The sequence below is a fragment of the Pectobacterium hainanensis genome (assembly GCF_046237015.1).
Taxonomy (GTDB): Bacteria; Pseudomonadota; Gammaproteobacteria; order Enterobacterales; family Enterobacteriaceae; genus JBJYIN01.
The window spans coordinates 57,672-115,342 of record NZ_JBJYIN010000005.1 but is presented as its reverse complement, the minus strand read 5'-3'; the positions used below and the strand labels follow the sequence as shown (position 1 = coordinate 115,342).

At 49.5% G+C, this 57,671-nt stretch carries 53 protein-coding genes (2 of these 53 cut by a window edge); 26 read left to right on the top strand and 27 right to left on the bottom strand.

Annotated features, from left to right (window positions below):
• Nucleotides 1-1,197, top strand: the 3' portion of a protein-coding gene (lplT, locus tag ACKPVM_RS06775; RefSeq protein WP_409308016.1) for a lysophospholipid transporter LplT. Its footprint begins 15 nt before the window's first position; only the last 1,197 of its 1,212 coding nucleotides appear in the window; its start codon lies off the left edge, out of view; it ends in the stop codon at nucleotides 1,195-1,197.
• 28 nt (nucleotides 1,198-1,225) lie between these two features.
• Nucleotides 1,226-1,687, top strand: coding sequence for a GNAT family N-acetyltransferase (locus ACKPVM_RS06770; RefSeq protein ID WP_409308014.1), 462 nt, complete (start codon nucleotides 1,226-1,228; stop codon nucleotides 1,685-1,687).
• Nucleotides 1,688-1,789: 102 nt separating this feature from the next.
• On the opposite strand, the gene hemW is transcribed toward ACKPVM_RS06770, so the two are convergent.
• The 6 genes from hemW to ACKPVM_RS06740 form a co-directional block, all read right to left on the bottom strand.
• A complete protein-coding gene (gene hemW, locus ACKPVM_RS06765; protein ID WP_409308012.1) occupies nucleotides 1,790-2,929 on the bottom strand; it encodes a radical SAM family heme chaperone HemW in 1,140 nt (379 codons plus the stop codon).
• Nucleotides 2,922-3,515, bottom strand: a complete 594-nt coding sequence (rdgB, locus tag ACKPVM_RS06760) for an RdgB/HAM1 family non-canonical purine NTP pyrophosphatase (RefSeq protein ID WP_409308011.1) — start codon at nucleotides 3,513-3,515, stop codon at nucleotides 2,922-2,924. Before rdgB ends, hemW begins: the two co-directional genes overlap by 8 nt.
• A gap of 34 nt (nucleotides 3,516-3,549) precedes the next feature.
• Nucleotides 3,550-3,840, bottom strand: a complete 291-nt coding sequence (gene yggU, locus ACKPVM_RS06755) for a DUF167 family protein YggU (RefSeq protein ID WP_409308009.1) — start codon at nucleotides 3,838-3,840, stop codon at nucleotides 3,550-3,552.
• A complete protein-coding gene (locus ACKPVM_RS06750; protein ID WP_409308007.1) occupies nucleotides 3,837-4,391 on the bottom strand; it encodes a YggT family protein in 555 nt (184 codons plus the stop codon). The genes yggU and ACKPVM_RS06750 overlap by 4 nt, the downstream gene beginning before the upstream one ends.
• A gap of 51 nt (nucleotides 4,392-4,442) precedes the next feature.
• Complete coding sequence (gene proC, locus ACKPVM_RS06745; protein ID WP_409308006.1) at nucleotides 4,443-5,264, bottom strand: pyrroline-5-carboxylate reductase; 822 nt, start codon at nucleotides 5,262-5,264, stop codon at nucleotides 4,443-4,445.
• Nucleotides 5,265-5,345: 81 nt separating this feature from the next.
• Nucleotides 5,346-6,053 (bottom strand): YggS family pyridoxal phosphate-dependent enzyme, encoded by a 708-nt coding sequence (locus tag ACKPVM_RS06740; RefSeq protein ID WP_409308004.1) that lies wholly within the window; start codon nucleotides 6,051-6,053, stop codon nucleotides 5,346-5,348.
• Nucleotides 6,054-6,074: 21 nt separating this feature from the next.
• Here ACKPVM_RS06740 and ACKPVM_RS06735 point away from each other — a divergent pair, with 21 nt between their 5' ends.
• On the top strand, nucleotides 6,075-7,070 hold the full coding sequence (locus ACKPVM_RS06735; protein ID WP_409308002.1) for a type IV pilus twitching motility protein PilT: 996 nt from the start codon (nucleotides 6,075-6,077) through the stop codon (nucleotides 7,068-7,070).
• Nucleotides 7,071-7,106: 36 nt separating this feature from the next.
• On the opposite strand, the gene ACKPVM_RS06730 is transcribed toward ACKPVM_RS06735, so the two are convergent.
• From ACKPVM_RS06730 to codB, 3 genes are all read right to left on the bottom strand, one after another.
• Nucleotides 7,107-8,939 (bottom strand): sensor domain-containing diguanylate cyclase, encoded by a 1,833-nt coding sequence (locus ACKPVM_RS06730; RefSeq protein WP_409308000.1) that lies wholly within the window; start codon nucleotides 8,937-8,939, stop codon nucleotides 7,107-7,109.
• 701 nt (nucleotides 8,940-9,640) lie between these two features.
• Complete coding sequence (codA, locus tag ACKPVM_RS06725; RefSeq protein WP_409307998.1) at nucleotides 9,641-10,885, bottom strand: cytosine deaminase; 1,245 nt, start codon at nucleotides 10,883-10,885, stop codon at nucleotides 9,641-9,643.
• A 27-nt stretch (nucleotides 10,886-10,912) separates the two neighbouring features.
• On the bottom strand, nucleotides 10,913-12,175 hold the full coding sequence (codB, locus tag ACKPVM_RS06720; protein WP_409307996.1) for a cytosine permease: 1,263 nt from the start codon (nucleotides 12,173-12,175) through the stop codon (nucleotides 10,913-10,915).
• A gap of 505 nt (nucleotides 12,176-12,680) precedes the next feature.
• On the opposite strand from codB, the gene nsrR reads away from it, so the two are divergent.
• From nsrR to ACKPVM_RS06700, 4 genes are all read left to right on the top strand, one after another.
• Nucleotides 12,681-13,106, top strand: a complete 426-nt coding sequence (gene nsrR / locus ACKPVM_RS06715; RefSeq protein WP_409307994.1) for a nitric oxide-sensing transcriptional repressor NsrR — start codon at nucleotides 12,681-12,683, stop codon at nucleotides 13,104-13,106.
• Nucleotides 13,107-13,147: 41 nt separating this feature from the next.
• The gene (gene rnr, locus ACKPVM_RS06710; RefSeq protein ID WP_409307993.1) at nucleotides 13,148-15,601 is read left to right on the top strand and encodes a ribonuclease R; all 2,454 of its coding nucleotides are present in this window, start codon (nucleotides 13,148-13,150) and stop codon (nucleotides 15,599-15,601) included.
• Between the two features lie 75 nt (nucleotides 15,602-15,676).
• Nucleotides 15,677-16,408 carry a 23S rRNA (guanosine(2251)-2'-O)-methyltransferase RlmB gene (gene rlmB / locus ACKPVM_RS06705; RefSeq protein ID WP_409307991.1) on the top strand — a complete coding sequence of 244 codons (732 nt, stop codon included), beginning with the start codon at nucleotides 15,677-15,679 and terminating at the stop codon, nucleotides 16,406-16,408.
• Between the two features lie 366 nt (nucleotides 16,409-16,774).
• Entirely contained in the window at nucleotides 16,775-17,173 is a 399-nt protein-coding gene (locus tag ACKPVM_RS06700; protein ID WP_409307989.1) for a DUF350 domain-containing protein, read from the top strand.
• Nucleotides 17,174-17,192: 19 nt separating this feature from the next.
• Here the strand turns inward: ACKPVM_RS06700 and bsmA are convergent, their stop codons facing one another.
• The 4 genes from bsmA to ACKPVM_RS06680 all read right to left on the bottom strand — a co-directional run bounded on the left by bsmA (nucleotide 17,193) and on the right by ACKPVM_RS06680 (nucleotide 21,617).
• Entirely contained in the window at nucleotides 17,193-17,501 is a 309-nt protein-coding gene (bsmA, locus tag ACKPVM_RS06695; protein WP_409307988.1) for a biofilm peroxide resistance protein BsmA, read from the bottom strand.
• A gap of 195 nt (nucleotides 17,502-17,696) precedes the next feature.
• A complete protein-coding gene (prfH, locus tag ACKPVM_RS06690; RefSeq protein ID WP_409307986.1) occupies nucleotides 17,697-18,320 on the bottom strand; it encodes a peptide chain release factor H in 624 nt (207 codons plus the stop codon).
• Entirely contained in the window at nucleotides 18,317-19,438 is a 1,122-nt protein-coding gene (locus ACKPVM_RS06685; RefSeq protein ID WP_409307984.1) for an RNA ligase RtcB family protein, read from the bottom strand. The genes prfH and ACKPVM_RS06685 overlap by 4 nt, the downstream gene beginning before the upstream one ends.
• Before the next feature lie 232 nt (nucleotides 19,439-19,670).
• On the bottom strand, nucleotides 19,671-21,617 hold the full coding sequence (locus ACKPVM_RS06680; protein WP_409307982.1) for a methyl-accepting chemotaxis protein: 1,947 nt from the start codon (nucleotides 21,615-21,617) through the stop codon (nucleotides 19,671-19,673).
• Nucleotides 21,618-21,875: 258 nt separating this feature from the next.
• Here ACKPVM_RS06680 and yjfP point away from each other — a divergent pair, with 258 nt between their 5' ends.
• From yjfP to ACKPVM_RS06650, 6 genes are all read left to right on the top strand, one after another.
• Nucleotides 21,876-22,631, top strand: a complete 756-nt coding sequence (gene yjfP / locus ACKPVM_RS06675) for an esterase (protein WP_409307981.1) — start codon at nucleotides 21,876-21,878, stop codon at nucleotides 22,629-22,631.
• A gap of 208 nt (nucleotides 22,632-22,839) precedes the next feature.
• On the top strand, nucleotides 22,840-23,232 hold the full coding sequence (gene rpsF / locus ACKPVM_RS06670) for a 30S ribosomal protein S6 (protein ID WP_137714491.1): 393 nt from the start codon (nucleotides 22,840-22,842) through the stop codon (nucleotides 23,230-23,232).
• 5 nt (nucleotides 23,233-23,237) lie between these two features.
• Nucleotides 23,238-23,558 (top strand): primosomal replication protein N, encoded by a 321-nt coding sequence (gene priB, locus ACKPVM_RS06665; RefSeq protein ID WP_409307979.1) that lies wholly within the window; start codon nucleotides 23,238-23,240, stop codon nucleotides 23,556-23,558.
• 4 nt (nucleotides 23,559-23,562) lie between these two features.
• Nucleotides 23,563-23,790 (top strand): 30S ribosomal protein S18, encoded by a 228-nt coding sequence (gene rpsR / locus ACKPVM_RS06660; protein ID WP_005974788.1) that lies wholly within the window; start codon nucleotides 23,563-23,565, stop codon nucleotides 23,788-23,790.
• Between the two features lie 41 nt (nucleotides 23,791-23,831).
• Nucleotides 23,832-24,284 (top strand): 50S ribosomal protein L9, encoded by a 453-nt coding sequence (rplI, locus tag ACKPVM_RS06655; protein WP_409307975.1) that lies wholly within the window; start codon nucleotides 23,832-23,834, stop codon nucleotides 24,282-24,284.
• A 127-nt stretch (nucleotides 24,285-24,411) separates the two neighbouring features.
• On the top strand, nucleotides 24,412-24,768 hold the full coding sequence (locus ACKPVM_RS06650; RefSeq protein ID WP_409307973.1) for a DUF488 domain-containing protein: 357 nt from the start codon (nucleotides 24,412-24,414) through the stop codon (nucleotides 24,766-24,768).
• A gap of 2 nt (nucleotides 24,769-24,770) precedes the next feature.
• On the opposite strand, the gene ACKPVM_RS06645 is transcribed toward ACKPVM_RS06650, so the two are convergent.
• Nucleotides 24,771-25,466, bottom strand: a complete 696-nt coding sequence (locus ACKPVM_RS06645) for an OapA family protein (protein WP_409307971.1) — start codon at nucleotides 25,464-25,466, stop codon at nucleotides 24,771-24,773.
• 255 nt (nucleotides 25,467-25,721) lie between these two features.
• On the opposite strand from ACKPVM_RS06645, the gene bamJ reads away from it, so the two are divergent.
• Complete coding sequence (bamJ, locus tag ACKPVM_RS06640) at nucleotides 25,722-26,342, top strand: BamJ family beta-barrel-assembly machinery protein (protein WP_409307969.1); 621 nt, start codon at nucleotides 25,722-25,724, stop codon at nucleotides 26,340-26,342.
• 88 nt (nucleotides 26,343-26,430) lie between these two features.
• Here bamJ and ytfE read toward each other — a convergent pair whose 3' ends face one another.
• The gene (gene ytfE / locus ACKPVM_RS06635) at nucleotides 26,431-27,096 is read right to left on the bottom strand and encodes an iron-sulfur cluster repair protein YtfE (RefSeq protein ID WP_409307967.1); all 666 of its coding nucleotides are present in this window, start codon (nucleotides 27,094-27,096) and stop codon (nucleotides 26,431-26,433) included.
• Between the two features lie 279 nt (nucleotides 27,097-27,375).
• Nucleotides 27,376-27,930, bottom strand: coding sequence for a flavodoxin family protein (locus ACKPVM_RS06630; RefSeq protein ID WP_409307965.1), 555 nt, complete (start codon nucleotides 27,928-27,930; stop codon nucleotides 27,376-27,378).
• A 268-nt stretch (nucleotides 27,931-28,198) separates the two neighbouring features.
• On the opposite strand from ACKPVM_RS06630, the gene cysQ reads away from it, so the two are divergent.
• Entirely contained in the window at nucleotides 28,199-28,939 is a 741-nt protein-coding gene (cysQ, locus tag ACKPVM_RS06625) for a 3'(2'),5'-bisphosphate nucleotidase CysQ (RefSeq protein WP_409307963.1), read from the top strand.
• A 9-nt stretch (nucleotides 28,940-28,948) separates the two neighbouring features.
• Here the strand turns inward: cysQ and ACKPVM_RS06620 are convergent, their stop codons facing one another.
• Nucleotides 28,949-29,506, bottom strand: coding sequence for a YtfJ family protein (locus ACKPVM_RS06620; protein ID WP_409307961.1), 558 nt, complete (start codon nucleotides 29,504-29,506; stop codon nucleotides 28,949-28,951).
• A 323-nt stretch (nucleotides 29,507-29,829) separates the two neighbouring features.
• Between ACKPVM_RS06620 and ACKPVM_RS06615 the strand changes: the two genes are divergently transcribed.
• Entirely contained in the window at nucleotides 29,830-30,036 is a 207-nt protein-coding gene (locus ACKPVM_RS06615) for a DUF1107 domain-containing protein (protein WP_132457588.1), read from the top strand.
• A 74-nt stretch (nucleotides 30,037-30,110) separates the two neighbouring features.
• Here the strand turns inward: ACKPVM_RS06615 and paeA are convergent, their stop codons facing one another.
• Both paeA and msrA read right to left on the bottom strand, forming a co-directional pair.
• Complete coding sequence (gene paeA / locus ACKPVM_RS06610; RefSeq protein WP_409307959.1) at nucleotides 30,111-31,439, bottom strand: polyamine export protein PaeA; 1,329 nt, start codon at nucleotides 31,437-31,439, stop codon at nucleotides 30,111-30,113.
• Nucleotides 31,440-31,665: 226 nt separating this feature from the next.
• Nucleotides 31,666-32,304 carry a peptide-methionine (S)-S-oxide reductase MsrA gene (gene msrA / locus ACKPVM_RS06605; RefSeq protein WP_409308241.1) on the bottom strand — a complete coding sequence of 213 codons (639 nt, stop codon included), beginning with the start codon at nucleotides 32,302-32,304 and terminating at the stop codon, nucleotides 31,666-31,668.
• Between the two features lie 407 nt (nucleotides 32,305-32,711).
• Here msrA and tamA point away from each other — a divergent pair, with 407 nt between their 5' ends.
• From tamA to ACKPVM_RS06590, 3 genes are read left to right on the top strand one after another with little or no spacing between them, the layout of a single operon-like run.
• Nucleotides 32,712-34,442: an autotransporter assembly complex protein TamA gene (tamA, locus tag ACKPVM_RS06600; RefSeq protein ID WP_409308239.1), complete on the top strand. Its 1,731-nt coding sequence runs from the start codon at nucleotides 32,712-32,714 to the stop codon at nucleotides 34,440-34,442.
• Complete coding sequence (tamB, locus tag ACKPVM_RS06595; protein WP_498044271.1) at nucleotides 34,439-38,443, top strand: autotransporter assembly complex protein TamB; 4,005 nt, start codon at nucleotides 34,439-34,441, stop codon at nucleotides 38,441-38,443. The genes tamA and tamB overlap by 4 nt, the downstream gene beginning before the upstream one ends.
• Nucleotides 38,444-38,445: 2 nt before the next feature.
• Complete coding sequence (locus tag ACKPVM_RS06590) at nucleotides 38,446-38,793, top strand: gamma-glutamylcyclotransferase family protein (RefSeq protein ID WP_409307957.1); 348 nt, start codon at nucleotides 38,446-38,448, stop codon at nucleotides 38,791-38,793.
• Between the two features lie 138 nt (nucleotides 38,794-38,931).
• Here ACKPVM_RS06590 and ppa read toward each other — a convergent pair whose 3' ends face one another.
• Entirely contained in the window at nucleotides 38,932-39,462 is a 531-nt protein-coding gene (gene ppa, locus ACKPVM_RS06585; RefSeq protein ID WP_409307955.1) for an inorganic diphosphatase, read from the bottom strand.
• Between the two features lie 227 nt (nucleotides 39,463-39,689).
• The gene (gene plsY, locus ACKPVM_RS06580; protein WP_409307954.1) at nucleotides 39,690-40,319 is read right to left on the bottom strand and encodes a glycerol-3-phosphate 1-O-acyltransferase PlsY; all 630 of its coding nucleotides are present in this window, start codon (nucleotides 40,317-40,319) and stop codon (nucleotides 39,690-39,692) included.
• Nucleotides 40,320-40,456: 137 nt separating this feature from the next.
• Here plsY and folB point away from each other — a divergent pair, with 137 nt between their 5' ends.
• Both folB and bacA read left to right on the top strand, forming a co-directional pair.
• A complete protein-coding gene (folB, locus tag ACKPVM_RS06575; RefSeq protein WP_409307952.1) occupies nucleotides 40,457-40,810 on the top strand; it encodes a bifunctional dihydroneopterin aldolase/7,8-dihydroneopterin epimerase in 354 nt (117 codons plus the stop codon).
• 226 nt (nucleotides 40,811-41,036) lie between these two features.
• Complete coding sequence (gene bacA, locus ACKPVM_RS06570) at nucleotides 41,037-41,855, top strand: undecaprenyl-diphosphate phosphatase (protein ID WP_409307950.1); 819 nt, start codon at nucleotides 41,037-41,039, stop codon at nucleotides 41,853-41,855.
• Between the two features lie 50 nt (nucleotides 41,856-41,905).
• Here bacA and ACKPVM_RS06565 read toward each other — a convergent pair whose 3' ends face one another.
• Together ACKPVM_RS06565 and ACKPVM_RS06560 are read right to left on the bottom strand one after the other, a co-directional pair.
• The gene (locus ACKPVM_RS06565; RefSeq protein ID WP_409307948.1) at nucleotides 41,906-43,153 is read right to left on the bottom strand and encodes a multifunctional CCA addition/repair protein; all 1,248 of its coding nucleotides are present in this window, start codon (nucleotides 43,151-43,153) and stop codon (nucleotides 41,906-41,908) included.
• Between the two features lie 56 nt (nucleotides 43,154-43,209).
• Complete coding sequence (locus tag ACKPVM_RS06560) at nucleotides 43,210-43,830, bottom strand: TIGR04211 family SH3 domain-containing protein (RefSeq protein WP_409307946.1); 621 nt, start codon at nucleotides 43,828-43,830, stop codon at nucleotides 43,210-43,212.
• A 271-nt stretch (nucleotides 43,831-44,101) separates the two neighbouring features.
• Here ACKPVM_RS06560 and ACKPVM_RS06555 point away from each other — a divergent pair, with 271 nt between their 5' ends.
• From ACKPVM_RS06555 to ACKPVM_RS06535, 5 genes are all read left to right on the top strand, one after another.
• Nucleotides 44,102-45,436 carry a CYTH domain-containing protein gene (locus ACKPVM_RS06555; protein ID WP_409307945.1) on the top strand — a complete coding sequence of 445 codons (1,335 nt, stop codon included), beginning with the start codon at nucleotides 44,102-44,104 and terminating at the stop codon, nucleotides 45,434-45,436.
• A 61-nt stretch (nucleotides 45,437-45,497) separates the two neighbouring features.
• Nucleotides 45,498-48,344, top strand: a complete 2,847-nt coding sequence (gene glnE / locus ACKPVM_RS06550) for a bifunctional [glutamate--ammonia ligase]-adenylyl-L-tyrosine phosphorylase/[glutamate--ammonia-ligase] adenylyltransferase (protein ID WP_409308236.1) — start codon at nucleotides 45,498-45,500, stop codon at nucleotides 48,342-48,344.
• A gap of 49 nt (nucleotides 48,345-48,393) precedes the next feature.
• Nucleotides 48,394-49,827 carry a bifunctional D-glycero-beta-D-manno-heptose-7-phosphate kinase/D-glycero-beta-D-manno-heptose 1-phosphate adenylyltransferase HldE gene (hldE, locus tag ACKPVM_RS06545; protein WP_409307943.1) on the top strand — a complete coding sequence of 478 codons (1,434 nt, stop codon included), beginning with the start codon at nucleotides 48,394-48,396 and terminating at the stop codon, nucleotides 49,825-49,827.
• 161 nt (nucleotides 49,828-49,988) lie between these two features.
• The gene (gene ligA, locus ACKPVM_RS06540) at nucleotides 49,989-52,043 is read left to right on the top strand and encodes an NAD-dependent DNA ligase LigA (RefSeq protein ID WP_409307941.1); all 2,055 of its coding nucleotides are present in this window, start codon (nucleotides 49,989-49,991) and stop codon (nucleotides 52,041-52,043) included.
• A 4-nt stretch (nucleotides 52,044-52,047) separates the two neighbouring features.
• Nucleotides 52,048-52,278, top strand: coding sequence for a DUF3820 family protein (locus ACKPVM_RS06535; RefSeq protein WP_409307939.1), 231 nt, complete (start codon nucleotides 52,048-52,050; stop codon nucleotides 52,276-52,278).
• Nucleotides 52,279-52,459: 181 nt separating this feature from the next.
• On the opposite strand, the gene ACKPVM_RS06530 is transcribed toward ACKPVM_RS06535, so the two are convergent.
• The 4 genes from ACKPVM_RS06530 to garD form a co-directional block, all read right to left on the bottom strand.
• A complete protein-coding gene (locus ACKPVM_RS06530; protein WP_409307938.1) occupies nucleotides 52,460-52,813 on the bottom strand; it encodes a FlxA-like family protein in 354 nt (117 codons plus the stop codon).
• Nucleotides 52,814-52,944: 131 nt separating this feature from the next.
• Nucleotides 52,945-54,480: a methyl-accepting chemotaxis protein gene (locus ACKPVM_RS06525; protein WP_409307937.1), complete on the bottom strand. Its 1,536-nt coding sequence runs from the start codon at nucleotides 54,478-54,480 to the stop codon at nucleotides 52,945-52,947.
• A 682-nt stretch (nucleotides 54,481-55,162) separates the two neighbouring features.
• Nucleotides 55,163-56,274 (bottom strand): IS3 family transposase gene (locus ACKPVM_RS06520; protein WP_409307936.1). Its coding sequence is split into 2 segments (ribosomal slippage): nucleotides 55,163-56,013 and nucleotides 56,013-56,274, totalling 1,113 coding nucleotides; the frame shifts between segments, so codons are not numbered across the junction.
• Nucleotides 56,275-56,629: 355 nt separating this feature from the next.
• Nucleotides 56,630-57,671 carry the 3' portion of a galactarate dehydratase gene (gene garD / locus ACKPVM_RS06515; protein WP_409307934.1) on the bottom strand. 524 nt of this gene lie beyond the right edge of the window, so only the last 1,042 of its 1,566 coding nucleotides appear in the window; its start codon lies beyond the right edge, outside the window; its stop codon occupies nucleotides 56,630-56,632.

Sequence of the window (57,671 nt, the reverse complement as noted above, 5' to 3'; positions counted from 1 at the left end):
GGGGCGACGCCGCCGTTATTGTCGCGCAGTATGAGTGCGGTCATTATTGCGCAGTTCTTTTCCGCTTTCGGTGACAATGCGTTGTTGTTTGCCACGCTGGCGTTGATCAAACAGCTTGTATATCCAGACTGGAGCCAGCCGTTTTTGCAGATGGGGTTCGTCGCGGCCTATATCATTCTGGCACCGTTCGTGGGGCAAGTGGCAGATAGCTTTGCGAAAGGGCGGGTGATGATGTTCGCCAATGGCTTGAAGCTGTCGGGCGCGCTGCTGATTTTTGTTGGCGGCAATCCGTTCCTGGGCTACACGCTGGTTGGCGTGGGAGCCGCCGCCTATTCTCCAGCCAAGTATGGCATTTTAGGGGAAATTACCCGTGGCGATCAGTTGGTGAAGGCGAATGGCTTGATGGAAGCGTCCACAATCGCGGCGATCCTGACTGGGTCGGTTGCCGGCGGAGTCTTAGCGGATTGGAACGTGAACGCTGCGCTGGCGATTTGTGCGGTTGCTTATGGGATCGCACTAGGGGCCAACCTGTTGATCCCGCATCTCAAGGCCGCTCGTCCGGGACAACCTTGGCATCCGGCGCGGATGACGACCAGCTTCTTCTCTGCCTGTCGGGTACTGTGGCAGGACGGCGAAACGCGTTTCTCGCTGCTTGGTACGAGCTTGTTCTGGGGGGCGGGCGTCACGCTACGTTTTCTGTTGGTGCTGTGGGTGCCGCTGGCGCTGGGTATTACCGATAACGCAACGCCAACCCTGTTAAACGCAATGGTTGCTGTGGGGATCGTGGTAGGCGCAGGGGTAGCGGCCAAGATAATTACGTTGAAAACCGTGCAGCGTTGTCTGCCTGCCGGCGTACTGATTGGCGTGGTCGTCGTGATTTTCACCCTTCAGACTAACCTGATTAGCGCCTATGGTTTACTCATGTTGCTCGGGGCGTTAGGGGGATTCTTTATTGTGCCGCTGAACGCGCTGTTGCAGGAACGGGGCAAAGTGAGCGTCGGGGCCGGTAATGCCATAGCGGTACAGAATTTGGGCGAAAATACGGCAATGCTGGTGATGCTGGGTCTCTACTCTCTGGTCGTAAAATTAGGGGTATCAGTGATGACCATTGGCATTGGCTTCGGCGTATTATTTGCGCTGGCGATTGCAATGTTGTGGACGTGGTTGATTTTGGCAAAGCGGCGTAAAAGCGTGTGAGGATAGGATGTTGAGTGAAAGGATGGGTATGAATCTGATATGGCATGACTGGAGTGTCGAGGATCTGAATGTCTATTCATTACATGACATTCTGGCATTGCGTAATCAGGTGTTTGTTGTTGAACAAACCTGCCTGTACCTGGATACAGACGGCCGTGATTTAGCGGCCGGAAACCGACATATCGCTGCGTATGATAACGGAAAGCTGGCTGCCTATGCCCGTCTACTGGCCCCGAATTCGGGTAATCAGGCGGTGACGATTGGGCGCGTTATTGTCGCGCCCCATGCCAGAGGGCAACGTCTTGGCCATCAATTGATGGAGCATGCATTGTTTGCCTGTGCCCGCCATTGGCCGCAAAAACCGCTTTTTCTTGCTGCTCAGGCTCACCTGCAAGCGTTTTATGCCGGCTTTGGGTTTATGCCCGTGAGTGATGTTTATGATGAGGATGGCATTCCGCATATTAATATGTTGTCCAACGCTTCATCATAGGCTGTCGCCTTTTTTGATGTTAACAACGGATTGAGTCAGTTGCTGGAAGGTGCCGGGCGCGCGGACGCCCGGTTCTATAGGGTGCGTTGACGCGCATTACCCTTATTCTTCCGGTAAAAATAGTTCCAGCAGCGAATTCAGGAATAGCTTTCCCTGTTCGGTAATTTGCCAGTCAGTGTCGGTTTCAATCAGGTAATTTTTCTCCAGCGCCTGATCGAGTTGGGCGCGGATAAGATGTTCGTCCAGACCCGTATAAGCAGTGAAATCTGCGCGTGGCGCGGCTTCTAGCAGACGGAAGCGGTTCATGAAAAATTCAAAAGGACGCTCTTCATCGGCCACGTTGTATTGTTTATCCCGGTAGGTGCCTTGCATATAGCCACGTGGATGACGAACTTTCACCGTGCGCAGAATGCGTCCGTCGTTGAAGGTGAGTTTGCCATGCGCACCGCAACCGATCCCCAGATAGTCTCCAAATCGCCAGTAGTTGAGATTATGCTGACATTGATAACCCGGTTTGGCATAAGCGGAGGTTTCATATTGCTGGTAGCCTGCGGCGCTCAGCAATTGATGACCCCGCTCATAGATGTCCCACAGCGCATCATCGTCTGGTAGCGTGGGGGGACGTGAACTGAACAATGTGTTGGGTTCAATTGTTAACTGATACCAGGATAAGTGTGGGGGATTGAGCGCAATGGCCTGACGTAGATCGTTCAACGCATCGTCTAGCAATTGGTCAGGCAGACCATGCATCAAATCAAGGTTAAAACTGCGTAATCCTAGTCCGGCAGCCAGATTTGCCGCACGTTTTGCTTCTTCAGGGCCATGAATCCGGCCTAAACGGCTCAGCTTTTGGGCGTCGAAACTTTGTACGCCAATAGAAATCCGGTTGATGCCAGCACGCTGATAGCCGCTGAAACGATCGGCTTCTACCGTCCCCGGATTCGCTTCCATGGTAATCTCGGCATTTGGCATCAGCGACAGGCGCTCACGCACACCGTCTAACAAAAATTGCATAGCCTCTGCGCTTAGCAGGCTTGGCGTACCGCCACCGATAAAGATGGAATGTAGCGGTCGGTTACTCGTCAGTGGCAGATCGGCATCAAGGTCGGCCAACAGATGCTCAACGTACTCCTGGTGTGGTACATCGCCTTTCAATGCGTGTGAATTGAAATCGCAATAGGGGCACTTCTGTACACACCAGGGAATATGAATATACAGGCTGAGCGGTGGTAGCTTAAGCATTACGCAAGGCATCCAGTAGCAAACGCATTGCCTGACCTCGATGGGATTGTGCGTTTTTTTCTTCACGGGTGAGTTCGGCGGCCGTTTTACCCAGTGCCGGTACAAAGAAGATCGGATCGTAGCCAAAACCGCCTGAGCCAGTCGGTGCATGTTTCAATACGCCTTTCCAACTACCGTGGCATACCAGTGGGGTCGGGTCGTTGGCATGACGCAAATAAACCAGCACACAATGGAAACTGGCACCGCGCTGGGCATCAGGTACCGCTTTCAGCGTGTCCAATAGCTTATCCAGATTTTGCTGGTCGCTGGCGTCAACCCCTGCATAACGCGCGGAGTAAATGCCTGGCGCACCGCCCAATGCATCCACCGCCAGACCGGAGTCATCGGCAATGGCGGGTAAGCCCGCTATCTGCGAGGCGTGGCGTGCTTTCAGGATGGCATTCTCGATAAATGTCAGACCGGTTTCTTCGGCGGAATCCACCCCTAGTTCCGTTTGAGCCACGATATCCAGACCGAAGTCAGCCAGTAAACTGGCAAGCTCGCGTACCTTACCGGGATTACCGGTCGCCAAAACCACTTGTTGCATCTTGTTTTCCTGCGTTGTTATCGAATGAGTTTTGTTATCGAATGAGTTCCGCGACTTCTGTCGGGATAGCTTGCGGGTTGATGATTTTAATCTGTTTGTGTCGGCCAAGTTCACCTTTTTCGATAACGACCAGGCTTTTGGCAACCCGGAATTGCTTTGCGAGGAATTTAGTCAGATGGGCGTTAGCCTGCCCATCAACGGGTGGGGCGGTGATGGCGACTTTAAGTTCGTCACCATGTAACCCGATGATCTGATCGCGGCTGGCCTTCGGTTGGATATACAACCGAATGATCAGATCATCGTTGTGGCGAGTTACAGCACTCACAACAAGAACCAATATTCCGGAAACAGATCCATACCCAGATAGTTGAACAGATACAGAATCAAAATGACGACCATGGCCGAGAAATCGATGCCGCCCATTGCCGGGATAATGCGGCGAATCGGTGCCATAAAAGGCTCTGTCATCTGGTGCAGCAAATATTCAATAGGGCTACGTCCCTGACTAATCCAACTCATCAGAGAGCGGATGATCACCACCCAGAAAACCAGATAGCCAGCCGATTTAACCAGAGAAATCAGCCCAACGACCAGATTCATTGGACTGAGCGATAGCGCTCCAGACTGAATAAGTAGCATTAACGGGAATTTAATGGTGGTCAGAATAAAAGCGAGTAGTAATGATGCACTGTCGATCGGCCCTAACGAAGGCAGAATGCGACGCAGAGGTCCGACGATCGGTTGTGTTATTTTTACCACGAACTGCGATAAAGGATTATAGAAATCGCTGCGCGACCACTGCATCCAAATACGCAACAGCAATACCATCACATAGAGGTCGACCAGCGTTTTGACCAGAAAAGTCAGGGTAAGCATAAATACGTCAGTTCCTTATAAAATGAGTAAACAGCGAAATAGCACGTTGTGTTAAAAAAGTTTTTCCATTTCTTGCGCGCGGTTGACGGCCGCCTGCATGGCATCGGAAATCGTTTGGGTCAGCTCGCGTTCATTAAATACCCGCAACGCGGCTGCTGTGGTGCCCCCTTTAGATGTGACATTCTCCCGTAGCGTTGATAGCGGCGTATCGGGGTTCGCTTCCACTAATGCGGCGGCACCGGAGGCAGACTGCTGTACCAACAGGCGAGCGGTCTCTTGATCAAACCCCTGACGAATCGCTTCCTGCTGCATGGCTTCCATGAACAGGAAAAAATAGGCTGGTGCGCTACCTGCGGCAGCAATAACGCCGTTAATGTCGGATTCGTTTGCAACCCAGCATACTTTCCCCACGCTTTTCATCAGATCGGCGGTAAATGCCTTATCGGATTCACTGACGTTTGCAGGCGCATACAAACCGCTCATGCCTTTTCCCACCAGCGATGGGGTATTAGGCATGATGCGAACGATATTGAGTCGCTCGTTCAATAAGGTATGAAAACGCGCGATACTCACGCCAGCGGCAATCGACAATACCAGTTTGCCGGTGAAATCCACCTGTTGTTCCAAAGGCGCACAAACGGTTGCCATCATCTGTGGCTTAACGGCCAACACAATAACATCGGCGTCTTGTGCGCGGTTTACATTATCGGCGCTGCTGATGACACCGTATTTTGCCGCCAATGCATCGCGATTCTTTTCGGAAGGCGCGCATACGCTAATCTGGTGAGCAGGATAGCCCCCCTCAATTAATCCGGCGATAATGGCCTGCGCCATATTACCGGCACCGATAAACGCTATTTTACGCTGCTGCATGTCAATTCTCGCTGTTGCCAAACGCCGTCGTGTACACCGCGTTGGATGGATTGTGTTAATCGTGTTAAACGTTATTGCCTATCAGGTGGTTGGGTAATCACGCGCACCAAAAATGGCGGTACCGATCCTGACGAGCGTACTACCAGCCGTAATGGCGGCTTTCATGTCATCCGTCATCCCCATCGATAAGGTATCAATATGAGGATAGTGCAAGGCTAACTGCTGGAATAGGTCGGCCATTTGCCGAAAAACAGCCAACTGACGTTCATAATCCGTTTCTGGCGCAGGAATGGCCATCAGGCCCCGGAGGCGCAGGTTCGGCAATGCTGCCACGCTGGCAGATAACGTCGCCAATTCATCGATCATAATGCCGGATTTGCTGGGCTCATTGCTGATATTGATTTGTAATAGCACATTCAGCGGTGGCAGTGTCGTCGGACGTTGTTCGCTCAGTCTCTGGGCGATACGCAGACGATCCACCGTATGAAACCAGTCAAAATTTTCGGCAACCAGGCGGCTCTTATTCGACTGTAGCGGGCCGATAAAGTGCCATTCTAACGATGTGTCTGGCTGACTTTCCCGAAAATAACGGATTTTGTCTACGCCTTCCTGAACATAATTTTCACCAAATGCCCGCTGTCCGGCGCGAATGGCTTCTTCGATCGCCGTCACAGGTTTGGTTTTACTGACGGCAAGCAACATCACATCTTCTGGCGCCCGTGCGCATTGCTGTGCGGCCGTTGAGATCTGCTGCCGGATGTCCTGTAGATTTTGCTGGATAGTGGTCATAGTCGTTCAGGAGGCTTATTTATGGATATAGATGAATGGGTAGCGCTTAGTGTAAAACATAATGCATCGGATCTGCACCTGTGTAGCGGGCATCCGCCCGTATTGCGCATCGATGGTCGGCTACAGCCTGAAAATACCTTACCACGTTTAGGGACTGACCAACTGGAACAATGGTGTGCAACCTGGTTAGCGTCAACACAGCGCCAGCGATTGCAGCAGTCAGGGCAGGTTGATGGTGCCTTAACACTGGCCTGTGGGCAACGTTTGCGAGTGAATGTTTTTCGCCAGCGCCACGGGCTTTCCATTGCGCTCCGGTTGATTCCCTCGTCTCACCTTTCACTGCATGCGTTGCGAGCGCCGACGATCCTCTCTCATTTGCTGGAATGCCAGGATGGTTTGATTCTTGTCACGGGGGCTACGGGGAGTGGTAAATCCACTACGCTGGCAGCCCTGATTGCGGCCCTTAACGAAAAACAGGCTCGGCACGTTATTACACTGGAAGATCCGATCGAGTTTATTCATTCCAGCCAGAAATGCCTGATCCAACAACGCGAAATTGGTCAACACAGTACGTCGTTTTCATTGGCCCTTCGTGCCGCATTGCGCGAAGACCCTGATGTAATTTTGTTGGGGGAGCTACGGGATACTGAAACTATCCGGTTAGCGCTGACAGCGGCCGAAACGGGTCATTTGGTTCTTGCCACTTTGCATACGCGAAGTGCGGCACAAGCGGTTGATCGATTGATCGATGTGTTCCCCGGGGAGGAGAAAACGTTTGTCCGCAGCCAACTAGCGGCCTGTTTACAAGCCGTGGTCGCTCAGAAACTGGTGCCGATGCCGCAGGGCGGGCGTGTTGCTCTGTTTGATATTCTGACGGCGACCTCTGCGGTCAGTAATCTGATTCGTGAAGGGAAAAGTCATCAGCTTCCCAGCCTGATCCAAACGGGGGCGCAGTCTGGGATGCAAACATTTGAGCAAAGCTATCAACAGCGCCAGCGAGAAGGGCTATTGTCCTAGCGACCACAATTCAGGGTATCGCGCCGATTATGTCCGCTATTTGACGCAATTACGGCCTTGTCGCTTGGCGACATAGAGTTTTTCATCTGCTAGCCGAATCCAGTCATCGACGGAGGCAAGACCAGGCTGCCAGAGTGCAACGCCGACGCTGATAGTGAATTTCAATAATTGGCGGTCATATAACAGCGTGTGTTGTTCTATCAACTGGCGAATACGTTCTATCGCGGCGAAGGCTTCATGGGCAGAGACATCCTTGAGGAGCATAATGAACTCTTCACCACCGATGCGGGCCACGATATCCTCTTTGCGTAAAGACATATGCATCAACAGGGCGAGTTCTTTGAGTACGGCATCACCGGCAAGATGACCATGCGCATCGTTGATTTTTTTGAAGAAATCAATGTCGATGACGGCCAGGCAACTTTTAGTGATATCTTCCCCTGGCTTCTGGTGATGAAAATAGGTATTGGCCTGTTCAAAGAAACTGCCACGGTTGGGGAGGCCGGTGAGAAAATCGTGTCCGGCGTTGAAACGCAACCTCTCTTCTATTTGCCTGCGTTCATCCTCAAGTGAACGGGCATGAATAATAATTCCCAGCGTTTTCACCAGTGGTGCCAGCAGTTCAATGACATCCTGATCGTAACCGTTTTGGCGGTTCGCCAGCGCAATCATGCCGATGGCTTTGCCATCATGCGTAATGGGAATACCAAGGAAAGCAAACAAGTGTGGGTGGCCGGGAGGAAATCCCTTGCTGGCATGATGGCTTGGTAAGTCGTTAGTGCACACAATCGTATTGTGTGTGACAACATGGCCGAACAGGTTATCAAGTTTAGAAAAGATCAATCCACCGTTGGTTTTGCGCTGCTGGTTATACCATTCTCGCGTTGTATCGTCCCAGGAAAGGTTTGATATCGATGGGATGTAAAGAGACTGGCCTTCCTGATTTTCCTGTACGATGGCAATAAACCCAAACTGGCTACTTGTTACGTTAAGCAGGCGTTGGAAGACCTTGTCGCAGGCTGATGACAGGTTGTGATCGAGTAGAAAACTATCATGAACGGTGAGCAGAATATCGAGAATTGCCCCTTGTTGTTTGGCCTTTTTCTCCGTCTGAACGTTTTGCGTAATATTATGGGCATACTTAATAATTTTGCGCACTTCACCTTCGCTATCGACGACTGGGCTATAGGTTGCCTGTATCCAAAACGGTTTATTATTTTTTCCCAGCCGATGAAAGCGGCCGCTGACAGACTGTCCTTGTCGTAATTTTGTCCAAAATGCTTGATATTCAGGGGAAAGAATATCGTCTCTGGTGCACAGTACTTGATGATGTTGCCCGAGGATCTCCTGCTTTTTATAACCCGTCAGAGTAAGGTAATTATTGTTAGCGCGAATAATATATCCGTGCTTATCAAATTCAATGACCCCTTGTGAGCTTTCTATCGCGTCTAATTTCGCCCGATTTTCTGAGGTATGCTGTTTTTCCTGAGTAATATCCAATGCCAGTTTAATCACACCAATATGACATCCCCTATCGTCAATGATTGGTGTATAGGCAGCATGAATCCAGATAATGTCATTCTGTTTTGTTTTTCGTTTAAATTCGCCCGAACTAATACTACCGTTAATAATGTTGACCCAAAATCGATCATGATCCTGACGCTGTTCTTCTAGTAAGAACAACTCGTGGGGCTGCATAAGTACTTCTGATTTATGGTATCCCATCATGTCGCAAAATCGTGAGTTGACTTCAATCACCCTGCCTGTCAGATCAAATTCAGCGATAGCATAAGCATTGTTGAGTGCATACAGTTTGGCTTGGCTGTCAAATTTAGTAATCAAATCAACATCAACTAATTGACTATTCATATTTATGTTTACCTATATACTTCCAGGAATATTTATTTAATAGGCTGCTATTAATTTCGTTAATACCTATACCCGTCATACTTCAAGTTGCATGTGCGTTGGCTGCGTTCAGTCACCCGAATCACTTACTCAAGTAAGCTCATCGGGATTCCTTCGCTTGCCGCCTTCCTGAAACTTGAATTATTTTGGGTATATACCCCTAAAACTACGGTGACATGTGCCAGCTTCCTGCCATTTGAATGGATTAGCATGTATGTGTACCTGTCATATTCCAGGTGCAGGTGTAGTCGTTAGCCTACGGTTATCCTGCAACCCGAGTTATTTATGGTAGGTATAGCTTCGGATACCGATTAATGAACATTGGGTAGCCGTGGCTAATCTGCATTTTTATTTGGTTATATTTTTCAGTTTGTTATTTTAAAAATCTGAATAGATCCATTCTGTTGTTGGTGCGGCACGACACGTATTCCTGGTGGGAACATAAATGACAATAGGAAATAAGCGATCTAATTATGAGAAAGTATAATGCATGAATTTTTTTTTGTGGGTTTAACGCATTTTTCGTACAACGACCGCAATATTTCTAATCACTATCGCGCTACCACCTTTACGTCTCGCGGTCTCGACTGGGGATAATTTGATCTGATGTTAAACGAGAGAAGGGCAGGCACCGGGGAGTGACCCAAATGCCTGTTGGATATTTACGCGGAGTAACTCAACTGTTCTTGTGCGCGGCGCATAATGATCTTGCCGTGGCGAATCGATAGCATTGCTTTTGCCTGGCGACATAGCGCGTCATAGTCGTTTTCGGCGTCCAGAATCACCAAATTGGCTGGACGACCAACGGCGATACCGTATCGTTCTCCCAGATTCATGGCTTTGGCGCTGTTATCGGTTACGAAATCCAGGCAACGTTGCAGATCCTCATAGCCCATCATATGGCAGATATGCAGACCAGCATCCAGTATGCGCAGGATGTTGCCATTGCCAATCGGATACCACGGATCCCTGATTGAGTCCTGTCCGAAACAGACATTCATGCCAGCTCGGTCAAGCTCGGCTACGCGAGTGAGCCCACGACGTTTGGGGAAGCTATCAAAGCGCCCTTGCAGATGGATGCTCTCCGTCGGACAGGAAACAAAATTAATCCCGGACATTTTGAGTAAACGGAAAAGCTTGTAACAGTAAGCGTTGTCATAGGAACCCATTGCTACCGTATGGCTGGCGGTGACTAAGTGCCCCATCTGGCGGACGCGTGCTTCTTCTGCCAATACTTCCAGAAAACGCGATTGCGCATCGTCGGTTTCATCACAATGTACGTCAACCAGACAACCGGTACGCTCGGCTAAATCCATCAGGAATTTGATAGAACTGACACCCTGGTCGCGCGTATTTTCGAAATGGGGAATGCCGCCCACCACATCAGCCCCCATTTCAATTGCTTGCTCCATCAATTGCCGGCCATTGTTAAAGGATTCAATTCCTTCTTGCGGAAAGGCGACGATTTGCAGATCGATCAGGTCGCGAGCTTCATGTTTTACTTCCAGCATGGCTTTCAGTGCAGCAAGACTGGCATCGGTCACATCGATATGCGTGCGGACATGCTGAATACCGTGATCGCGCAGCATACCAATCGTGGTGTGCGCCCGCTGCTTGGTATCGTCGTGGGTGATGGTGGCTTTGCGCTGGCCCCAGCGTTCGATCCCTTCAAATAGCGTACCGCTCATATTCCATTCTGGATCACCCGCGGTAAGGGTCGCGTCCAAATGGATGTGTGGTTCAACCAGAGGAGGGATGACCAACCGACGATTGGCGTCGATCACATCGTCATTTTCCCCAACGTGTAAGACGGCTTGCTGAGCATCGATGGATGCGATCAGCCCGTTCTCTATATTAATAGTGAAAAGACCATGTTGCCGACGAAGGCCGGCATTAATAATTTTCATAAAAACTCCTGCGGTCAGGCTCATTACTTACTCACCCTGCACAACCATGTCAGGACGGGTACGCTTGGCGACTTCATAGAACACAATATAGCTGGCGGCCGAGGCGGCGATCCCTACCAGTGGGGCGATCCACGGGGAAAAGTAGGCTAATAGCGCACCAATAGCATAAGCACTCAGGCCGATCATATTAAAACGTGGCAGCGTTGTCTGTTTAATCGCCGGGTATTTACCGCGGTAGCGAAACCAGTAATCAGCCATAATAACGCCGCCGATGGGGGGAATAATTGAACCCAACAAGATAAGAAATGGGATCAGCATTTCATACATGCCGCCAATAGCCAGTACGATCCCGGCTACGGCACCGATCAGCGTTAAGGTTCGACGACGTTCGCTGCGCAGCAGGTGACAGGCGGCGGCAGACACGTTGTAAATAGTCGGTCCCTGTATTGTCCACAAATTAAGGCACAGCATGATGACTGCCGCCATTGATAGGCCCTGTAGCATCATTACGGCGACAATGTCGGCTTGTTTATAGACAATCGCGCAGTAGGCACCGGAAATGATCATCAAGCCATTACCACCGAGGAAGCTGAGAAAGCTGGCCGAAACGGCGATACGGCCATTGCGGGCAAGACGCGTCCAGTTTGTTGCCTGCGTCGCGCCACTGGCAAAGGTGCCGAATACCATAGTAATGGCGGCGGAGAAGGTCATGGTTTGCGAAGGTTCGATGGCTTTTAACCCTGTCCATCCACCGATATCATGAGTCGCGATCCACATTGAAACAATCAGTAGAACGAACATCAACGGAACGGAAACGCGTGACAGCACGTCCAATCCTTTGTATCCCACCAGTGCGGTAATGGAAAAACCCAGGCCAAACAAAATCATCAGCGGGATAGTGATACTGTCAGACAAGTCCAGCAGTTTAACCAGCGAGATTGCCAGCGTCGCGGTTCCCCATGCATACCAACCCAACTCGGCAAACCCCAGTAAAAAGTCGGAGAGCTTGCTGCCTATTTCACCGAAACAAAAACGCCCCATTAGCACCGAGTTCAAGCCACTGCGTGCGGCGATCAGTGATAGCGATGCGGCGTAGATGGCTAGTAATAGGTTGCCAATAACCGCAACCCACAGCATATCGACAATGTTAAAAGCGACGCCGATTTTGCCACCGGCGAACATGGTGCCGGTGAAAAAGGTAAAACTGAATAACACCATTGAAATAGACAGTAGTCCCTTGCGCCCCTCTTTGGGAGCTTCACTGAGCGGAAACTCGCTTTTTTCTGACATTGTGGCTTTCCTCTGGAATGGAATAAATGCGTGTTGCGGAAACACATGACGGCTTAAAAAAGACAAACAGGTCCGTAATAGCAATAAATGTGCCTGTTTTTACAGAGGAAAAAATGGATGAAATTAGGGTGTAGCGTTTGTGTCTCTGGATCTTGTGCACCATGATCGTGCTTTGTTATGGTGCATTGCACCAAAATGGATCGGTCTGTCATCGTGGTCGTGCGAAGATTGAATCATGATATATCCGTCATACTTCACGTTGCCCGTGCGTGTGTGATTGCCTTTCCTGCCGTCTTTCTGTCATTCGGTATACCGCATTAGATCGGGAGTTTTAACGCTAAATAATTAGCCGTAGTGTTTGAGGCTGGTTTATTATCTGCGGGTAAAGTCTGATTTTGCTTTTTCAGTTTGTTTCAGGCAAGTTGTCGATCGGCATCTTGCATCTATTTTTATGGGGCGACATCGGGTCGCTAGTCAATGATACCCAGAGGTATCCGAGGTTTATGTGCAGTTAACAAGTTTCACGGATTATGGCTTGCGGGCGTTGATCTATATGGCGTCTTTACCCAGCGGAAAAATGACCAGCATTTCTGAGGTAACAGAGGTGTATGGCGTATCGCGTAATCATATGGTCAAAATTATCAATCAACTTAGTCGTGCGGGTTTTGTGATGGCCGTGCGTGGGAAGAATGGCGGGATCCGATTAGGGAAACCGGCCGAATCGATCCGGATTGGTGATGTAGTCCGTGAGCTGGAGCCCCTGTCGTTGGTTAATTGCAGTAGCGAGTTCTGCCATATCACACCGGCTTGTCGGCTTAAGCAGGTACTTCAACAGGCTGTGCAGCACTTTTTGCAGGAACTCGATCAGTACACGCTGGCTGATATGGTCAAAGAAAACCCGCCGCTTTACCAGTTATTGTTGGTTGAATGAGTGTCGTTCAGCCTCCTGCTGATGACAATGGAGGAACCACAATGTCACAAGATCCATTCCTGGAACGAGAAGCAGAAAAATACGAATCCCCTATTCCGAGTCGTGAATTTATTCTGGCGCATATTGCCAAACGAGATACGCCGATTAACCGTGAGGAGCTCGCCTCCGATCTGCAACTGACAAGTGAAGAACAGCTTGAAGCGTTACGCCGCCGCCTGCGCGCGATGGAACGTGACGGACAACTCGTGTTTACGCGTCGTCAATGCTATGCGTTACCAGAAAAACTGGATCTGCTACGCGGTACGGTTATCGGTCACCGCGACGGTTTCGGTTTCCTACGCGTTGAAGGACGTAAAGACGACCTCTATTTGTCCGCAGAGGAAATGAAACGAGCGATTCATGGCGATGTTGTTTTAGCACAACCACTGGCTGCCGATCGCAAAGGCCGTTGTGAAGGCCGTATTGTTCGGGTTCTTGAACCGCGCACCGGGCAAATCGTTGGGCGCTATTTTGTGGATGCTGGCGTTGGTTTTGTCGTGCCGGACGATAGCCGTCTGAGTTTCGATATTCTGATTCCTAAAGAAAACATCAACGGTGCCCGTATGGGCTTTGTCGTGGTGGTTGAACTGACTCAGCGAGCAACCAGAAGAACGAAAGCGATCGGGAAAATTGTCGAAATCCTGGGCGATAACATGGGAACCGGGCTGGCGGTAGATATCGCGTTGCGCACCCACGAAATCCCTCACAGTTGGCCTTCTCAGGTGGAAAATCAGGTTAAAGATCTTTCTGAGGATGTGCCTGAAGACGCGAAAAAAGACCGGGTGGATTTACGTAAGCTGCCATTGGTGACAATCGATGGCGAGGATGCGCGTGATTTTGACGATGCGGTTTATTGCGAGAAAAAACGCGGTGGCGGCTGGCGGCTGTGGGTGGCGATTGCCGATGTGAGTTATTACGTGCGCCCGAATACGCCTTTGGATCATGAAGCACGTGCGCGTGGAACCTCGGTTTATTTCCCATCGCAGGTTGTTCCGATGTTGCCGGAAGTGTTGTCGAATGGGCTTTGTTCGCTTAACCCGCAGGTGGATCGCCTGTGTATGGTTTGCGAGATGACGGTATCGGCGCAAGGCAAATTGACATCGTATAAATTTTACGAAGCGGTCATGAGTTCACACGCTCGTCTGACCTACACCAAGGTGTGGAATATTCTGCAAGGGGATGCGGAACTACGCGAGCACTATAAGCCGTTGGTGGGTGGGCTGGAAGAACTGCATAACATGTATAAAACGCTGGAGCATGCGCGCGAAGTTCGTGGCGGCATCGCGTTTGAAACCGAAGAAGCGAAGTTTATTTTCAACGCGGAACGCCGTATCGAACGTGTTGAGTCTGTTGTGCGGAACGATGCGCATAAACTGATCGAAGAATGCATGATTCTGGCGAACATCTCTGCGGCGAAATTTGTCGAGAAAAATGAAGAGCCTGCACTGTTCCGCGTTCACGACCAGCCAAGTGAAGACCATGTTCTGGCGTTACGTAGCGTATTGGGCGAATTGGGATTGACGCTAAAAGGTGGGATGAAGCCACAGCCGAAGGATTATGCGGAACTTATGGTGGAAGTCGCCGATCGTCCCGATCATGAAATGCTGCAAACGATGCTGCTGCGTTCGATGAAACAGGCCGTTTACGATCCTGAAAATCGCGGGCACTTTGGTTTGGCGTTAACGTCCTATGGACATTTTACGTCACCGATCCGACGCTATCCTGATCTGTCCCTGCACCGCGCAATCAAATATTTGCTGAGTGCTCGCAAGGAACGCTGGACGCCAACCGGCGGCTGGCACAGTGATATGAATGAGATGCTGCAATTGGGCATGCACTGTTCAATGACTGAACGCCGGGCCGATGAAGCAACTCGAGATGTGGCAGACTGGTTGAAGTGTGACTTTATGCAGGATCACGTCGGCGAAGTTTTCACTGGTATCATTTCCAGCGTGACCGGATTTGGTTTCTTTGTTCGTCTGACCGATTTATTTATTGATGGGCTGGTACATGTTTCCACATTGGATAATGACTACTATCGCTACGATAATATTGGTCAACGTTTGATCGGTGAGTCACGGGGCCAGGTGTATCGTCTGGGTGACGAAGTGGAGATCCGTGTTGAGGCGGTGCATATGGATGAGCGCAATATCGATTTTGCTCTCGTGTCCAGTACGCGCAAACCTCGTGGAGAAGGGAAGACCGCACGCGATCGGGCGAAAAAGCCGGATACCCGTGATGCTAAACCGAACCGCCGTCGTCGCAATGCTGCTAAGCCTGCCGCGAATTTTGAACCAGATTCAGCTTTCCGCAAAGAAGGCGATCGTAAGGCTAAGCCTGTAAAAGCGAAGTCGAAAAAGAGCGGTGCGGATAAAGCGAAAAAAAATGCTGAAAAAACGCGTAAGATTGCGGCAGCAACCAAAGCTAAACGCGCGAAGAAGAAATCTGCTGAATAAGGTTTGTGCTCCCGCTTCCTCCCTTGTGCAGGGAGGAGCGGGCTCTGCCTATCATGATTAATTTGAAGAGTATCAATGAGCGAAATTATTTACGGTATTCATGCTGTTAAAGCGCTGCTGGAGCGCGATCCGCAACGCTTTCTGGAAGTTTTTATCCTTAAGGGACGAGACGATCGTCGCCTGCAACCTGTTGTTGCTGAACTGGAAGCTCAGGGTATTGTGATTCAACTCGCTAACCGTCAGTGGTTGGATAGCCAGTCTGAAGGGGCGGTGCATCAGGGAATTGTTGCGAAGGTTAAAGAAGGAAGGAAGTATCAGGAAAACGACCTGCCGACGTTACTGGAAAACCTGGAGACGCCTTTTTTGCTGGTGCTGGATGGTGTAACCGATCCACATAATCTGGGGGCTTGCCTGCGTAACGCTGATGCAGCCGGAGTGCATGCGGTGATTGTTCCGCGCGATCGGTCTGCACAGTTGAATGCCACGGTGAAGAAAGTCGCTTGTGGTGCGGCAGAAAGTGTTCCGCTGATTAGCGTAACCAACCTTGCGCGTACGCTGCGATTATTGCAGGAACACAATGTCTGGATCGTTGGAACGGCAGGAGAAGCCGATCACACGTTGTATCAGAGCAAACTGACCGGGTCACTGGCGTTAGTGATGGGGGCTGAGGGGGAAGGTATGCGTCGCCTCACTCGCGAACATTGCGATGAACTGATCAGTATCCCGATGGCGGGCAGCGTATCATCACTGAACGTGTCGGTGGCGACGGGCGTGTGTCTGTTTGAGGCGGTGCGTCAGCGGGCGTAACCGTACCTTTCTGAATAAAAATATAGCTCGGTAAGGGCTATATTTTTTATGTCTAATGCTTTTCCCCTCCATGATATTTTCTTTGTTGCCTACAGTGTGTTGTGGTTATCCGATGGTTATTTCCGCATTACTTATTCTATAAAGTCGTGTATAAACGCTTTGCTATGCATTAATCGCTTATACCCATCATACTTCAAGTTGTGCGTTGGCTGCGTTCGTTACTCGGCTCATCCATGAGCCTCGCCCTTTCAGGACAAAAACGCCTTGCCGTTTTTGTCCTGAAACTTGAATTAGTTAGGGTATATACCTGTCACCGTTTCCCTGCTTGCTGAATGACGACGGTTTTATATAAAAAGGAATATTGCCATGCCGATAGTGACCTCTTTACTCGCTTTTGCTTCTTACTTTTTCATTGGGTTTGCCATGGTTTTGGTTTTCCTGTTTATCTATACCCGATTTACGCCACATGATGAGTGGGCGTTGATTAAAGAAAACAATAGTACGGCGGCAATTGGGTTTGGTGGCGCGTTAATCGGTTATGTTATTCCACTTTCCAGCGCAGCAATCAATTCAGTCAGTCTGGTGGATTACATGACCTGGGGTGCGGTTGCGCTGGTGGTTCAACTGTTGATTTACTTCGCCGTGCGTTTGTATATGCCGCGTCTGAGTCAGCATATTCAGAATAATGATGTCGCGTCAGGCGCATTTTTGTGTGCCGCATCGCTAAGCGGTGGCATTCTGAATGCGGCTTGTATGTCTTATTGAGTCGTCAGCCCTGATGATCTCATCGATATAACACAGCACGGATGTACCACATGCCGGGGAGCATCTGTTCTGTTTTTAGCGTAATGACATAATAAGGTGCATGACTGGCATCAGCTTTTTGTCGAATCGTTCGTTCTGCATCATCAGGGCTACCACGCACATGGGCGGATATCGTCCCCATTTTTTCCAGCGTATGGGTTTGTGCGTAGGTAATTTCCTGCGCTCTATCGGTTGACTGTGGCGGCGATGCGGGTTGCCCCTGTAGTTGAGTGCAGGCGGAAAGAACGGCCATAAGTAATGGCAGGAGAAGAAAACGTCGTATATTCATTGTCGATCCTGAAATGCGTGTCATTTTTTAGCGAGGCTAATCATAAAGATAAGCCCCTATTTGAATAGGGGCAATAGATGTTTGCTAACGTTCAAATGACTGAAAGATAGCGATGTAGTTAATAACGATACATGACGGCGCTAATGCACTGGTAATCTATGACGGACGAGGCGATAGCCTGTCCGTCGCTGGTGGTTAGTGAGAGGCGATTTGCGTAAAGTCTTCTCCTTTGAAGACCTTAATAGGATTGCCGCGTTCGATTTGGTGATGGAACAGACGCCGCTGTGCTCGTAATTCGGCGTGCTGCTGTTGTTGCAATGTTTCCAGACGATAGGCGATGAGATAACAAGCCAGACGCTTATTCGCGTGCTGGCTGCGCTCACTCTGCACCTTCACTGTGATACCGCTGGCGACATGAGTGGCGCGTACGGCCGATTCGGTTTTATTCACATGTTGTCCGCCAGGGCCGGAGGATTTTGTGGTTTCAAAACGGATCTCGTTATCGGCAAACGCTTGTTTTTGATGAAAACGTGCGACACCGATAAACCAGTTTTTGCGTCCGCCGCCTTTGCGCCAGGGACTATTGCACGTCCACTGAAGCGTACCGCACCAACTGTCAGCCAGCGGTTCAGCCTGTTCACCGTTTAACAAAACCAGAGCAGAGCGTAACGTACCGGCACGTTTTCCTGATTCGGTTTCGATAATTTCACACTCGATTCCATGCTGCGCCGCATCTCGAGTCAGCGCCTGCAACGCCTTTGCGGTCGCCAGCATGCATTCGTCCGGTCCCTGAGCGGCGGAGAGTTGAAGCAAGATCATTTGTTTTCTCCGCGCGTTTTGTAGGTGAGTACCGGTTTCAGGCGAGCAATCAGTGTGATGAGTCCTGCTTGTTGCATCGCGCCGATCACGCTGTCTATTGGTTTGTAGGCTTCTGGTGCTTCTTGAAAAATCAACTGCCTGTCCTGACAAATCACGCGACTGCCGAAACGAGTACGCGCCAGTTGCTGAACGCTGTAACGTGAAGACAGCCGATCTTTACACTCCGTACGCATCCATTTTCTGCCCGCGCCGTGTGCCAGCGAATACAGACTGTCGGCGTGAGGAATGGGTTGCACGATATAGCTGTAGTCGCCACGCGAACCGGGAATGATAACCGGGCCGCAGTCGGCGGGTGTCGCGCCTTTGCGGTGCAACCAGCCGGAAATGCCCTCAATCGTTGTCGAGGTCACCAGATTGTGGTTCACGTCCAATGCGGCATCGCCTTCCGTATGCCAACGTTCCAGCATGCGTTGTGCAATCAGTCGCCGGTTATTGATGGCAAACGTCAACGCAAACTGGTGCTGTTCCAGATAAGCTTCTGCGGCTGGGGTATTGGCTTCAAGCCCCTGATGGCCGAATTCCCGCACATGGGCTTCCAGTATGGTTTGCCCTAATCCACGTGAGCCGCTATGCACGAGCAACAGCAGTTGTTTAGGGTCGATGCGCAGATCATGTAGTATATCTGGCAGATAAACCTCATCAAGCTGCTGCAATTCCGCAAAGTGGTTACCGCCGCCGATGGTGCCCAACGAATAGCGAAAATCCGCCAGCGAAGGGGGAATGTCGATATCGTCTTCCAGTGGTCCATCAATGTTGCCAAGCCGTTTCTCCAGCTTATCCGGCGAAATTTTGTTGGCGTTCAGGCCAGTACGCCAGAGCGCCATGCCGCAGCCGATGTCGTTTCCAACCAGTGCCGGATAGAAACGCTGTTGTGAGAAAAAAGCCGCGCCAATAGGGTAGCCGCGCCCCGGATGCAAATCTGGCATTCCGGCCACGCGAACCATATTGGGAAGCTGTGATGTAATTTGAAGTTGTTGGATTGCTTTATCTTCAATCCAGGTGTTTTCCGTCGCGATCACACTGACGCGCGCCGAAATAGAGCGAATAGCATTGCCCATAGATCATCCTGCTGATCAATTTAAAAATAGGGTAAGGCAGGCTACAACTGGGGGATAACGCAAACGCAAAGCGGAAAAATGCGGAATTAGTCCCGAGAGGTCCTGCAAAGAATCAGAGTAATAGTTGTCATTATGTCGTCTCCTTTGTCAGTTGGGGAATGAGAAATTGCGGGCATGATACTTAAGTGACGATCGTCGTGCAACATTTGTCACACGACGAATCGCTAACACGCTATTCCTGGATACGAAAAACGCTAACTAGCTCGCTAAGATGATGGCCTTTTTGTCGCAATGCATGGGCGGTTTGTTCTGAGTTGCTCACCAGTATGGTATTTTCCTGCGTTGCTTGACCGATCTGTACAATGGCGATATTAACCTGGCCTATTCCATCAGACTGTTCGCGTGAGGCAATATCGATATCGTTAACGATGGTGCTAACCTGTTGAATACGATTGCGTAGATCGTCCATCACGGACTGTGTTTTTTCAGAGAAGTGATAGCCAGCCTCGATTTTTGCCAACGATTCTGAAATTAATGACTCAATCTCTTTCACCGCCGTCGAGGTGCGTTGAGCCAGCGCTCTCACTTCTGCGGCGACGACGGCAAAGCCTTTACCATGTTCACCCGCACGTGCGGCTTCAACGGCGGCGTTAAGCGCCAGTATGTTGGTTTGGAACGCGATAGCTTCAATCGTAGTGGTGATATCCGCAATACGTTGAGACGAGTTTTTAATGTCGCTCATCGTCGCGACTGAATCCGTGACGGTTTGACTTCCGTTTTGTGCCGCCGTCGCACTTTGTTCGGCCAGGTCTTTCGCGGCAGAAACGTTATCTGCGTTTTGCTTCACGGTGGCGGACAGTTGTTCCATACTGGCTGAGGTTTCTTCCACGCTACTTGCCTGTCGAGAAATCTGCTCACTAATATTTTCGCTGTCAGTGGCTAGCGAATCCGTGTTAGCGCTGATTTCCTCGGCGGCGTTTCTGACCTGTGCAACGATGGTTGTTAATCCTTGTCCAATGCCGTTAATCGCATTGATCAGTCTGCCTACTTCATCTTCACGCTGGGTCAGTAGCGTTGCCTGAAGATTACCGGCGGCAAACTGTTCAGCCACTCTGACCACTTCAATTAATGGACGGCTGAGCCATTTGCGGGTCAGAAAGATAAAGAAGACGGCAAACAGGGCAACCAGTGCGATACCGCAAAAAAGAAATAGATTTCGAGTATGACTTACTTCGGCCAGTAAGCTTTCCTTGCTCACCGTGCCAACTACCGCCCAGTTCCACTGTGGAATGCTGCGATATACCATCACCTGCCCTTTTTCATTTTCCGGCAGGGCATTGTCTACATATTCGAGAGTGCCTCTCTCCGTTGCCAATATTCGCTCTAGTGAGCCTTCAGACCAATCAGGGCGTTGATTCGCATTATTTTTATGATAGAGATATTGCCCCGCGTCTTTGCCTTTCTTGGTGTTAATGACAAAAAAGTGCCCGTGTTCACCTATTTTCTTTTCTAAAATACGCTGTTGCATGACGGTGAACTGTTTCGTGATATCGACGCCGACAAACAAAATACCGATGATCTTGCCCGTGCTATCAGGGATAGGCTGGTAACGCGTGATATATTGTTTCCCGAACAGCGTAGCCAGCCCGTTGTAGCTGTCCCCTTTCATGATCAGCGCGTAAGCAGGGCTTTCCCGATCGAGTTTTGTACCGATGGCCCGCGTGCCATCTTCTTTTTTTAACGACGTAGTGATACGCACAAAATCATCGCCATCGCGGACAAAGATGGTTGAAATGGCATTAGTTCGGCTAAGAAAATCATCGGGTACTTCGGTATTCAGGTTTAATACCGTCTCACCCGCTTTTAGCGTCGGTTGATCGGTCGTGCCAAACGGGATACGCAGCGTGGTATCTAGCTTAAAATTCGTGGGCAGGAAGCTGGCCAGTAAGCGAGAGTAATTGCTAACCTCTGCCTGAAGGCCCGTATCATACATATCTATCATATCGGTGACGCCCGTGACCTGACTTTGCATGTCACTGAGCGTAAGCGATTTGAGTTGCTCACCCGCTGAACGGGTGAGGGTGAGTGTAAAGGCAATAAACAAGATAGCCACGCTAAGTGATGCGATGACAGATAATTTGATGCCCAGGCCCCAGCGTTTAAAAGAAAATCCCAACATGATGCGTCTCTTCTGAAAGGTTATTTTTTAGTCTTCTGTAAAGGCACTAACGGCAATAAATGAAAAATATTTAATATTGGTATGTAAGTTTTTGTTTAAATTGTTGATATTTGTCATTGAAATTTTTTTTTGCTTAATGGTGTGATTAAGACTGCACGTGGTGAATGGTCCGATTTATCCTAAAGAGGAACGGGTATGCGGCTAAATATGATTTCGCTACGGTAATAATGTGTGCCCAGAACTGAAAGTGAGGAAAATATGGTCGAAATGTCTGTCGATGTAATAAAAGAGGGGATTGAAGCTATTCATGCTGTTCCTGCTGGTAAACGCGATGAGCCTTTGCCCACCATTTTCTTTTTTCATGGTTATACCTCTTCAAAAGACGTTTATTCCTATTTCGGTTATGCACTGGCGAAGGCTGGCTTTCGCGTCATTTTGCCCGATGCGTTGATGCATGGGGCGCGTTATAACGGCGATGAGGCTTATCGTTTACGTCATTTTTGGGATATTTTGCAGTCGAATATCAATGAGTTGCCGGACTATATCGCAGCGTATCAACAGCAAGGTCTGATTGCCGAAGGACGTATTGGCGTTTGTGGGGCGTCCCTTGGTGGCATGAGTGCGTTAGCAACGATGGCTCGTTATCCGTGGATTTCTGCCGTTGCTGCGTTTATGGGGTCTGGCTATTTTTCGACGCTATCACAAACGCTTTTCCCACCGGTAGTGGCTGGTTGTACGGAAAATGACGTCCAACTGCGTCAACTGTCGTCAACGCTTGCTGAATATGATGTTTCCACTCGACTCGACGCGTTGTCTAACAGGCCGCTTCTGATATGGCATGGCGAGGATGATGATGTGGTGCCTGCGCAGGAAAGTGCCCGGCTTTATCAGGCATTACATGAAAATCAACAGGATAAGCATCTGGTTTACCTGACGGAGCCCGGTGTTAAGCATAGGATCACGCCTTCTGCTTTGCAGGCGGGGATCGACTTCTTCCAACGCCATCTGGCGTGAGCGCATGATGTACCCCGTGTGTCCAATGTCTGGCCTTTACGTAGGGAAAGGTCGCGTCTGGATTTATCCGAGTTTCTTCCTTGTGTTCTCTTACCTCGGGCACTATACTTACGCGTCATTTTTTCAGCCGCACACATACACGTTCCTTGCCTCCACGGGCCGCGGTTGACCCAGACAGGAGGCTGAATAATCCGTAAGGAGCAATTCGATGCGTCATTACGAAATCGTATTTATGGTTCATCCTGACCAGAGCGAACAGGTTCCTGGCATGATCGAGCGCTACACGGGTGCTATCACCGGTGCACAGGGCACGATTCACCGTCTGGAGGACTGGGGTCGCCGTCAGTTGGCTTACCCGATTAACAAACTGCACAAAGCGCATTACGTTCTGCTGAACGTTGAAGCACCGCAGGAAGTGATCGATGAGCTGGAAACAAACTTCCGCTTCAACGACGCCGTTATCCGCAGCATGGTTATGCGCGTTAAGCACGCGGTAACTGAAGCATCTCCAATGGTGAAAGCGAAAGACGAACGCCGTGAGCGTCGTGAAGATTTCGCTGAAGCTGGCGATGATGTGGATGCAGGGGATTCTGAAGAGTAATTGTTGTGGTGACGGTCAATCGTCTGGTGTTGTTCGGCACGGTGTGCAAGACACCCATTCGTAAAGTCAGTCCGTCAGGGATTCCTCACTGTCAGTTTGTGCTTGAGCACCGCTCGACACAGGAGGAAGCCGGATTAAGTCGGCAAGCATGGTGTCGTATGCCCGTGATTGTCAGCGGACTCTCGTCACAAACGGTTACCCACAGTATAACGGTCGGCACGCAACTTACCGTGCATGGGTTCATTAGCTGCCATCAAGGTCGCAATGGTCTGAGCAAGATAGTGTTACATGCCGAGCAGATTGAATTGATAGATTCTGGAGACTAGCCATATGGCACGTTATTTCCGTCGTCGCAAATTCTGCCGTTTCACCGCGGAAGGCGTTGTAGAGATTGATTATAAAGATATCGCTACGCTGAAAAACTATATCACTGAAAGCGGCAAGATTGTTCCGAGCCGTATCACCGGTACTCGTGCAAAATACCAGCGTCAGCTGGCTCGCGCTATCAAGCGTGCGCGTTACTTGTCTTTGTTGCCGTACACTGATCGTCATCAGTAATCGGTCACTGTCCATTAACGAGACTTTGAGAGGATAAAGTAATGCAAGTTATTCTGCTTGATAAAGTAGCAAACCTGGGCAGCCTGGGTGATCAGGTAAACGTTAAAGCGGGCTATGCTCGTAACTTTTTGGTTCCACAGGGCAAAGCTGTCCCGGCAACCAAGAAAAACGTTGAGTTCTTTGAAGCACGCCGTGCTGAACTGGAAGCCAAACTGGCTGACGTTCTGGCTGCTGCAGAAGCTCGTGCTGCCAAGATCACTGAACTGGGTAGTGTGACTATCGCGTCTAAAGCAGGCGACGAAGGTAAACTGTTCGGTTCTATCGGTACTCGTGACATCGCTGATGCTGTCACTGCTGCCGGTGTTGATATTGCAAAAAGCGAAGTTCGCCTGCCGAACGGCGTGCTGCGTACTCTGGGCGATCACGATGTGAGCTTCCAGGTACACAGCGATGTGTTCGCTACGCTGAACGTTGTTGTCGTTGCTGAAGCATAATTAACGCTAGCCGTTAGATTAACACTTTAGTTAACGCGTAAAACGCTGGCCTTGTGCCAGCGTTTTGCATTTATAGAGAAATAAATCAGCGTATTATGGCGTTATCTTTTTCGGATGGAGGTGCGTTGTGCCAAATCTTATTCATCTTGTTCGCGTTTACGATGCCGCGCCACCTTTCCCTGCCTTAACATTTCTTATCGACCGTCTTTGGCCACGAGGTATCAGCAAAATTCGACTGGACGGTGTGATATGGCTGAAGGAGATTGCTCCCAGTCATGAATTACGAAAATGGTTTCATGTCGATCCTACCCGTTGGGATGCGTTTGTGGGGGCTTATCGTGAAGAATTAAAGCGGCAACCTACTTGTGAAGTGTTGCTGGAGCATATTAACCAACGTGAAAGAGTGACATTGCTTTATGGTAGCAAAGACGCACAGCATAACCATGCCATCGTGTTGCGAGACTTCTTGCTTGAACGGAAGTAAGGCTAAGGAGTACGCGTAAATGCACCGTCGGCGTTACGAGTAAATCTCACCGTCTGATTATCCGTTGTGGTAATTTCCAGTTCTGTCACCATCCCTTGTGCATTCAACTGTAATTTAACGTCTTGTCCTGCTCGCAAATTGCTGAGTGGCTTGTCCCGACCTTCTACCTGCGCCATCGCGAATACATCGCCAACGGGTAGGTTATTATCACGAAATAGCTGTGCCAGTGTTTGTCCAGAGGCTATTTGATAGCGATGCCAATTGGCTTCCGTTCTCTGCTGTTGTGGCGGAGGGGTAGGAGTAATCTCCGTCTGCATTGGTGGTTCAATGATTTCCGCCTGCATCGGCACACTGCTGTCGACTTGCTCTATTGGTACCGTCACTGGGCGTGGTGTGGGTGACTGAGGGGGAGAGTATGGCCATAGCAGCACGACCAGCAATAGACCGATGGCAATGAGCAACCAGCGGCGATGGAACAAGGGGAGAGGTTCCATCCAATGGTAATTGTCTGGCAGATGCCAGATCTTGCTTAAACATGTTTTAACTCGCTTACCTGACAATGTGGCTCGCGATCTGACATGTTCTTGTTCACCTTCTTCAGAGCGTTCCGGGCCACGGCGTATCAAACGCTGGCAGAGGCGTAATAGCGCATGATAAGTCCAGGTTGTTTTTCGCTTCCTGGGCGCGATTCTGCCCATGGTGACCTCTCTTTCGGCGGCATAAAAATAGCAATATGACTTAGTATATCGGTAACCAGAGGATCATGACCAGTTAACTCTTTGATGCTTAAGGTAACGGTGATTCAAATCTGTTCGATTTACTAGTATAGGTTAGCTGCCCAGAATTACCCGGTTGACTGACAAATACGGTATTCATTACACGCAAGATTTTACCCGAATCCCCGGCACTGTTATGCTGCGCTTTCAGTTTTTTACAGTTTAAAAGGAACATCCATGACAACCCCTTCTTTTGATAGCGTCGAAGCACAGGCAAGTTACGGCATCGGCTTACAAGTTGGTCAACAGTTACAGGAGTCAGGTCTTGAAGGCCTGATTCCAGAAGCTCTGCTTGCTGGTCTACGTGATGCGCTGGAAGGTAACGCGCCATCGGTGCCCGTGGATGTGGTTCATCGTGCGCTGCGTGAAGTTCACGAACGTGCCGATAGCGTTCGTCGTGAGCGCCAGAAAGCCCTGGCGGTAGAAGGGCAACAATTTCTGGCTGAAAATGCCCAGAAAGAAGGCGTAAATAGTACAGAGTCAGGACTGCAATTCCGTGTTTTGACTCAGGGTGACGGTGAGATCCCCGCGCGTCAGGATCGTGTTCGTGTCCACTACACTGGTCGTCTGATTGACGGTAGCGTATTTGATAGCTCCGTTGAGCGCGGTCAGCCAGCGGAGTTTCCGGTCAGTGGTGTGATCCCTGGTTGGATCGAAGCGTTGACGTTGATGCCAGTCGGTTCTAAATGGGAACTCTATATCCCACACGATCTGGCGTATGGTGAACGCGGAGCGGGTGCATCTATCCCCCCATTCAGCGCACTGATCTTTGAAGTAGAACTGCTGGAAATTCTGTAATCTCCAAACAATAGAGGCGCTCAATGAGCGCCTCTATTGTTTCTACTGCATGGTTTCTACCGATTTTCTTATTTTTTAGTGAAACATACTACTCGCCACGTAGTGCGCGTGGGAACAGCAGATTATTTTCCAGATGAATATGTTCCATCAGGTCAGCGATGAATTCATTAATTCCCGCATACAGCGCTCGCCAGGTATTGCATGCCTCTGCTGGCGGCACCACGCCGTTGGTCAGTTCTTTTACCACTTCTACATCACGCCCTGCATCGTCGTGTTCATGTTCCATTACTGAAATTGGTGCGGCAGCATTCGCGCCCATTCCCTGTCTGATCATCGGGAAGAGGATGCGTTCTTCTTTCATCATGTGTTGAGAGAGTTCGTTATAGATGATGGTTAACTGTGCAGCCAGACCGCGCGGGCAGGTCGGCTTTTCATGATGAACTCGCTCGACCTTTTCAGCCATCAGAATCAATTCTGGTAATTGTTCACGGTGGCGATCGTGAAAACGAGGAATGATGTAATCAATGATTTCTGCCAGTGGTGCTTCACGCCAGTCGCGATCTTCCGAAGATTGAACGGCCAGTGCCTGTAGTTGGTTCTCCAACTCGTCAATATCTAATGCTTTTTTTTCTGCGGCGCGGCTTAGCGTTTGCTTGCCACCACAACAGAAATCGAGATTTAACTCGCGAAAAAGCTTGGTTGCGCGTGGGATGGCGATGGCGAGCTCGCCCAGTGACTGATCGCGATAGGTCATGGTGTGCCTCTTTATAGGGGAGTTTATAAGTTGTATTTTAAATGCATCTTTATGGTTTGAATATAACACGTAAGAGGTACGAACTAATATCGGTGCCAGAAAGTGATGATGGGGCGTGATGTCAGACTTCGGAACATGGGGTGGCCCCGTGCCTGAAAAAGAACAAGTTTCTCATGAGGATAACGATAGTGAGGAATATCGACAGTCTAAAACCACGCGAATGCGTGGTTTTTTAGATGGTTACGCTTAAATACCGCGTTATCATCTGGCTGCTAGCGCTTATTTTGCCAATTTAGTTGCGATTGCCGCAACACGTTGGCCATAGCACTTGCCGGTTTCCAGGTCGCCAGCGATCATTTCATCGACGCCAGCGTCGGAAGGGGTTTGCGCCAGCATGCCAACGGATCCGCCCAAATTGTTCAGATCGTCACGTTTGGCTGTTTTTGCGTTTGACGGTAGCATACCGAGACTGACCCAGATCCCACCATGCTGGGAAGCCAGCGTTTGCAAATAGATCAGGGTAACCTGCTTATCGCCATTCAGGCTTGCGCTGTTGGTGAAGCCGCCAAATACCTTGTCACTCCAGTTGCGAGTAAACCACGCTTTAGAGCTGGCATCGGCGAATTTCTTAAATTGCCAGGTGGGGCCACCCATGTAGGTTGGAGTACCGAAAATGATGGCATCGGCTGCCGCCAGTGTTTCCCATTCAGACTCTTTGATATTCCCATCAGCATCAATAGCGATCAGTTCGGCATTGGCACCTTGGGCAACGGCTTCAGCCAGACGGTGGGTATGGCCGTAACCAGAATGATAAACCACAACAACTTTTGACATAGCAATCCTCATTTCTCTATTTGAATGAAACCAAGACCTTATTACGGGGGCTAAGGCATCATTCCATGATACACACGCCCAGCATCTCTCAAGCAACTTGATGTGTGCCGGGTATAATGATGCATTCGGGTGGAATTATTACAGTAAATTGTGACGATGACATAGAATAGTGACAATAATCATCGATGGTTTTCACCGTTGTATAATGAAGGAATAAGGGATGTCGGCGCAGTTACGCGATAGATAGCCCATAACGATGAGGTGGAAAATGCGAGATCTTATTTGCCAACTGGCCCGCGATGCCGGTGCTGCTATTATGCAGGTTTATGACGGTCATCAGCCTACTAACGTCATGCATAAACAGGATGACTCGCCGGTGACGGCGGCCGATCTGGCTGCGCATCAGGTGATTAGGGAAGGGTTGGCTGCTGCATTTCCCGATATTCCGTTATTATCGGAAGAGGATCCTCCTTCATGGTCAGAAAGGCAGCACTGGCAGCGTTATTGGCTGGTTGATCCTTTGGATGGCACTAAAGAGTTCCTCAGTCGCAATGGTGAGTTTACGGTAAATATTGCACTCATCGAAAATGGCAATGCGGTGCTCGGGGTTGTTTATGTCCCGGTTACGAACGTGATGTATTCCGCTGCACAGGGTAAAGCGTGGAAAGAGGAAGATGGGATATGCCGCCAGATCCACGTTCAGGACGCTCGTCCGCCATTGGTCGTGGTGAGTCGCTCCCATGCGGATCAAGAGTTGAAAGATTATCTTGGTCAGTTGGGAGAGCATCAAACGGTAGCGATCGGTTCGTCGCTAAAATTCTGTCTGGTTGCGGAAGGGAAAGCTCAGCTTTATCCGCGTTTTGGGCCGACCAATGTTTGGGATACGGCGGCCGGGCATGCGGTTGCTGTCGCCGCAGGGGCACAAATTCATGACTGGCAGGGAAAACCCTTGTCTTATGTACCGCGTGAATCGTTCCTGAACCCCGGCTTTCGCGTATCGCTATTCTGACGATATCCGTCATACTTCAAGTAATTGGTGCAGCAGGGAGATAACCTGCTGTACTTCCTGCTCATTCAGTGCGCCATCTTTGACGAATTGAATTTTACCCTGCTTATCCAATACGACGATGGCTGAACTTTGTGGCACTAGTTGCCAGGCTTTACGCACATGCCCATTACTGTCCACAATAAATTGAGACCAGGGAAACATTTTCTTGTTATCTTCCAAACTATTACGCACGAATACGCTAGTACCGATAATGGCGTCATCGGTATTGACGACTGTCGTCGTTTGGTAATATTCGCGTGGTAGATTGGCGGCCTTTAGCGCAGTCATCAACGGATCATTCATTTCTTTGGCTGATGTTCTTCCGGCAATGTGCTGCACTACTCGCACTTTGCCTGGCAACTGGGCGCTATTCCAGTTCGTGTAGCTAAACTTATTATCCTGATATTGGAGTTCACCTCGGTCGGCGACGCCAACCGGTGGTACGAGCTGGCCGGATTGCAGATTATGCGCGGATACCAGTACCGGAATAATACTTAATGCGATGAAGAGGTGACGGAGTTTTATCATCGTGTTTCCTTTGCCTGGGTAGATCCAGATTGGATGTTGGAATAAGCATAGATTCAAGGCGTGGGTCTGTCCTGCGGTTTGAAAGTAAGTTCGTGGTGGTGAGCACAAACACCTACTTTTTGAATGTTTATACTGATGCCTGGTGCTTTATTTTAAAATTGTTCTGTAAAAGTGTGTAAAAGCAGTTATGGATACTGTGTTTGCGGGAACTAAACGTGACTTTTCGGCACTAAGTATGGTATCCGATACTTATTAGCGCTTTTAGACCTGTCCCGTCTTGGTGAGAGGGTAAGCGTAGAAAAATAAAACGGGAGTGTAAAACGATGAGGATCTTCGAACGTTACAATCCTTTGAAAGTTGCCAAATATGTGAAAACGTTGTTTCGCGGGCGGCTTTACATTAAGGGGATTGGGGCTTTTGAGTTCGACTACGGCAAAATTTTATTGCCAAAGAAACAGGATAAACAACACTTGCTGGTCATGTCTGAGGTTAACCGGCAGGTCATCAGGCTACAGGCTGAAATGGGTTAATACGATTTGCCAATGATAAACGGCCCATGACGGGCCGTTGTCGTTTCTGATTTTCACGCTAAAAGCGGATGGCGTTACTCTGCTCTTTCGACTTTGGGCAGGGAAGGGGCAGGAACGGGCGGGGTTTCTAAGCGTGTGACCAACAGTTGATCAATCTTATAGCTATCAATGTCCACCACCTCGAATTTATAGCCGGAAAAACGGACAAAATCGGTACGTTTCGGGATCTTCCTTAGTGTGTACATCATAAAGCCGCCAATAGTTTCGTAATTTCCCGAGTTCGGGAAGTCATCGATACCCAGCGCTCGCATGACATCCTCTATCGGCGTGCCACCTTCGATTAACCAGGAGTTTTCGTCTCGGGCAACGATCTGTTCCTCCATGCCTTGACCCACCAAATCACCCATGAGCGTGGTCATCACATCATTCAACGTAATAATGCCGACAACCAACGCATATTCATTCAGAATGACGGCAAAATCTTCACCAGCCGTTTTGAAACTCTCTAACGCTTCAGAAAGTGTCAGCGTATCCGGCACGATCAGCGCGGGGCGGATCTGTACGCCGCTGTTCAACTCAAGGCTCAAGTTGCCGAGCACTCGGTTTAGCAGGTCTTTTGAATCGACATAACCAACGATTTGATCGATATGACCATCACAAACCAGGAATTTTGAATGGGGTTGCTCGGCAATTTTCTCTTTGATTTGTTCTTCCGCTTCATGCAGGTCGAAGAAAACGACACTTTCACGTGATGTCATGGAAGATGGCACCGTGCGGGATTCCAGCTCAAACACATTTTCAATCAGTTCATGTTCTTGCTTACGCAGCACACCAGCGAGTGCGCCTGCCTCGACCACGGCGTAGATATCATCGGAAGTGATATCATCTTTACGTACCATGGGGAGCTTCAGTAAGCGGAAAATTACGTTTGCCAGACCGTTGAAAAGCCAAACCAGCGGACGGAAGAAAAACAGGCAGAAGCGCATGGGGTTGATGATGCGGATAGCGACCGCTTCCGGTGCAATCATACCGATGCGTTTCGGCGTAAGATCGCCAAACAAAATAAATAGACTGGTGACGAGAATAAACGAACAGATAAAGCTTACTTTATCGGCGAGTTCAGGGGACATGAATTGCTTAAACAAAACGGAAAACGTGGGTGAAAATGCGGCATCACCAATGATCCCCGCCAGAATAGCAACGGCATTCACGCCAATCTGAATAACCGTAAAGAAGATACCCGGTGTTTCCTGAAACTTTAACACCATATTAGCGTTAAGATTTCCCTCATCGGCCATCAATTTAAGTTTTATTTTACGCGACGCCGCCAGCGATATTTCCGACATAGAGAAAAATGCACTGATGGCAATAAGAAGAATTATCAGTAATAGACTGTTTAACATGGTTTTTTCGCATCAGCCCTGAAAAGGGAATTGGCGATCCTCAGAAAGGTAAATCAACTTAGATAACGCATAGCAAGCCGTTAACAGGGCTGGATATCAGCCCGAATTATTTAAATTAATATTTCCGTCATCTTTCAACACGCAGGGAAATGGTTTTTTCACTGCTTGAAAATAATGAGGTAATACTCGCTCAGTATAACAGGAGTGCTTAAAGTCCCGCCAGAGGTCAACGTTGTGGTGGCAGGCAAACGCCGATACCGCCTAATCCGCAATAGCCTTCAGGGTTTTTGTATAGGTATTGCTGATGTTCATCTTCAGCATAGTAGAAAGGGCCTGCAGAAACGATTTCCGTGCTGATGGCTCGGTTATCACCGCTTGTTTCCATCGCCTGTTGGAATTGCTGGTAGCTAGCCTGCGCGGCGTCTTTCTGATCGGGCGTTAACGTATAAATCGTTGAACGATACTGAGTACCGATATCACCGCCCTGACGCATGCCTTGCGCAGGATCGTGATTTTCCCAGAACAATTTTAGTAATTGCGCATAGCTGATAATGGCCGGGTCAAACACGATCCGCACAGCTTCTGCATGATCGGTTTTGCCGCTGCAAACTTCACGATAGGTTGGATTTGGCGTGAAACCGCCAGTATAACCAGCCGCGGTACTGTAAATTCCGGGTTGTTGCCAGAACAAACGTTCTACCCCCCAGAAGCATCCCATCGCAAAGATGGCCACCTCCATCGTTTCGGGGACATGTGTCATTGAATGCTGGTTTACCGCATGCAGTCTGGCGACGGGCATGGGGGTTGAGCGTCCGGGTAAGGCATCGGCGGATTTTATCCGTTGCGTTTTATCGGCATGAGATATCACGTGGTCAGCTCCGAAAATCATCGTGAGTAAAGTTGTGCTTAGAGCATAACTGAGAAGTTTCACCCTGTCTTTATTACTCAAGGTTGTTTAATGTTAAGGTCATGTTTGGCGGCTATACCGAGCTTTAACGTTTTTAGATAAAAATCTATTTTTAAGGGAAAAAATTAGCATTTATCGCTAATCTTATGAGATTGTTCCCTTCCTGCTGCTGTTTAGCCTGACACGATGGTGTGTGCGGTACGGTGGGAACGATGGGAAACCCACGGTAAAAGCGGCGATATGTTAAAAGTCATGCTATAGAGTTGATGTGACAGATTGAGGTATCAGGGAGTTCAGTGACCATTCTTACAGGACAAAAACACGGCCTTTCTGGCTTTCGTGTGCCACGGTATTTTACTTTCCGCTTGTTGTACGCATTCGGTTTATCGTGCGTGTTGCTTTTCGCCCCGGCGATTCATGCCGCTAACGTTCGCCTACAGGTAACAGGTTTGGAAGGCGAGTTGCAAAAAAATGTACGGGCGCGTTTATCCACTATCGCTACTGATGAAGTCAATGCAGACGGGCGTTTCCGTGCCAGGGTTGATGAAGCTATTCGGCAGGGATTGCGAGCGTTAGGTTATTACGATCCCCAAATTGCCTTCGAATTCAGACCTGCGGTAAACGGGGGACGACCGGTTCTGATTGCCAGCGTGACGCCCGGTGAACCGGTAACCATTGCTGAGGTCAACGTAGCGTTGAACGGTGGCGCGCGTGACGATAACGATTATCAACAGATGCTGCGTGACGACCTTCCAAAAATCGGTTCAGTATTGAACCACGGTGACTACGACAGCTTTAAGAGTGGGCTGAATAATCTTTCTTTGCGAAAAGGGTATTTTGATGCGCATTTCCGGCTCAGCCAGTTGGGGATCCTGCGTGAGGAGAGAAAGGCGTTTTGGGATATCGATTTTGATAGCGGTGAGCGCTATCGCTTCGGACGCGTCCTGTTTCAGGGCGCTCAAATTCGTGATGACTATTTGCAAAATCTGGTGCCCTTTCATGAAGGAGACGCGTATTCCAGCGAAGATTTGGGGGAATTAAATCGCCGTCTATCCGCGACCGGTTGGTTTAATTCTGTCGTGGTATCGCCTGATTTTTCAAAATCGAAAACAACTAAAGTTTTACCGCTGGAAGCGGTCGTGACACCAAGAACCCGTAATCAGGTAGAAACCGGGGTTGGGTATGCGACGGACGTGGGGCCGCGTTTTAAATCAACCTGGAATAAACCCTGGCTTAACTCACGTGGACACAGTCTTGAAACGAGTCTGAGCGTGTCGGCGCCAGAGCAGTCGCTCGATCTGAGTTATAAAATTCCGCTGCTTAAGAATCCGCTGGAGCAATATTACCTGTTACAAGGTGGGTTTAAACGGGAAGATCTCAACGATACACAGTCTGATTCGACCACGCTGAATGTGGCCCGCTACTGGGATCTTTCCAGCGGGTGGCAGCGGGCGATCAATTTGCGCTGGAGTCTCGATCACTTTACGCAGGGGAGTGTGACCGATACTACGATGTTGATTTATCCCGGCGTGAGCATTAACCGGACTCGTCAGCGTGGCGGGTTGATGCCGAACTGGGGCGATTCCCAGCGTTATTCTATTGATGTTTCTGATACGGCGTGGGGATCGGATATTGATTTTGCGGTTTTCCAGGCACAAAACGTTTGGATTAGAACGCTAGCGGACAAACACCGTTTTGTCGCTCGCGGTAATCTGGGATGGATTGAGACGAATAGCTTTTCCCGCGTACCCCCTTCGTTACGTTTCTTTGCCGGTGGCGATAGAAGTATTCGCGGCTACAAGTATAAATCGATTTCGCCGCGTGACAGTGAAGGCAAACTGACCGGGGCATCCAAATTGGCGACGGGCTCACTGGAATATCAATACAACGTCACAGGGAAATGGTGGGGCGCGGTGTTCGTCGATTCCGGTGAAGCCGTGAATGATATCAAGCAAGATAATTTTAAGACCGGGGCCGGGGTTGGCGTGCGTTGGGCTTCCCCAATTGGCCCGGTTAAGTTCGATATTGCCACGCCCGTTGGCGATCCTGAGAAAAATGGCATTCAGTTTTATATCGCGTTAGGGCCTGAGCTATGACAGAAGAGACGAAAGGGAATCAGACCTCAACGCCAGACGATGCAGTGACTCCACCTGTGGCAAGACGGCGCGGTTCGTGGCTAAAGAAAGTGGGCATTGGCATAAGCGCTTTCCTGTTGTTCATCATGCTTGCATTGGTCTTGTTGGTAGGAACCACGCCAGGGCTACACCTGCTGTTAAATGGCGCGTCACGTTTTGTGCCGGGTTTGGATATTGCGAGTGTCAGCGGCGGCTGGCGCGATTTGACGCTCAAAGACGTGAGCTATCAGATGCCAGGCGTAACGGTTAAGGCGGAGCAATTTCACTTATCGCTTGCCCTCGGTTGTTTACGAAAAAGTCAGCTTTGTATTAATGATTTATCTGCAAAAAATATCGATGTGGTGGTGGATACTGCTGCGTTGCCGGCCACAGAAACACCCGTCGAGCCCAGTGAACCGCTGACGGAATTATCAGCGCCATTCCCTATCTCACTGAACGCGTTGACGTTGGATAATGTTAACGTCACGTTGGATGACACGGCGATTTCGCTGGGGTCGTTCCGCACAGGAATGCAGTGGGAAGGGCGTGCACTTTCGCTCTTGCCGACGAAAGTGAGTGCGTTGTTGGTCGCATTACCCAAAACGCCGATAGATGTGTTAGAGGACGGTAAAATAACGGCCTCTGATGTTGCTGATGTGGTGAAGGAAACCGCCGCGACGGTGCGTGACGCGGTTGAAAATGGCAATTCCCAAACGATTCAGATAGATAAAACCCTAACGGTTGCACCATCCCAGCCAAGGACGACACAGACCGAGCGCTCGACCAACGGGGCGACTGCGACACAGGAGCAGTCGTTAGGTGAGCGCTTAACTGAACTGTTTTCTAAACCTCTTCTGCCCGATTTGCCGCAGTTTACGCTACCGCTGGATTTGACCATTGCAGATATTCACGGGGAACAACTGCGGCTGACCGGCGACCAGGATATTCTGATTTCTGACCTGATCATTCAGGCTTCTACGCAAAATCAGCACTTGCAACTGGATCGATTGATTGTTCAATCGCCACAGGGTGGCCTTAATGTGCGCGGAGAGGCCACGTTAAGTGAGAATTGGCCAGTATCATTATCGGCTAATGGCGTCTTGAATGTTGCTCCGCTGAAAGGCGAAAAACTCAAGTTGACCGTAACCGGCGGGCTGCGTGAGCAGCTTGATGTGATGTTGAATTTATCCGGGCCGCAGCGGGCACAGTTGACGCTACAGACTGAATTAGCTGAAGCGGGGTTACCGCTGACGCTGACGCTGGAAACGGCACAGGTTCGCTGGCCGCTAGTCGGGGAGACGCAATATCAGGCGAATGACATCCGTCTGCGATTTAACGGCAAAATGACGGACTATGCGCTGTCATTACGCGGTGAGGTTCGTGGGGCGGATTTGCCTCTGGCTACGTTGCTGTTGGATGGCAAAGGCAATGTAGAACAATTTAACCTGTCCCGGTTGCGTATCGCTGCGTTACAGGGCAACGCCGATCTCAGTGCGGTGGTGGATTGGAGTCAAGCGATTAGCTGGCGTAGTGAATTGCTGATAAATGGCATCAATACGGCAAAGCAATGGCCGGAATGGCCAGCAAAAGTGGACGGTAAAATTGCCATACGAGGCAGTATTTATGGCGGAAGCTGGCAGCTACAGGTTCCCGAGTTGCGTTTGGATGGCAATGTAAAGGAAAACAAGCTGACGGCCAGAGGGGAATTGCGTGGTAACGCTGCCGGTCAGTGGAACATTCCGGGGATCAATCTGGCCCTTGGTCGTAACCAACTGAACGTAAAAGGTGATTTGAGCGATAAGTGGCAACTGGATGCGGATATCAATGCGCCTGGGTTGAACGGTATATTGCCGGGGCTTGCCGGGCGAGTGCTTGGCAATCTCAAGTTGCGCGGCAAACTGAACGAGCCACAGATTCTGGCCGATCTCACGGCATCGGGGTTGAGGTGGCAGACGATGACGATCGGTCAGATAAAGGTTGATGGCAACATCCGTTCTGAGTCCTCATCGTCGATAGCGCAAATTGCCGGAAAGCTGGCGGTAAGATTGGAGCAACTGCGTCAGGATGGTCTGAGTATTGGTTTGCTAACGTTGAATGCTGACGGCAATGAAAAACAGCATCAACTACAGCTGAATCTGGAGGGGGAGCCCGTTTCCGGTCAACTGGCACTGTCCGGTAGTTTTGACCGTCAGGCACAGCGCTGGCGTGGTTCACTGAGCAATATTCGGTTTGATACCCCGGTGGGAGAATGGCGTTTAACTCAGAATATGGCGTTGGATTATCAGAATGCGCAGCAGAAAATCAGTATTGGTACGCACTGCTGGCGCAATCCTAATGCCGAACTTTGCGTGCCGAAAACCATTGAAGCTGGACCGAGCGGTCAGGCCAGTATCCGTCTGAATCGTTTTGATTTAGCGATGGTTAAGCCGTTTCTCGGTGCGGATACCGCGCTGGAGGGCACAGTTAGCGGTGGCGCAGAGTTCAGTTGGCAGGCTGACCAGGGGTTGCCGCAAGCGAAAATCACGCTGGTAGGAAATAATGTGAATGTTAAGCAGCAGGTGCAGGGAAATGCGCTGCCGGTGACATTTGACACTTTCACATTGAATGCTGGTCTCGATCGGGGTCGCGCACAGCTTGGTTGGGTGATGGCGATCCGGGATAACGGGCGGTTCAGTGGCGATATTTACGTTACCGATCCGCAGGGGCGGCGTAATCTTGGTGGAAATGTCGCCATTAATTCTCTTTCTCTAACGATGCTTAAGCCGATCCTGCGCAAGGGTGAAAAGGCGGAAGGCACACTGAATGCGAACCTGCGTCTGGCGGGAAATGCAGAACGACCTCAGGTTTTTGGTCAGATGGCATTGGAAAGATTGGATGTCGATGGGAGTTGGATGCCGATAGATCTCACGACGGGACGATTGGCTCTGAGCTTCAACGGGATGTCTTCTACGTTGCAAGGGTTCCTGAAAACAGACAATGGTCAATTGAACTTGGGTGGCAACGCGGATTGGTCGCAACCTGATGCTTGGCGTGCTCGCATTGCAGCGAAAGGTCAGCGGATACGCGTTACCGTTCCGCCGACGGCACGTCTTGATGTTTCGCCGGACATCGTTTTTGAGGCGACCCCTCAACTGTTCGCATTGAATGGCTCGGTGGGCATTCCCTGGGCACGCATTGTGGTCAAGGATATGCCGGAAAGTGCGGTGGATGTCTCTTCGGATGAAGTGCTACTGGATGCTCAACGTCAGCCATTGGAGAAAGCGTCTGCATCTATTCCCATTAACAGCAATCTGGTTATTCGTGTTGGTAATGATGTGCGGTTGGATGCCTTTGGTCTGGTTGCTCGTTTGCAAGGCGACCTGAAAATGGTTCAGGACGCGCGTGGATTAGGCTTGAACGGTCAGATAGATATTCCTTCAGGACGTTTCAAGGCTTATGGGCAAGACTTGATCGTGCGCAAGGGGCAGATATTGTTCTCTGGTCCGCCGGATCAACCTATTCTGAATATTGAAGCCATCCGTAACCCTGATAGCACTGAAAATAACGTAACGGCTGGTGTGCGGGTCACGGGAATGGCCAGTACGCCGAAACTTGAAATTTTTTCCGATCCCGCCATGTCGCAGCAGGAAGCCTTGTCCTATCTGCTGCGAGGACAAGGATTAGACAGCGGTGGTGCCGACAGTTCAGCCATGACATCTGCTTTGGTGGGTTTAGGGGTTGCACAAAGTGGTCAAGTTGTGGGTAAAATCGGCGAGGCCTTTGGCGTAAGCAATTTAGCTCTGGATACACAGGGTGTTGGCGACAATTCTCAGGTTGTGGTCAGCGGTTACGTCCTTCCTGGCCTGCAAGTTAAATATGGTGTAGGCATATTTGATTCTTTGGCAACGTTAACGTTACGTTACCGTTTAATGCCAAAGCTATACTTGGAAGCGGTGTCTGGGATCAATCAGGCATTAGATGTGCTCTATCAGTTTGAGTTTTAGCGATGCGAATTATTGTCTACGGCAGTTTACGGCGTAATCAGGGAAATAGTCATTGGATGACCAACGCTCAATGGTTGGGGGATTGTCAGCTTGTCGGGTACGAGCTGTACGATCTCGGCCATTATCCGGCGGTGGTCGCGGGTCATGGGGAGATACGTTGTGAAGTCTATCGTATTAGTTCGTCAATCCTGACGGAATTGGATGCGTTAAAACGGGATGGTCACGAATATCAGCGAGAGCTGATTGCTACCCCGTTGGGCAGTGCATGGATCTATCTTTATAAGCATTCCGTCGCTGGATTGCCGCGTATCGCCAGTGGAGACTGGTTGAAACGTGATGAAGAAGTTTGACTCGTCAATCTCGTACCTTTCCGTCATCCCCGCGCAGGCGGGGATCTTTCCATTAGATAACACATTGATATCAGAAAGATTCCTGCTTTCGCAGGAATGACGGATTGGGTTTGGTGTTTTTATCGTTTTTCGTCGTGCTTACTTGTTTTTAGCACGTTCGAAAGACGCAACGATTTCTGCTTTTGCAGCTTCTACGTTGTCCCAGCCTTCAACTTTAACCCACTTGCCTTTTTCCAGATCTTTGTAGTGCTCAAAGAAGTGGCCGATCTGTGCACGCAGTAATTCAGGCAGGTCGTTAACATCTTTGATGTGATCGTATTCTTTGGTCAGTTTGCTGTGTGGGACAGCAACCAGCTTAGCATCTTCGCCCGCTTCGTCGGTCATTTTCAGTACGCCAACGGGACGGCAGCGAATAACGGAGCCCGGTTGCAGCGGATACGGGGTAGGAACCAGAACATCAACCGGATCGCCATCCAGAGACAGCGTGTGATTGATGTACCCATAGTTGCATGGGTAGAACATGGCGGTAGACATGAAACGGTCCACAAATAGTGCGCCGGTGTCTTTATCAATTTCGTATTTGATTGGATCAGCGTTAGCGGGGATTTCAATCACAACATAAATATCTTCCGGAAGGTCTTTACCTGCCGGGACATTGTTCAGACTCATGTCAGTTTCCTTTTCTCTTTTCAACATGAAATGGCGTGGCGCTCATTATAGCCAAAACGCGTCTAATGTCGCCGATTTTTAGTCGGCTTAACGGGATGGGGAAACGGCTTATTTACCCGCCGTGTCGAGCCGTGAGTGAAGGCAACCGGCGGTATTGCTTCGGCTGTACGCCGTGTACAATGGATGCTGTGCACAATGGATGTAGGAGGAAACTTATCCAGTCGTTTCTAGGAGTTATCTTTCTCCGTATCGGATGCCTTTTTTTTGCCGAGCTTATTCCAGATTTTTCCTTCCTGACCACGCCACAGACGTTGAATATTGTCGTGGTGGCGCATGAGAATCAAGCAGGACAGCATCGCTACCGGAAATGTGAATTGAGGTTTAAACCACCACACGTAGAAAGGGGCGATGAGTGCGCTGATAATGGCACCGAGAGAGGAATAACCGCTGAGCAGAACCGTCAGCAGCCAGGTGCCAGTCATGAGGCCCGTCAGATCCCAGCCGATGGGGGCAATAGCGCCGAAGGCGGTTGCCACACCTTTCCCACCACGAAAGCGAAAAAAGACAGGATAAATGTGGCCCAGACAGGCGGCGATAGCGGTCAAACCAAGATAGAGTGGCGGTACACCCAGCGCGTAAGCTGCCCAGACAGGCAACATACCTTTCAATACATCGAAAACCAATACCGTAGCAGCGGCAGCCTTACCACCGACACGCAGGACATTGGTAGCCCCTGGATTGCCTGAACCGTGTTCGCGCGGATCCGGAAGCCCTGCAATTCGACATACCAGAATCGCACTGGAAATCGAGCCACACAGATACGCGATTAGAATCATACCAAGCGCGGTTGCACTCATAACGCATTCCCGTTTAATAGAAAGCTGTTTAATCGAGAGTCATGTAATAGGGGTCGTTTTACTCTTCGCATCTGTGGATAATACGCATATTCCGTCGGAAGTGGTATCCGACAACGACAAAAACAGAGAACGGCGTGATGGATATCGTATTTATTGAGGAACTTACCGTCATTACCACCATTGGTGTTTATGATTGGGAGCAGACCATTGAACAGAAACTGGTGTTCGATATCGAAATGGGATGGGACAATCGCCGTGCTGCGGCCAGTGATGATGTGAACGACTGTCTGAGCTATGCGGATGTCAGTCACGCGGTAATTGAGCATGTCGCCGGGCAGCGTTTTGCGTTGGTGGAACGGGTAGCAGAAGAAGTGGCTCAGATGCTGATGCAGCGTTTCTCGATCCCTTGGCTGCGCATAAAAGTCAGTAAACCGGGCGCGGTCGCACAGGCAAGACAAGTTGGCGTGGTGATCGAACGCGGTACGCGATAAATCCGATTTGACTTCATTAATACTGACTTACGTGAAACTAAACGGTAATCTGAACGATCTATAACGTCTGTATCCGCCATGTTTCAAACGACAAAAGCGGCTCGCTGGGTAGCGTAGCCGCTTTTTTATGACGGGCTATCTTGCCAGTGGAACTTCCGACCTTTGCGGACATGACGGAGTTGGCGTTTATTTTTTACTGTTTCTGACAAGCGACAAAGGATTTTAGATGACAGACCTGCATTCGTTGTTCATCGCGTTTATTCTTGGGGTGGTTGAAGGGTTGACCGAGTTTCTGCCGGTTTCTTCGACAGGACACATGATCATTGTGGGACATTGGCTAGGCTTTGTTGATGAAAAAGCTAAAACGTTCGAAGTCATCATTCAACTGGGGTCTATTCTTGCCGTTGTTGTCATGTTCTGGCGTCGTTTGTTTGGGCTTATTGGTATCCACTTTGGTGAGGTGCCGCATGAAGGACAAACCACAGGCCGTTTAAAACTCACGCATATCTTGTTGGCAATGATCCCAGCAGTCGTACTTGGCCTGATTTTTCACAGTGTTATCAAATCATTGTTTACGCCGCAGAATGTGATGTATTCGTTAGTTATCGGCGGTTTTCTGCTATTGGCCGCGGAATGGCTAAAGCCAAAACAACCTCGTGCGGTTGGATTAGACGATATTACCCATCGTCAGGCCTTTATGATTGGCTGTTTCCAGTGTTTGGCGTTATGGCCAGGTTTTTCCCGTTCTGGCGCGACGATTTCCGGTGGGATGTTGATGGGCGTCAGTCGTTATGCCGCATCGGAATTCTCTTTTATTCTGGCTGTTCCTATGATGATGGGCGCAACCGTACTGGATCTTTATAAAAGCTGGCATTTCCTGTCGTTAGCTGATCTGCCCATGTTTGCGGTAGGTTTTGTGACGGCGTTTATTGTTGCGTTGATTGCGATTAAAACGTTCTTGCAGATCATCAAGCGCATCTCTTTTGTTCCGTTTGCGATTTATCGTTTTATTGTGGCGGGCGTCGTGTTTATGGTGTTTATGTAGGTCCTATTAAATGAAAGGCCACATTTCGGGTTGTTGTGGCCTTTTATTGATTATAACGCTGAGGAAGTGTCGTCCTGTTGCTGATGTTTCCATTGTTCCAGTGCTATCGTCCTGCGACGGGATAACTCGTTTCGGATTTCAATACCCTGATAACCGTCAGCGACAACCTCTGCGCTGGTAATACGGCTCGCCACGCGGAATGCTTCGCGCAGATAATCGCCCTGAGGGTAAGGGCTTTCCTCAAAACCAGCACGGCCTCTGGCATCCGCCTCACTGGTGATAGCCAATTGCTCCAGTCGTTGCGGCTTGCGCCAGACATCAACGGTATCAAACAGCTTCAATAACGTTTTAGGTTGTAATATCTGCACGGTATGTATCAGGTCATGATATTCTGCAACCAGTTTTGCTAAATCGCGTATGTGATTAGGAACACACAGGCGCTGACATAGTGACTCAACCAGTTTCACGCCCGCGGGCCCATGACCATGGTGTCGCGGCCATAATTCTGGCGGGGTCAGCCCTTTGCCGAGATCGTGACAGAGTGTGGCAAAACGAACATCAATATCCGGGCTGAGTTGAGCGGCAATCGCGAGTGTCATCAACGTATGAATACCGGTATCAATTTCCGGGTGCCATTTAGCGGGGGCAGGGACACCGTAGAGTTTATCAATCTCTGGAAATAATACGGCAAGCGCACCACAGTCGCGTAGCACCTGAAAATAAACCTGCGGTGAGCGGGTACCAAGTGCTTTTTCTGTCTCTTTCCAGACACGCTCGGGGGTGAGATAGGTCAATTCCCCCTCACGAACCATCTTTTGCATCAGTGCTAACGTTTCTTCCGCGATCTGAAAACCTAAATAGGCAAAACGAGCGGCGAAACGGGCAACGCGTAACACCCTTAGTGGATCTTCACTAAAAGCATCAGAGACATGACGAAGCAGGCGATTCTCCAGATCATGGCGGCCACGATAGGGATCAACTAATCTGCCCTGTTCAGTTTGCGCCATGGCATTAATGGTCAAATCCCGGCGAAGCAAATCCTGTTCCAGCGTGACATCTGGCGCAGCATAACAGGAGAATCCGGTATAACCTTTGCCCGATTTTCTCTCCGTACGCGCTAGCGCATATTCGTCACGACTGACTGGGTGTAAAAAAACAGGAAAATCCTTTCCTACCTGCTGATAACCCTGTGACAGGAGTTGTTCGGGGGTCGCGCCAACGACCACCCAATCTTTATCGGTGACAGGTAAATTAAGCAGGCTGTCCCGAACAGCACCGCCGACAAGATAAATATTCAATGACGGGCTCCTGAGAGAGATAATGATAGGCATGTCATACTAGCATTTTTGACACGTTACCCCATCCAACGATCGTTCTTTTTTCTCCGCGGAATAATGTGCGGGAGAAGGAGACCCAATAACAATCCGACGCCAGCGACGCCTCCACCGTACATAAACCATTGCAAAATGATCGTTCGTTGTTTGTCATCAAGTTGCACATTGGCGGCACTGACTTTCTTTTGTGCAACAATGAGCTGGTTTTTTAGCTCCTGATTTTCGTTACGCAGTCCATCTATAATCGCGTCGCTGGCGGCAACTTTTTGCTGCATATCCGCAGTACGCTGATTCCATGTCTGGTCGATGTTTTTCAGTTTGTCCGTCAGCTCATTGACCTGCTTTTCCAATTCGGGAACACGAGTACGCAGGCTTGGCATCTCGCTTAGCTGAGCGAGCGGGATCCAACTGGTACGATTCTTATCATCGCGGATTTGCGCATAGCCAGCCCCTTCGTTGACACTGAGCACGGTAACCTGATCGCCCGCGTTCAGCGTACCGACAATACGATATTGGTTACCTGGACCGCTGTGGATATAGGTCAGTAACTCATCGGAAACATAGCGTTTTTCTTCAGCATGAGCCGTCAAACTCAACGTGAAGGTCATCAAGGTAAAGCAAACGAGGCGTAATTTCTGCATAAGATCATCATGTTGCGAGATTGTGGGCTGATAGTAGAGGCTTAAGTCTGACGAGGCAATGATTAAACCGAAATGAGAACTATCTTACTCTTGGAAGGGCAGACGGACGGCTCGTCCCAGAACCGTATTTTTCCGGTCATTCAGCAGGAAATAGCGCTCTGAATGCGGGTAAGAAATGCGCGTTTGTTCGCAGGTAAAAAAGGAGCAGTGGCAAGCCGACGTAAAATGTTATTTACTGGCGTGATTGGTGTTAAGCAGGCGAATGAATGTGATGAGTGAAGAAATAGAACTGAAATTTATTGTGCGCCCTGACTATGTGGATGCGTTGCGCGAACAGCTTGCTGATTGGCAGCGGGAATATAGTCAGAGCGAATACTTCCGGGCGCGTCGGTTGACGAACACCTACTATGAAACAGCCGATAATTATTTGCGTCAGCATGGCATTGGTCTGCGCATTCGTGGCGAGAATGAATGCTACGAAATGACAGCTAAAACGGCAGGCAAAGTGGTTGGCGGGTTACATCAGCATCCGGAATATAACATTGAGCTAGAAAAAGCTGAGCTGGATCTTAGCTTATTACCTGCGGATATCTGGCCAGAACATTGTGATCTTGTTGCCCTACAGCAATCATTGGTGCCGCTATTTAGCACCGATTTTTCACGAGAAAAGTGGGTGATCACTTACTACCAGAGCATTATTGAGATTGCTCTCGACCGTGGAGAAATTCGGACTGGTGAATTGAGTGAACCGCTTTGTGAGCTTGAGATGGAGCTCAAAGTTGGGCAAACGTCACATTTGCTTGAGTTAGCTCAAGAAATTGCTGATTTTGGCGGGTTGCGGCAAGGAAGTCTCAGCAAAGCGGCACGGGGATATCATCTCGCGAAAGGGAACCCGATACGCGAGTGCCGTCCTGTCACTGTCCTTGCGGTAGAACCGAAAACCAATATCGATAGAGCGGTGGGGGCTGCGCTGGAATATGCATTGGCGCATTGGCAATATCATGAAGAATTGTGGGTAAGGGGGAATACGTCAGCGCGCCAAGCCTTACCTCAGGCGAGTGCATTGATTCGGGAGATGTTGGTATTGGTCGGAGGGCTGGTTCCCCGTAAGGTCACGACGTTGTTCCGGGCGGCGCTGAGCAGTTTGGAGGCAAAAATTGAAGGGACCGATGATGCTGAAACGGTGTGCTACAGCGTAGAGTATCTGAAAAGTAAGCTAGTACTCACATCGTGGTTGATTAAAGCAGGCTGGCGCGACTATATGGATAACAAAGATCGCATCCGGTTGCAGGGTTCCTACAAACGTTTTGCCGATATTATGCTGAGCCGAAGTGCGGCCGATCTGCGAAGTACATTCAATAATTCGCTGAGTGAAATGCAATATGAACAGCAATTGCCGCGGTTGCGTCGTAACATTTTTGCTTTCTATTTGTTATCTGGCGCTTATCCGGTAGAACAGGTGGAAACGTACATTGAACGCTGGCGAGCCCTCATTCATGCTATCGAACAGTTTACTATTGGGCATTCTCCCTCGACTTATCTGGAAACCTGTCGTAAACATGCGTTGGATCAGTCGCCATTCTGGTTGAATAGTGCCGGAAATTAACCGTTAATCGCCGTCATCCGCCAACGATAGTGGGTGACGCACCAAGGGAATCACCATGCCGATACTTCCTTCGCCATCGTTGCCCGCATTATTGGCGGAACAGGCTCAACAGATGTTGTTGCGTTTACCGCATTCGCTTCCCCATGTAGAGCCGGTTACCGAGTCCGATCTCGCGGTGTTGGCATTAAGCGATTTCGTCAGCGATGCGTTGGCCATGTATCCAGAATGGTGGGAAATACTCCATCAGCAACCACCACAGCCGGAAGAATGGCGGCACTATCCTGACTGGTTGAGCACTGCGTTAGCTGATGTGAGTGATGAAGCGGCGCTGATGCGCGTGTTGCGCCAGTTTCGCCGACGGATTCTGGTCCGGGTTGCTTGGTCACAGACATTAGGTACCAGTACGACTGAACAAACGCTTAAGCAACTGAGTGAGTTGGCCGAGACATTAATTATCTTTGCTAGGGACTGGTTGTATCAGGCATGTTGCCGCGAATGGGGAACACCTTGTAATGCTCAAGGGGACGCTCAGCCTTTGCTCGTGCTGGGCATGGGAAAATTAGGAGGAGGGGAATTGAATTTCTCTTCCGATATCGATTTGATTTTTGCTTACCCGGAGAATGGTCAGACACAAGGTGGTCGGCGTGAATTGGATAATGCCCAGTTCTTTACCCGATTGGGACAACGGTTAATCAAGGTTCTGGATCAGCCAACTGTCGATGGCTTTGTCTATCGTGTCGATATGCGTTTGCGTCCCTTTGGAGACAGCGGTCCTTTGGTCCTCAGTTTCGCCGCAATGGAAGATTATTATCAGGAGCAGGGGCGTGATTGGGAACGCTATGCGATGGTTAAGGCTCGACTGCTGGGGAGCAGGGATGATGCCTATAGTCAGGAACTACGTAACACGCTGAAGCCTTTTGTTTTCCGGCGTTACATTGACTTCAGTGTTATCCAATCATTGCGCAACATGAAAAGTATGATTGCTCGTGAAGTGCGTCGTCGGGATTTACGCAACAATATCAAACTGGGCGCGGGCGGAATCCGCGAAATTGAATTTATCACTCAGGTTTTCCAACTGATTCGCGGTGGCCGTGAACCTGGCCTGCAACAGCGTGCTTTGCTGCCAACGCTCCAACATGTCGGAACGTTGGGTCTGTTAACGCCAGATCAGGTGATTGCACTCAGCGAGTCTTATCTGTTTTTACGTCGTCTGGAAAATTTGTTGCAAGCGATTGCTGATGAGCAAACGCAAACCTTACCTGCCGATGAGCTTAACCAGCATCGATTGGCGTGGGGAATGGGGTGTAGTGATTGGACCGCGCTGCAAAGCATATTAGCGCGGCACATGCAGTCGGTGCGCGATGTCTTCGATGATTTAATCGGCGATGATGCGCCAGACGGTAATGATATCCCTGAACACGCCAGTTATAGCAGCTTGTGGCAGGATACGCTGGACGATACTGATTTGGCGCCGTTGACTCCTCATCTAACGGAGGGAGTACGTGAGAAATTACTACGCGCCATTATCGGGTTTCGGCAGGATGTCGCGAAACGGACGATTGGGCCGCGTGGTCGGGATGTTCTGGACCAGTTGATGCCGAACCTGCTGGCAGAAGTGTGTATCCAGCAGGATGCCGATACCATCCTGTTACGTTTAACCCCGCTTTTACTGGGGATTGTGACGCGTACAACCTATCTGGAATTATTACTTGAATCTCGCGCGGCACTGGCTCAACTGATTCGGTTGTGCGCGGCCTCGCCCATGGTGGCCAGTCAGTTAGCGCATTACCCGCTGTTATTGGATGAACTGCTTGATTCTGCAACATTATATCAGCCGGTTGCGTTAGAGGCGTACTCTGATGAGTTGCGTCAATATCTGATGCGTGTTCCTGAAGAAGATGAAGAGCAACAGTTGGAAGCGGTGCGCCAGTTCAAACAGGCGCAACAACTGAGAATTGCTGCGGGAGATATTGCCGGCGTGCTTCCGGTAATGAAAGTAAGCGATCACTTAACCTATTTAGCTGAAGCGATTATTGCTGCCGTTGTGCAACAGGCATGGGGGCAAATGGTGGCGCGTTATGGTCAGCCGTCACATTTGCAACAGCGTGAAGGCCGTGGTTTTGTCGTTATTGCCTATGGAAAACTAGGCGGTTGGGAGTTGGGTTACAGCTCAGATCTTGATTTGGTTTTTTTGCTTGATTGTCCACCTGATGTCATGACGGAGGGGGAACGTAGTATTGATGGTCGTCAATTCTATCTACGCCTTGCCCAGCGTGTTATGCATCTGTTCAGTACGAGAACATCGTCCGGTATTTTGTATGAGGTTGATGCGCGTCTGCGGCCTTCGGGGGCGGCAGGTATGTTAGTGAGCACCATTGACGCATTCGATGAATACCAGCGCAATGAAGCCTGGACTTGGGAACATCAGGCTTTGGTACGGGCACGTATGGTTTATGGTGAATCAGGTGTACAAAAGCAATTTGAGTCTATCCGACGAGCCATCCTTTGCCGGGAGCGCGACGCAGAGATGTTGCGCAAGGAAGTCCGCGATATGCGCGAAAAAATGCGTCAGCATCTGGCAAATAAAGACAGTACGTTATTCGATTTGAAAACGGATGCGGGTGGCATTACGGATATCGAGTTTATCGCGCAATATCTGGTGTTGCGTTACGCGGCACACGAGCCACGCCTTACTCGTTGGTCTGATAATGTTCGTATTCTTGAATTGATGGCGCAGTATGGTGTGATGGAAGAACGTGAGGCGAATGCCCTAACGCAGGCGTATGTCACGTTACGGAATGAATTGCATCATTTGGCATTGCAGGAACTATCCGGTCGTGTCAGTCAGGATCGATTCGTTGCTGAACGACAGCAGGTGCAACAAAGCTGGAATAAATGGTTAGGCTGAGGCTGTGATATTATCACGCGCAATATGCGAAATAAGTTTGGAGTATGGGATGAAAGTTACGCTACCTGACTTCCGCCAGGCGGGAGTATTAGTGGTCGGTGATGTGATGTTGGATCGTTATTGGTATGGGCCAACCAGCCGCATTTCCCCTGAAGCCCCGGTGCCTGTCGTCAAGGTTGACACCATTGAGGAACGTCCCGGTGGCGCAGCAAATGTGGCGATGAATATTGCATCGCTGGGAGCTGGCTCCCGTTTGGTTGGCTTGACGGGAATTGATGATGCGGCGCGAGCGCTAAGCGCGAAGCTCAACGAAGTTAACGTGAAGTGTGATTTTGTGTCCGTGCCGACGCATCCAACGATTACTAAACTGCGCGTGTTGTCTCGTAATCAACAGCTTATTCGTCTGGATTTTGAAGAAGGGTTTGATGGCGTCGATCCACAACCCATGATCGAACGTATCCAACAGTCGCTACCTCATATCGGTGCATTGGTCTTGTCCGACTACGCGAAAGGGGCATTGGCTCATGTTCAAACAATGATTCAAACCGCAAAGGCTGCGGGCGTACCTGTGTTAATCGATCCTAAAGGCACGGATTTTTCACGTTACCGTGGTGCAACCTTGCTGACGCCTAATTTATCCGAATTTGAAGCCGTTGCGGGTCGTTGTAAAAATGACGATGAATTGGTTGCTCGTGGAATGGTGTTAGTCGCCGACTATGAACTATCTGCGCTGCTGATTACCCGCTCAGAGCAAGGTATGACGTTATTACAACCGGGTAAAGACCCGCTGCATTTACCCACTCAGGCACAGGAAGTGTATGACGTGACGGGGGCGGGGGATACGGTGATTGGTGTACTTGCGGCCTCATTGGCGGCGGGTAACACGCTAGAGGAAGCCTGTTTCCTGGCTAACGCTGCCGCTGGTGTCGTTGTCGGTAAGTTGGGAACATCAACCGTCACGCAGATTGAACTGGAAAATGCGATTCGGGGTCGTGCTGAAACCGGGTTTGGCGTAATGAGTGAGCAGCAACTAAAGGATGCTGTTGAACTGGCGCGTCAGCGTGGCGAAAAGGTCGTCATGACAAATGGTTGTTTTGACATTCTTCATGCCGGACACGTTTCTTATTTGGCCAATGCCCGTAAACTTGGCGATCGATTAATTGTCGCAGTAAACAGTGATGCTTCCACACAGCGTCTGAAAGGGCCTACCCGCCCTGTGAACCCATTGCCGCAGCGGATGATCGTGCTGGGTGCACTGGAATCGGTAGACTGGGTTGTTCCTTTTGAAGAGGATACGCCGCAACGCCTGATTGCAGAGATCTTGCCTGATGTCCTGGTGAAAGGTGGGGATTACCAACCGCACCAAATTGCAGGTAGTGAAGAAGTGTGGGCGAATGGTGGGGAGGTCAAAGTGCTAAACTTTGAAGATGGTTGTTCTACGACCAATATTATCAATACGATTAAAGCCAGCCAGTCTAAATAGTCTACTAGGCTGATTGGAGAGCCGGTTTGAATAGATCGTCAGCCAATATTCAAGTTGGTCTGAGCCGTAAGTGAATGAATACCGATCGTTGTAGCGTATTACCCGGTCGGTACTCATGAAAATCATGACGCCGAGATGGCAGCACGTCAGATAAAACAGGTATGAAACCAGTGAAGAAAGAACCAGCCGAAGTGAATGCGGTCGCACTGCGGGTAGCGGAGTTGCGTCGAGTATTACGCCACCATGAGTACAAATATCACGTTGAGGACGCACCAGAAATACCCGATGTTGAATACGACAAACTCATGCAGGAGCTGAAAGCACTGGAAGCGATGAACCCTGAACTGGTGACCAGTGACTCTCCTACACAACGTGTTGGCGCAGCACCATTGTCGGCATTTGAACAGGTTCGCCATGAAGTCCCCATGCTGTCGCTGGATAATGTGTTTGATGAAGAGAGCTATCTGGCGTTCAGCAAGCGAATTGGCGACAGGTTGAAAAACGCTGATGACCTGACATTTTGCTGTGAATTAAAGCTGGATGGTTTGGCCGTTAGCTTGTTGTATGAAGACGGTGTTTTGGTGCAGGCGGCGACACGTGGCGATGGTACAACCGGTGAAAATATCACCAGTAATATCCGTACTGTAGGGGCGATTCCCTTACGTCTTGAGGGCGATAATATTCCTCGTCGTGTTGAAGTGCGCGGTGAAGTGTTCATGAAGCACCGTGGTTTTGAAAAACTGAACGAGGAAGCGCGACGCACCGGCGGTAAAGTGTTCGCCAACCCGCGTAACGCGGCGGCTGGATCGCTGCGGCAGCTCGATCCTCGTATAACGGCTAAACGCCCTCTGACGTTTTTTTGTTATGGCGTCGGTTTACTGGAAGGTGGTGAACTGCCAGCAAGCCATTGGGAGCGCCTGAATCAATTCAAAATGTGGGGGCTGCCAGTTAGTGACAAAATTAAGCGATGCACGGGTTCCTCCGAGGTACTTGATTTTTATCGGCAGATCGAACAAACCCGTAGTTCTTTAGGGTTTGATATTGACGGCGTGGTTGTCAAAGTTGATTCGCTGGATTTACAAGAGCGATTAGGGTTTGTTGCACGAGCGCCGCGCTGGGCTGTGGCTTTCAAGTTTCCGGCCCAGGAACAGTTGACCTGGGTGCGCGATGTGGAGTTTCAGGTTGGTCGGACCGGTGCGATTACGCCAGTCGCACGTCTGGAGCCTGTCGCCGTTGCTGGTGTGATTGTAAGTAATGCGACATTACATAACGCGGACGAAATTGAGCGCCTGAGTTTACAGATTGGCGATCGCGTGATTGTGCGTCGTGCGGGTGACGTGATCCCTCAGATCGTTGGTGTGGTCGAATCTGAACGTCCTCAAGATACTCGACCTATCGTTTTCCCTCTTGCTTGCCCCGTGTGCGGATCTGATGTTGAGCGTGTAGAAGGCGAAGCGGTTACGCGGTGTACCGGAGGATTGATCTGTGGCGCACAACGTAAAGAGGCGTTGAAGCATTTTGTTTCCCGTCGGGCGCTGGATGTTGACGGTATGGGCGATAAAATCATCGATCAACTGGTGGAGAAACAATATGTTGAAACGCCAGCCGATCTGTTCCGCCTAACCGCCGGTATCCTGACCGGGCTTGATCGTATGGGGCCAAAGTCAGCGCAGAATTTGGTGAATGCGTTACAAAAAGCAAAAAGCACCACGCTGGCAAGGTTCCTGTATGCACTGGGCATCCGTGATGTGGGTGAAGCGACGGCCGCTAATCTGGCAGCACATTTTGGTTCTCTTGATGCGCTATTCGCTGCTGATGAAGATGCGTTACTTGAGGTACCTGATGTGGGGAAGGTTGTTGCAGCGCATGTGCGCCATTTCCTCAATGAAGATCATAACCAAAAAGTGATCCACGAGTTAATCGATCCCGATGATATCAATGTTCACTGGCCTGCACCTGTTATGGTTAAAGCTGAAGAAATTGATAGCCCGTTTGCGGGGAAAACGCTGGTGTTAACGGGGTCATTGAGTATTTTATCGCGTGATGAAGCCAAAGATCGCCTAACGGCATTAGGTGCTAGGGTGAGTGGTAGCGTATCAAAGAAAACGGATATGGTGATCGCGGGTGAGGCGGCTGGATCTAAATTGACTAAGGCGCAGGAACTGGGGATCCAGGTTATTGATGAAGCAGAAATGATTCGCCTGCTTGGGGTATAAACGAATGGAAAAAGAGGATCTGCTTGAGATTGCCAATATGCAGATGCCTTTTGGCAAATATCAGGGTCGTGCACTGATCGATCTGCCAGAAGAATATCTCTTATGGTTTGCCCGCAAAGGCGAGTTTCCACAAGGGCGTTTAGGTGAACTGATGCAATTGACGCTGGCGATAAAAATAGAAGGTTTGCAAGGTTTAGTTAAACCGCTGAAGCGAACAGGAACAAGCAGTTCTTGAATGAAGTAAGGCATCGTTTAACGATGCCTATACCCGTCATACTTCAAGCTGCTTGTGCGTTGGCTGCCCTTACTCACCCCAGTCACTTACCTGAGTAAGCTCCTGGGGATTCGTGCGGTTGCCGCCTTCACGCAACTTGAATTATTTTGGGTATATACAACTTCTTATGGTGGAAGCGAGACTAAACGTAGATATTAATCTGGCTTTTTTCATCAGGAAGGTTAACACCTTCCGGTTTAGTTAGCTGAATCGCCGCGTCAGTTGAGCTTGATGTGAGTTCACTTTTTGAGGCTTCGCTTTGCAACCGAGCAATTTGAGCTTGTAAAGCTTGAATTTGCGCCTGAATCATTTGTTGCTGTTGTTCAATTTGCTGACGTTCTTCATCTGTTTTTGCTTCAGCTGCCGACTTTGTTAGCTTAGTCACCTGTTTTGTCAGGGTTTGGATTTGTTTATTTAACTGTGCAATTTGTTGTTCGCTATTGCTGTTATTACTGGCTGATGTCGATATGCTCACGCTGCTAATGGTATTTGACATATTCCCTCCAGAAAAGATGTCCATAGGTATAACTACTATCGACAATTTAACCATCTTCATCAGCTAAATATTGTAGGAAATGAGAATGATCATCACAGTTTTATTACACTAAATGTAACTAAATGTTTTTTCTAATTACCATAAACGTTAATGGCGCTGTTCAACCGCGTCGCCTGACGGTTTAGCCCTTCTGCTGCTTCGGTGGAGTGTGTCACCATATCGGTATTACGCTGCGTCATTTCTTCTATTTGGGCAATAGATGTATTGATCAATCCCAGCGCCGATGTTTGTTCGCGGGTCGCGGTACTGATTTCCTTAAGCATGGTTGAAACCTGCAAAACGTCATTCACCATCTCGTGAATATGTTTGCCTGCATTTTCCACCATTACGCTGCCAGAATTAACGCTTTCCACGTTGGCATCAATCAGGGTTTTGATCTCTTTTGCTGCGGAAGCTGAGTGTTGTGCAAGGTTACGGACTTCTGCTGCGACCACGGCAAATCCCCGCCCTTGTACGCCCGCGCGGGCTGCCTCTACGGCAGCGTTCAGCGCGAGGATATTGGTCTGAAACGCAATACTGTCGATGACGCTGATAATATCGACAATTTTATTGCTGGCATTGGAGATAGAATCCATCATTCCAATGGTTTCCTTCATGATTTCCCCGCCTTTTAATGCCGTATCACTCGCTAGTTCAGCCATTCGAGTTGCTTGCGTCGTTGTTTCCGAACTCTGCTGTACCGCTACGGTTATCTGTTCAATGGCGGCCGCCGTTTGTTGTAAATTAGCGGATGTTTCTTCGGTTCGGGTGTTCAGTGCGACATTGTTTTCTGCCAATTTGTGGCTGACATCCGTTATGCCCTGAACCTGAGTACTGACATCATCGACCAAAGAATGCAAATTCAGTCCAAATTGATTGATTGCGCGTAGCAACAAGCCAATTTCATCAACCCGGTTCAAGTGCATGTGTTTCACTTTCCGGCCAGAAACGACGTGTTGCGCCTGTTTTAAAATCATGCCCAGTGGGTTAGCGATTTGTTTTTGTAAGAACGTGTCGAGCAGCACGACGAGGATAAGCGCGAGTGCGGTCAGCCACAGTGGGCTAACGCCCATGAGTGCCAGTAATGCAGGGAAAATACCTGCGCTCAAAATAGCTAGGCGTAGTCGCCAACGGACAGAAAGCTTTTGAAAGAGAGACAGTGGTGCGAATAGACCCGTTCTGACAACTAGCCCCTTGTAAAATTTACGATTTTTAATCTGCTTTTTCTGTACGGCTGCATACAGCGATTCAGCGAATTTGATTTCATCCGCGGCAGGGGTATTGCGAACGGAAATATAGCCAGTTAGTCGGTCTTGATGATAAACCGGCGTGACGTTGGCGCGAACCCAATAATGGTCACCGTTGTTGCGTCTGTTTTTCACTAATCCGGTCCAGCTATCACCCTGTTTTAAGGTAAACCACATGTCAGCAAACGCTTCCATGGGCATATCAGGATGACGAACGACGTTATGTGGTTGGCTAATTAGTTGATCTTCAGAGAATCCGCTTACTCTGATAAATGCAGAATTTGCATAGGTAATATGACTTTGAGTATCTGTTGTGGACATTAGTGTTGTGTCCATGTCCAGCAGATACTCCTGCTGCGTAACAGGTGTATTCAACCTCATTGGAAGCCCCGGTGTACCTAATTGCTGTTTAAATGAATGCGCATTTTTGGGTTATTGTCCGTAAGGATGCGTTCTTCGTTAATCTATATCCGTCATACTTCAAGGGACATGTGCGTTGTCTACCCCAGTCTAACTATCTGGTAAGACACTGTTTTTTATTTTTCAGCACATGAGCGCTTGTTCTTCGATCTTAATTATTTCGCGATATATTCAAATTGATATGCTGGTTTTTTGTGAGTTATCCATTCGCGATTATTGGATACCCATATGATAAATAACGTTATTGTTTGTAACAAAAATGTCATTAAATACTCTCATACGAGAGCCAGCATGCGTAAATCTATGACGGGATAATTATACTGTCAATTAATACATTTTATTATAAATAATTAGTAACAATGGTTATTAAAATGAACAGCGATAAATAAATAATTTTTTACTCTATAACGGTCTTCAAACCGGGCAAAGGTAATTAAGATATTTTGTTAAATGTTGTTATTAATTTTATTATTGAATGTTATTTTTAACGAATTATTGGTGTGTGTTTATCCTTTTTTTTTCGATGGTATTAATTAATTCGATATCAGATCAAAAAGTTGAATAATGTTGTGAATTGCTCGGGCTTAATAACACTATAGTTTGAATGGTTTATTTTTGTTGTGGAATTGTAAGTAGACCGCTTTTAGTTCCACACACTTTTTGAGATTTCCGGTTTCTCGACCATCAGCCGGTATTCTTCCGGCGTCAGGTTATTCAGGGATTCATGAGGCCGCTCGCTGTTGTATTCCATCAGCCAGCGCTCTGTGATTTCCCTCGCTTCATTCAGTGTTCTGAACAGGTAAAAATCCAGGATTTCTGTCCGGTACGTTCGGTTAAAACGTTCGATGAAGGCATTCTGCGTGGGTTTTCCCGGTTTAATAAATTCCAGCATAACGCCATGCTCTTCAGCCCACTGCGCCAGAGTCAGCGAGATTAACTCTGGGCCATTGTCCATCCGCAGTTTCAGCGGATAACCACGGTTTGCCACGATCCTGTCCAGTACTCTGACCACCCGCTGCGCCGGGATATTCAGATCGATTTCTATTGCGAGAGCCTCGCGGTTAAAATCATCCACTACATTGAAGGTCCGAAAGCGTCTGCCGCAGACCAGCGCATCATGCATAAAATCCATCGACCAGCTCTGGTTAAGTGCTTCCGGCGTCGACAACGGAGTCGGATTGCGCACCGGCAGACGTTGCTTTCCCTTGCGGCGAAAATTCAGTTTAAGCAGACAGTAAATCCTGTGAACACGTTTATGATTCCAGGCATTGCCTTGCCTGCGCAGCACCTGAAACAGCTTCTTGAAGCCGTAACGGGGATAGCGTTCGGCCACCTCCGACAGAGCCTGGATCACCGGTTCATCACGACAGGTTTCCGGCTGATAAAAATACACCGTCCTGCTCAGCGATAACGTCCTGCATGCCTGGCGTATGCTCATCGTAAACTGCGCGGTCAGGTAACTGACGAGCTCACGCTTTATCGCTGGTTTTAAAGCTTTTTTTCAATAACATCTTTGAGTGCGCGGCACTCCAAACTCAGATCGGCAAACATCTGTTTCAGTCGTCGGTTTTCGTCTTCGAGATCTTTCATCTTTTTGATATCAGAGGCTTCCATACCGCCGAACTTCGCTTTCCAGTTGTAGTACGAAGCCTCGGATATTCCCGCTTCTCGGCAGACGTCTTTGACGGTACGTCCGGCTTCAACGGACTTCAAAACGGCGATGATCTGGTGCTCGGTAAATCGGGCTTTGCGCATAGCGATCTCCTCAACGGGACATAATCAGTATGTCGGAAGATCTCTAAAAGTGAATGGTTCGTTTTGCAGGGATGCTTACAGAATGACAGGGAAGTGAATGATTCTTGCCTCAAAGCATTAACACTTTACGTTACTGAGAACGGTAAGGTTTGTATTGTCCTGAAACGTGAATTATTGGGGGATACGTTGTGAAAAGACATTTCTTGGCACTTCTATTCCATCGGCTTATTCATTTTTTGATGGATTCGACATATCTCGGCGGAGTGCCGACCTTGCCAGATGTCATCTGGCAAGGTCGGTGATTTTCTGTCACACAAGCCGTTTAATCATCACGATTGTGAGTGATATCTTTCAATCAGGTAACCGGAGCCGGGTTAAATACGGCCAAGGCATTGTGAAGACCCCATTGATCGGACCAGGTTTTCTTTGTACCGCTGGCAATATCCAGAATAAAACGGAAGAGTTGCCAGCCGACATCTTCAATGGTGGCTTCCCCAGTGGCGATAGTCCCCGCATTGATGTCCATGAGGTCGTACCAACGGTTTGCCAGCGTGGTACGCGTCGCCATTTTAATGACGGGAACAGCCAGTAAGCCATATGGCGTACCGCGACCGGTGGTAAAGACCTGAACGGTAATACCCGAGGCGAGTTGCTGCGTTCCGCAGACAAAATCGCTGGCGGGGGTTGCGGCGTAAATCAAACCACGTTTGGTTGGGCGCTGACCGGGCGATAACACTTCAACGATTGCACTGGTGCCTGATTTGGCAATTGAGCCAAGCGCTTTTTCCACGACGTTGGCCAGCCCGCCTTTTTTGTTACCGGGAGAGGGGTTAGCACTACGATCGGTCTGGCCGCTGTCAAGGTAGTTGTCATACCATGCCATCTCTTCTAACAGACGCTTGCCGACGCTTTCGTCGATAGCCCGTGGCGTTAGCAGATGAATCGCGTCGCGCACTTCGGTAACTTCCGAAAACATCACGGTTGCGCCGCAGCGGACCAGTAGATCTGAAGCAAAACCAACGGCGGGGTTAGCCGTCACACCTGAAAACGCATCGCTACCACCACACTGCATACCGACAACCAGCTCAGAAGCCGGACAGGTTTCACGTTGGCGTTTATTCAACTGTTGTAGGTGCCGATCGGCCATCGCCAAAATATCGTCCACCATCGATTTAAAGCCGACATGCTGTTCATCTTGTAAACGCACGATACTACTGTCATCCAGAGAAATTGTCTGAACATCAGGTGTGCCTTCAAGTAAACGCTCGGGCTGTAGCTTTTCACAACCGAGGCCGACAACCAATATTTCGCCCCCAAAATTGGGGTTCAGCGCCAGGTTATGGATTGTGCGGATGGGAACGACAGCCGCAGGCGCATTAATGGCAACGCCACAGCCG

Excerpts from the sequence above, each read along its gene's own strand:
- ACKPVM_RS06560 (WP_409307946.1), bottom strand. The coding sequence starts at position 43,830 with ATGCAGAAATTACGCCTCGTTTGCTTTACCTTGATGACCTTCACGTTG.
- hemW (WP_409308012.1), bottom strand. The coding sequence starts at position 2,929 with ATGCTTAAGCTACCACCGCTCAGCCTGTATATTCATATTCCCTGGTGT.
- ACKPVM_RS06700 (WP_409307989.1), top strand. The coding sequence starts at position 16,775 with ATGCCGATAGTGACCTCTTTACTCGCTTTTGCTTCTTACTTTTTCATT.
- cysQ (WP_409307963.1), top strand. The coding sequence starts at position 28,199 with ATGCGAGATCTTATTTGCCAACTGGCCCGCGATGCCGGTGCTGCTATT.
- ACKPVM_RS06535 (WP_409307939.1), top strand. The coding sequence starts at position 52,048 with ATGGAAAAAGAGGATCTGCTTGAGATTGCCAATATGCAGATGCCTTTT.
- prfH (WP_409307986.1), bottom strand. The coding sequence starts at position 18,320 with ATGATCTTGCTTCAACTCTCCGCCGCTCAGGGACCGGACGAATGCATG.
- rpsR (WP_005974788.1), top strand. The coding sequence starts at position 23,563 with ATGGCACGTTATTTCCGTCGTCGCAAATTCTGCCGTTTCACCGCGGAA.
- paeA (WP_409307959.1), bottom strand. The coding sequence starts at position 31,439 with ATGTTAAACAGTCTATTACTGATAATTCTTCTTATTGCCATCAGTGCA.
- rdgB (WP_409308011.1), bottom strand. The coding sequence starts at position 3,515 with ATGCAACAAGTGGTTTTGGCGACCGGTAATCCCGGTAAGGTACGCGAG.
- folB (WP_409307952.1), top strand. The coding sequence starts at position 40,457 with ATGGATATCGTATTTATTGAGGAACTTACCGTCATTACCACCATTGGT.
- ACKPVM_RS06645 (WP_409307971.1), bottom strand. The coding sequence starts at position 25,466 with ATGGGCAGAATCGCGCCCAGGAAGCGAAAAACAACCTGGACTTATCAT.
- hldE (WP_409307943.1), top strand. The coding sequence starts at position 48,394 with ATGAAAGTTACGCTACCTGACTTCCGCCAGGCGGGAGTATTAGTGGTC.
- rnr (WP_409307993.1), top strand. The coding sequence starts at position 13,148 with ATGTCACAAGATCCATTCCTGGAACGAGAAGCAGAAAAATACGAATCC.
- bamJ (WP_409307969.1), top strand. The coding sequence starts at position 25,722 with ATGACAACCCCTTCTTTTGATAGCGTCGAAGCACAGGCAAGTTACGGC.
- ppa (WP_409307955.1), bottom strand. The coding sequence starts at position 39,462 with ATGAGTCTGAACAATGTCCCGGCAGGTAAAGACCTTCCGGAAGATATT.
- rpsF (WP_137714491.1), top strand. The coding sequence starts at position 22,840 with ATGCGTCATTACGAAATCGTATTTATGGTTCATCCTGACCAGAGCGAA.
- ACKPVM_RS06730 (WP_409308000.1), bottom strand. The coding sequence starts at position 8,939 with ATGAATAGTCAATTAGTTGATGTTGATTTGATTACTAAATTTGACAGC.
- ACKPVM_RS06555 (WP_409307945.1), top strand. The coding sequence starts at position 44,102 with ATGAGTGAAGAAATAGAACTGAAATTTATTGTGCGCCCTGACTATGTG.
- ACKPVM_RS06590 (WP_409307957.1), top strand. The coding sequence starts at position 38,446 with ATGCGAATTATTGTCTACGGCAGTTTACGGCGTAATCAGGGAAATAGT.
- ACKPVM_RS06750 (WP_409308007.1), bottom strand. The coding sequence starts at position 4,391 with ATGCTTACCCTGACTTTTCTGGTCAAAACGCTGGTCGACCTCTATGTG.
- ACKPVM_RS06530 (WP_409307938.1), bottom strand. The coding sequence starts at position 52,813 with ATGTCAAATACCATTAGCAGCGTGAGCATATCGACATCAGCCAGTAAT.
- ACKPVM_RS06740 (WP_409308004.1), bottom strand. The coding sequence starts at position 6,053 with ATGACCACTATCCAGCAAAATCTACAGGACATCCGGCAGCAGATCTCA.
- codB (WP_409307996.1), bottom strand. The coding sequence starts at position 12,175 with ATGTCAGAAAAAAGCGAGTTTCCGCTCAGTGAAGCTCCCAAAGAGGGG.
- ACKPVM_RS06685 (WP_409307984.1), bottom strand. The coding sequence starts at position 19,438 with ATGGGCAATGCTATTCGCTCTATTTCGGCGCGCGTCAGTGTGATCGCG.
- bsmA (WP_409307988.1), bottom strand. The coding sequence starts at position 17,501 with ATGAATATACGACGTTTTCTTCTCCTGCCATTACTTATGGCCGTTCTT.
- ACKPVM_RS06735 (WP_409308002.1), top strand. The coding sequence starts at position 6,075 with ATGGATATAGATGAATGGGTAGCGCTTAGTGTAAAACATAATGCATCG.
- bacA (WP_409307950.1), top strand. The coding sequence starts at position 41,037 with ATGACAGACCTGCATTCGTTGTTCATCGCGTTTATTCTTGGGGTGGTT.
- rplI (WP_409307975.1), top strand. The coding sequence starts at position 23,832 with ATGCAAGTTATTCTGCTTGATAAAGTAGCAAACCTGGGCAGCCTGGGT.
- ytfE (WP_409307967.1), bottom strand. The coding sequence starts at position 27,096 with ATGACCTATCGCGATCAGTCACTGGGCGAGCTCGCCATCGCCATCCCA.
- ACKPVM_RS06630 (WP_409307965.1), bottom strand. The coding sequence starts at position 27,930 with ATGTCAAAAGTTGTTGTGGTTTATCATTCTGGTTACGGCCATACCCAC.
- yjfP (WP_409307981.1), top strand. The coding sequence starts at position 21,876 with ATGGTCGAAATGTCTGTCGATGTAATAAAAGAGGGGATTGAAGCTATT.
- ligA (WP_409307941.1), top strand. The coding sequence starts at position 49,989 with ATGAAACCAGTGAAGAAAGAACCAGCCGAAGTGAATGCGGTCGCACTG.
- ACKPVM_RS06615 (WP_132457588.1), top strand. The coding sequence starts at position 29,830 with ATGAGGATCTTCGAACGTTACAATCCTTTGAAAGTTGCCAAATATGTG.
- ACKPVM_RS06770 (WP_409308014.1), top strand. The coding sequence starts at position 1,226 with ATGAATCTGATATGGCATGACTGGAGTGTCGAGGATCTGAATGTCTAT.
- codA (WP_409307998.1), bottom strand. The coding sequence starts at position 10,885 with ATGAAAATTATTAATGCCGGCCTTCGTCGGCAACATGGTCTTTTCACT.
- rlmB (WP_409307991.1), top strand. The coding sequence starts at position 15,677 with ATGAGCGAAATTATTTACGGTATTCATGCTGTTAAAGCGCTGCTGGAG.
- proC (WP_409308006.1), bottom strand. The coding sequence starts at position 5,264 with ATGCAGCAGCGTAAAATAGCGTTTATCGGTGCCGGTAATATGGCGCAG.
- ACKPVM_RS06525 (WP_409307937.1), bottom strand. The coding sequence starts at position 54,480 with ATGAGGTTGAATACACCTGTTACGCAGCAGGAGTATCTGCTGGACATG.
- plsY (WP_409307954.1), bottom strand. The coding sequence starts at position 40,319 with ATGAGTGCAACCGCGCTTGGTATGATTCTAATCGCGTATCTGTGTGGC.
- tamB (WP_498044271.1), top strand. The coding sequence starts at position 34,439 with ATGACAGAAGAGACGAAAGGGAATCAGACCTCAACGCCAGACGATGCA.
- ACKPVM_RS06680 (WP_409307982.1), bottom strand. The coding sequence starts at position 21,617 with ATGTTGGGATTTTCTTTTAAACGCTGGGGCCTGGGCATCAAATTATCT.
- ACKPVM_RS06620 (WP_409307961.1), bottom strand. The coding sequence starts at position 29,506 with ATGATAAAACTCCGTCACCTCTTCATCGCATTAAGTATTATTCCGGTA.